Genomic DNA, 49238 nt, shown 5'->3' on the forward strand with positions numbered 1-49238 from the left:
AAAAAGGGAGTCGCTGTAAAAGCGAAACCATAAGCCGCCGTTACCGCAGCAATGGATATGTACGCAGGCAACCAATTCCACACAGGGCTTCCTGTGACACCCCGTATCACCGTCGTGCACGACTCAATTAACGCGTCGTCAGCGGAACGCGGAGCGTCCCTGGCGGCATTCCCACGCAGAGCGTGGGAACGATCATCCAGGTGCACCCGAAAAAGTCAGGTCGGCTTTAAGGCCGCCTCGCTTTAGCTCTGGATTTGGGTACCCCGTCAAACCAAGAGCCTGTTGCCCAGTTTTTCGCTGGCCCGGCGTTCCCACGTTTGGAAAAGTAAGTCGCCGTAAGGCCCAAACTCTAAGTGGCCATTACCGCAACAACGGATATTTCCCCCAAATTTCTTCATACAGGCTATTGGCTTCCATGGATGAGCTACCATAGCTAAACCGTTTTTTTATCCGGAGAAGATTATGCATCGATTGGTTAAGCCGTCGGATTATGTTCTTCAGACTGCGCTGGACAAAATGGTCTACATGCTTCCCTGGGAACGACGACATTGCCCCGGAAACCCTACGGAAGAGCCCGAGCAAGGCGCGCTGCTCTACAACCAATACATCCTGAACTTCCTGCACGGTGTGGCGCCGCGTACGCCCAGTGAACGAATCGTTGAAATTGCCCAATGGTGCCTGGCGTTAGCCGGCGAGCCTGCGCGGGCGTTGGCCGATGATTTGTCTGCGGCTTACCTCAGTCGATACAGCTTCGTGCTTGCTGATATTTCAAAATTCGACGATGAGTCGAGAGAATTTCGGGGGCATCTGGCGCTCTGGCCTGAAGAAATCAAAAAAATGCCAGCCAATCTGGTAATGGCTTTGCGAGCCAGGGCCGCGGGACTCTTACTGCGCTGACACATTGGGCAGCCAGAAAATCGGGGGCAGGCGACAGGCAAATCGATTGTTGACCTGCTCACCCCCATGCGCCAACCGCCAAGCTAATCTCCCATACGTTGTTTGTCGCTCTCCAAGGCACGCCAACACTGCCAGCAGCACCCACAGGCCCACGCCGAAGATCACCAGGTAGAACGCCAGGATTGTCCATGTCGCGCCTACCACCTGCCCCGGGTAACCGCTGACAGGCTGTCCGCCGTGCGCAGCAATCCATAAACGGTGAACGGCTGGCGGCCAACCTCTGTCGCTGTCCACCCACTCAACATCGCGAGGAATCCAGCCGAGGTCATCCCGACACTCCACCTGTACATCCAGCGCGTGGCATACAGGCGATGTCGCCACGCAGGACCAGGCTGGCCACGCCCTGCCCCAACATCAACAGGCCCAGGCCGACCATGACGCGAAAAGCAAAGAACACCGTGCACAGGGGGGATGTCCTGGGGCGGGAATTCGTCGAGGGCGGCGATGGTGCTACTCAGGTCATGCCGCAGGTACAGCGAATCCGCACGCAACAGCTGCCAGGCACTGACGCCGGCCAGTAGTGTCGCGAGACCAGGAAACGCGGCCAAGGTCATGTGCGCAAGCCGATAAGGGAAGGAAGGATTGAAGATGATTGCCCAGCAATCCCGTGCAATGAAGCGTCCATCTGCGCCAATGGCGTAACCGGCGGGTGTATGCATCCAGGAGTTGGCCGACAGGATCCAGAAGGCACTGAAGAGCGATCCGATGGCGACGGCGCAAGTGGCAAAAAAATGCAGGCGCGGGCCGACCTTCTTCATGCCGAACAACATGATGCCAAGAAAACACGCCTCCAGAAAAAAGGCCGCCAGCACTTCGCAGAAAATCAACGGGCCGAGGGTGTCTCCCGCCTGGGTCGACAGCCGCGATCAGTTGAGCCCGAACTGGTACTCCGGAATCAGCCCCGACGCCGTGCCCACCGCCACGGTGAGGGCAAACACTTTCAGCCAATAGCGGTAGACGTCCAGGAAGATCTTTTGCCGGCGCCACAGCCAAAGCGCTTCAAGCGCCATCAGGAAGTTGTGTTGCACACAGCACTCAATCGCAACTCCGGTAATCGGCTTTGTCGCCCATGGCTGTCTCTACCCACACTCGCCGGCCAACGCACGTTGATGAAAATGCGGCAGCAGCTTCAATGAGTGGTCTGCCGCCAACCGCTGCACCTCACAACGCGAACCGATGAACCGATGCTGCCGGCTGAAGATGCTCAGCCCCCGTTCGGTCTGATAAGCCCAGGCAAAACAAATGGTGCCAGCGGGAATCCCGTCGACGTCATCAGGGCCAAGGATGCCTGTCGTCGCCACAGCCACATTGGCGGTGCTGTCGTGCAGGGCTCCCAGAGCCATTTCCCGCGCCACTTCACAGCTGGTCAGATTGAACGTTGCGATCGTGTCGGGATTGACCCTCAACAGTCGCTGCTTCGCTTGGGGTGAGTAGACCACATAGCCGCTCTCGATCAGCTCTCCACTGCCTTCGACCTCGGAAAGCAGGGTGATGATTTTGCCGGCGGTGCACGACTCCGCCGTGGTCAGCAGCAATGCGTACTTGCGCAGATATTCAACAGTGTCGTCGGCAATAGGCATGGCGCCTCCCGGTAACGCCTGGTGTCGTTAATGTCGGCTCACGACTCGCACAGCGCTGGTTGCAGGTCATCACTTGCGCAGGGCTCTTGCGATGTTTCCATCAGCAGTTGATCCACCACGTCAGCGAGTGCGGCATGGGTATCCCCTGTGCTGCGCAGGGCTCGTTGGTAAACGCTGCGCTGTCGGTCGGCACTGGTGCCATTGCGCAGGATCCGGCGGGCCTGGGAAAAGACGTTTTCCACGTGCATTGACCGCGCTGTTTCACCCAGGATCTGCTGCGCCAGGACAAGCCACTGCTCGGCCGAGAAGGGTCGGTCGTACCCTTCGACGATGAATGCCCCATGCGTGCCTGACCGTTTCGCGCGCCACCGATTTTCCTTGAGGATCCAACGGGACTCTTGCGAATAGCCCGACCCAGGCCGAGGTTGATCAATCGCATAGGCCACCAGCAGTCGAAAAAACGAGGCGATACACAAGGTGTCTTCAAGGCGCGGGCAGGCATCCGTCATACGTAACTCCAGGGTCGGATACCGCGAAGCAGGACGCACTCCCCACCAGCATTCGCTGGCCTGTCTGATGGCGCCGGTACGCATCAGCAGTGCGATGTAGGCGTCTTGGGCAGCCTCATCTTCGAAGTACTCCGGGATGCCCATCCTCGGCCACTCGTCACAGGCCGTTTGCCGATAGCTCATGAAGCCGCTGTCGGCACCGTCCCAAAAGGGCGAGGAACTGCTCAGTGCCAACAACAGCGGCGTCCACGGCAAGACTTCGTTCATCACCTGGATACGATCAAGGTGACCCGGCACCTCGACATGTACGTGCAGCCCCGACAGCACACTGCGCCGGGCGACCCGTTGGTAGTCGTCAAACAGCTGGAGAAAATGATCCTGCCCGGTGGCCTGCTGCGTGCGCCAGTCAGCCAAAGGATGGCTACCCGCACAGAGCAGTCCAAGGCCGTAAGTCTCGAGCGTACGCTGCAAACGTGTGCGAGCAGAGACAAGGTAGTTCTCGGCTTCCGGCATGCAGGTGAAGATAGGGGACGCTACTTCGATCTGGCCTTGGAACATTTCATAAGCAAAGCAATTGCCCATCGCCTCCTGGCACGCTTCGATCGAAGCGCCGGGAGGCTCATCGGACATTCGCCGGGTGTGCAAGTCAGTGATGAAGTATTCCTCTTCAATTCCGAACTTCAACCGTCTGTTCATTGATGTGCCCTCGCCTTTCACACTGCCGCCTGCAATCACCCCTGATCATCAACCGCCACGTCACCATCGCTCACTTGGCCCACTCGGTGATAATCCTCTCCCGCTACTGCGCGCAGAAAAGCCAGATCGGCCTTTATTCGCAGATCACGCCACTCTTGCCAACTGACAATGCGCAGGCGATCCATTTCATCTGATTGTCTGAGCAGTTCTTCGTGATAGGCATCCGGAGATTCCTTGCGCAGTGCAATGTCATCGAGTGCTTGGTACCAGGCGTCCAATGCACACAATCTTCGTTCCTGTGCCGGCGTCAGTCGGTTTGTGAAGGCGTTCATGGCAGTGGAATTCCCGAGTCATTTCTGAATGGATCAACACGGTTCGAGGCAGGTTCATGGGGACCGACAAGAGGCGCCGACCAGGTTGCAGGTGTTCTGGTTCAGCCCAATGCGTATGCACGGTAATGACCAGGACAAACAGCCAGACTCGATTGAAGCGCTCGACTTCAGGCCGCTTGCGTCCACGTTGCAGATCTCATGGGGCACAAACCGTCCGGCCAGTCGTCCGTCTATGTTCAATCGCTTAAAACTTTTCCCGGCTGCGCGTTCTCAACTGCTGTTGCAGCAAATCCCAAGCAAAAAAAGGGAGGTCAAGATTCGACCTCCCGCCTTTCGCTTGATGCCTTACGACGTACCTAACCCACGAGACAGATCGGCTGATTGGCTGCCGGGCACGGGGCGATCCCCTACGGGCTTCTCCACATCCGTGTGCTCGGTGGTTTTAGTCACCGTATCGCGCACCGCTTCGAATCCCTCCCGAGCCTGCTGCTTGACCTTGTCGGCCAACCCTGCGGCGATCTTGCCCATGTAGCGCTGCTCGGTCGCTGTCGAGGGTAATGCTGCCCCCAACATCGCCCCCAAGGCGATGCCTGCGGCGGCCATCATCAGCGGCTGTTCCTTGAGCAACTGGCTGACCTGGTTGCTCATCTGTTGCGTTCCGCGCACCAGGCGATCGCTGGCATCGTGCACGGCATGGCTGATGTTTTCGCTGGCAGCGCCCAGGTTATCGCCCAAGTGCGCCGCTTTGCCTTTAACCGTCTGGTAACCCTCCTTCAGGGTGTCGGCAGTCTGGTGCAAATGCTCGCGCGCACCGTCGAGGCCATCCGCCAGGCCATCGGTCCACTCCCCTACCTTGTTCTCCTGTGGTTGCGCTCGATAAACGGGACGAGGAGTCGGCGGACGGTTCTGGCTCATCATCAACCATAACAGTCCCACCGACGTCACCACCGCAGGCACCGGATTATTGCGCACGCTCGTGCCAAGGTTACTCAGGAACGTAGTGCCGTTGCTCTGCATGAAAGACAACGCCTGATCGAAGACCTGACCCGGGGTGAACTTGCTTTCCAGCGCATCGACGATGTTGCCAATGCTTGCACGCTGCGCATCGATTTCACGCTCGATGGTCTCGGGGCTTTTTTGCGATTCGATTTCGAATTCACTGTTCATGAGACTCTCCTACGCAGCGCTTCCTGGTCTTTGTTCAAGGCGTCCAGCGTGCGATCAGGCTTGAAGTGGGACGGTTCGAACTGTTTTTTCCCGGATTGCAACATGGCGAACCCGACGATCATCACCACGACACCGACGATCAGTGCGGCCAGCCACGGTGCCATGACCATGCTCAAGCCATAGACCACGGACATCAGCAGAATGATGAACCCCGCCAGCAGCACAATCGCCCCGCCAGCGACACCGGCAATGCCAGCCTTGAGCGTCGTAAGGCTGGCTAGCAGCTCAGCCTTGGCCAACGCCAGTTCCTTGGTGAACAACGAGGGCACTTCGCGCGTCAACTGACGCAACAGCCCGACGACCGAAGCGTCAGTTTCAGGCACGGGAACCGGTCTTGCGCCCGGCAGATCTGGGTTATCTCTGTTCATCACAGCGCTCCTTTAAAGGACGTGGAACCGGGAGTCGGATTCGTCGCGAAGTCTGATGGATGACCCTGTCCGTTCGGCGAGGCCGGCGTGATGCCGGTTGCCAGACCCGGGTTGTGATCGGGACGTGTCGGAACGGAGGTTTCGTAAGGTCGTTGAGCGCCAAAACCACCTGACGGAGGCATTGAACGACCTGTCGCCGGATCGCCACCATCGCTATCGCTGACTGTCGCCGCAGGCGCGGTGCCGGCCTTGAGAAAACGCGAAAGGCCAAAGCCCAGCGCAATGCTGCCGGCAATGAACAATCCCGGATTATTGCGCGCCAGATCGGCCGCGTCGTGGAGCAGCTGCTCCGCGCTTTTCCCGCGCAAATTCCCCGCCAGCCCGCTCATGGACTCCGCCATGTCTGCGAGGTAGTCGGACATGCCAAGCTTGTCCTTGTCCTCAAGTTCCGAAACGAAAGATTTTGCCCCTTGGGCCAGGGCCTCGATCTGATCGGCTGCCGTGTCACGGTACTGGCCAAACTGCTCATCCACCTGCTGTCTCGCACCGCCAAGCGCTTCTGTCACGTTCTCCTTGAGGTGTTCAAAGTCAGGGGCTGGTGTTGCTGTATTGGGCTTGTCTGACAGGTTATCTGTCGTGCTGTCTGTAGTATTCATGTCGTCCCTCGCCTTCTGAGTGAAGAAAAGCGTTATCAGGGTTCGCCACGAAATAGCCGCAGCCCCCCTCCCTTCTGATGACGGGACAGTGTGATGGGGAGTTCCAATGGAATGATGAGTGATCAATACTTCTCAAGCGGGAAGCCCACCTGTTGCGTCAGTGCCAAGGCTGGGAGCTCGCGCCCCTCTCACCTAGCAGGTACAACGGATCGTGGTGACCACCAGCGCTACCAGCTGACAAACAGGTATCCAGGCGACCTGGACGATCAGCAACAGGGTAAAGGACAGGAAGGCCCTGAGCAGAAAGGCATGGGTCATCCTGATGCAGGACAGCTTGCGATGGGTCCCGGTGTGGTTGTGCCTCACGGCAAGCAGCAGTTTCTCCACCAGCTCGGGCTTGGGATCGGTCTTGCACCACAGGCTCGCCAGGTCACTGGCGTCGACCCGGCTTGAGGTTGATACCTTGAGCGTTTCGAATGCCCATATACCTGCGCGAAACAGATACAAGGTGGCCACCAGGAAGATGCCCAACCAGACGATGCTGTAGCCGATGGTTGATTTGTCGCTCCAGATGCTCGCAAGCAAAGAGGCTAACACCGGTGCGAGCGCGGTGACGGCTGCCAGGTAGAGGCTGGCTTTGGCGTCTGCGGTTTTTCGTCGATCCGATTCGGCATCATCGAGGCGTCGCGCTTCTTCAAGCGCCGCATCGGTGTCAACGTCCCAGTTGGCCGCCCTGATACTCGTGTTGTCCTGCTGATGCCCGGTCTCTTGCTCCTTGAGCGCTTGCGTAGTGAGCGTTTGCAACCGGGGCCAGATCAACTCTGAAAGGTTCATGGGCGGCCAATGCCTTGGAGTTCATCGACAATGGCGCGGGGATAGGCACGGCGGCTACCTTGTCCCGCCACGCCCGCTGCCAATGGGGTTGATTTCATGATAGTCGAGTGCGCCGTATCTGACGGAGGGGCAAACCCGTCAGCCGATCACGCGCGCATACACCGATCTGTCGACGTTGCCACCGGACAGGATCACCCCCACCCTTTTGCCCCTCATTGCGTCGCGCTCCTGGATGAGCGCTGCCAGGGCGGCGGCGCCTGCGCCTTCTGCGAGATTGTGGGTATCGGTGTAATACATGCACATGGCCTCGGCAATCTGCGCCTCGTTGACCGACACGATCCGCGCTGCACCTGCCGCGTAGACGGCAAAGGCTTCGGCAATCGGCTTGCGCACGGCGAGGCCGTCGGCAAAGGTGTCGGCAGAGGCGGTTTCACATAGTGCACCCGTTTCAAAGGATAATTTCGCGGCTGCCGCCTCGGTGGACACCACGCCGACCACTTGGGTTTTCAGGCCCAGCGCATCGCGGGCGGCAATCACTGCGCAAATCCCCGAGCCACAACCAATCGGCACGTAGACGGTATCCAGGTCCGGCGCGGCCTTGAACAGTTCCAGCGCATAGGTGGCCACGCCTTTGACCAGCTCGGTGTGGAATGGCGGTACCAGGTAAAGGCCATGGACCTGTGCCAGGCGTGCGGCTTCCTCGCGGGCCTCATCGAAATCGCGGCCATGTTCGACCACTTCGCCGCCAAATCCGCGCATGGCATTGTTCTTTTCCAGAGAGTTACCTTGAGGCACGACAATCAGCGAATTCAACCCCTGCGCGCTGGCCGCCAGCGCCAGGCTTTGACCATGATTGCCGCGGGTGGCAGTGGCAATGCCTCGCACGCCCGGGTGCGTGCGCTTGAGCCAGTGCATGAAGGTAATGCCGCCACGCACCTTGAATGCACCGGTCGGCGTGTGGTTTTCGTGCTTGACCCACACGGTGCAACCCAGGCGTTCAGCCAGCAAGGGCCAGGGGTACTGCGCGGTGGCAGGCATCACCTGGTAAACCAGGCGAGCAGCTTGTTCGATATCGTCGCGAGTCAGTGTGTGCATGAGGAGGCTCCCAGGGGTTTGGCCCAGTCTAGACACGCACGCCCTTGGCCGGCTTTCAGAAAACCGACCTGACTTTCGGCCCCCTTCTTAATTACTATGGTGTGTATGAACCCTCTCAACCGCCTGCAACCGCCATTCCCGCCTGAACCGGTGCGCCGTATCGAGGTGGGGCCATGGGCGATCGAACTGCTGCCCGGCAGCGCCTACGCGACCCGATATGTCGCGAACCAGTCGGCGATTGGCTTTGCCTTCGACAGCCAGCGCGGCCTGCACGCCATCGGCAGCGATCGGGTACAACCCTTCATTGCCATGCCCAACGGCCTGGCGTTCGTCCCCACCGGGTGTGACGTATTGTCTGAATCGCCAACGGGCGGTGAATACCTGCGGGTGATACGCACCGACGGGAGGGTATTGCCGGGGGATCGGGCCTTTAACAACCGCATGGATCCGCAGGCGACCGCCCTCGCCCTGCGAATGCGCGGTGCGCTGTTACAGGCTGGGGTGGCGGACGATTGGGAGGCCTGGGCACTCGCACTGGCTGAGCGCGCTACAATGAACGCAGGTTTGTCGACTCCGCTGCAAGGCTCACTAACGCCCAACCGCATGCGCTTGCTCGATGAGTTCATCGATGCCGGCCTCGACGGCCCGCTGGGTGTGCAGGCAATGGCGCAATTGCTCGGGTTGTCCGAAGGTTATTTCATGCGTGCGTTCAAGCAGGCGACGGGGCAAAGCCCGCACAGTTACCTGATTGACCGGCGCCTTGCCAAGGCGCGTGCCCTGATGCGTGATTCGACCGCGAGGCTGGCGGACATCGCCCACGCCTGCGGTTTCAACTCCCAGGCGCACATGACGACCACCTTCAGGCAGCGTCTTGGCGTGAGTCCCGCGCAGTTGCGTGGTTGCTAGTCCCGGATGGGGTTAAGCCAGCAGCTCAGTGATCCATCGGGCCTGCCGGGTGATGTCCTGCATCTTCTCCTCGGGCACGGCCTGCCGCGCCCGCGCGAAATGGCCCAGGGTCTTGTGCTTGACGCGCAGCATTCGCTGCCATTTGGCCAGGAACACGGGGCTGCGGGCCTGCATCTGCAATGGGCCGAAGTACAGTTCCTGGGCGCTATACACCATCGGTCCGGCGCGCTCGGCGACGATGATTTCGTAATAAAAGCGATTTTCCCGCAGCACTTCCTCACAAAGGATGCGGTAGCCATTTTCCATCAGCCATAGGCGAAGTGGCTGTTCGCCGCCGTTGGGCTGCAGGATCAGGCGTTCCTGGCCGCTCAGGCGCGCCTTGCCGCTGTCGAGGATGTCGCGGATGGTCTCGCCGCCCATGCCACAGAGGCTGATCGCCGTGATGTCGTCTTCCGGCTCGATTGCTGCCAGGCCATTGGCCAGGCGTACGCTGATCCGTGCGTGCTGGCCGCTCTCGCGCACGGTGCGTTCGGCCGAGCGAAATGGTGTCAACGCCACCTCACCGGCCACTGCCGCGCTGATCGCGCCACGGCGCATCAACGCCACTGGCAGGTAGCCGTGATCCGAGCCGATATCGGCCAGGCGCGCGCCGGCTGGCACATGCGCCGCCACGCGTTCCAGGCGCATGGACAATGTCTGTTCGTTCAATTACTACCCCTTTTCACCCCGAACTAGCAGCACCTTTGGCCCGATCGGGGGGGCGATTCTGTCGAGTAACGCCGTGCATTTCAAATTTATGCGACAAGGGCGCCATGACTGTTGATCGGCAACACCTTCACCAGCCCCCCAGGCCGACTAGACTGATCAGGCACACCACCGGTTGCCAGCCGCTTGAGCCAGGGGAAACGGGATGACCGCAATAACAGTGCGCCAATGCTCGTCATGGGTCCTGCCCTCTTTTCTCGCCATCAACCTGGTGCTGACAGCGGGATGTGCGGGCAAGAACACCTCGGCTCGCAACTCGGCCTCAGGCACAGGCGCAAGCTGCTATGCCAAAGCCCTGCCCTCCGCTGGCGAAGGCGGCCTGGCCTTTGGCTCCACCTTGAGCATTGCGCGGCAGAAGTCGTTGAATAACTGCATACGTTATGCGGGTCGTTCGGGGGGTACACCCGGGACGTGCCAGGTGGTGTTGTCGGAGTGCAGGCATTGATCTGGCGGTCGCTAGGTGAGTCAGGTTTCCCGCGTGATCGTTGACCTTCATCGCGAGCAAGCTCCACAGCTACAACAACTCTCTGTCGCCAATAGCCATGGAGCAGTTCAGCATGCTCGCGATGGACGCTGGGCACCTGACGGCCCGCGGTGCTGTGATCGTTGCCACGCTCTGCGTGGGAATGCATCCTGTGACGCTCCGCGTCACCATTGCGCTCGGCTCACGTCATGCACCGTCAGCGGAACGCGGAGCGTCCCTGGCGGCATTCCCACGCAGAGCATGGGAACGATCACAACGCGGACAGATCTGCAATCAGGTCGGCTGTCAGGCCGCCTCGCTTTTGATTGTGATCTGGCTTTTGATTTTCTTGCCCCCTCGAGAGGCCGAGTGGAGGTTCTGCGCAGTGGGTAAACCGGCATGGATGCCGGTTTAGCCGCGCACGGCCATGGATGGCCGATCGCGGCGACCCACGGAGCAGGACCGGAGCGAGGGCATGCCGAGCCGAAGCGAGGCACCGAACGCCAGGGGCAAGAGCCCTTGGTTACTTGGGGCTGTTCCAAGTGACTCGCTGTAAAAGCGAAACCCCAGGTGGCCGTTACCGCAGAAATGGATATGTACCCGGTCAACAAAACCCAGGTCGGATGTCAGGCCGCCATCGCTGCGATGCGGCGACCCGACAAGCCAGCTCCCACAGGGGATCGTGCTCACCTGAAATCAGGCCCACGGCCACAAGGTTGAAGCCGGCAAAAGAACGGTGGCGTCTAGTCAGTTTCACTCAGGGATGCCCGGTTTTTTGCGCCGGTGCCGCATACCATTTATCCCTGGGCACCCGCTTCTCATGCTCGGGATCGCCCAGATAGTGCGGCGACATGATCTGCACTTCGTACTCGTTGAACACATCCTGGATATTGGCGTGCAGCATGCTCAACAACATCGCGCGGGGGCGTGGCTGGCTGGGGATGGCCTGGGCCACGAGGCGATACTCGGGATAAAAATCCGACAGGGCTGTCTGGAATACCTGCGCTGGCGGTTCATCGAGCACGCCCGGGGTGCGCCTGGCGGCTTCCAGCAGCATGGCTTCGACCTGACGCCACGGCGTGTCGTAGCCGATGGTCACCACGGTGTCGACCACATAACCCGGGCCCTGCACGGTGCGCGAATAGTTCTTGGTGACGGTGGCGGTAATCATTGAATTGGGCAGGGTAAGTACTTCCCCAAGGCCGGTGCGAATGCGCGTGGTAAACATGCCCAGCTCCGTCACCGTGCCTTCGTATTCGCCAATGCGCACGAACTCGCCGGGGCGTAAGGTGCGCGTGTAGGTCAGGATCAACCCGGACGCGGCCTGCCCGACCACGCTGGTGGCGCCCAGGGAAATCATCAGGCCGATCAGCACCGATAAACCCTTGAAGGCTTCAGTGCCAGCGCCCGGCAGGTAGGGATAGGCCATGGCCAGGGCGAACAGCCAGATGGCCAGCGACGTCAGGCGCTGGGTCGGTTGCAAGGTTTCCTGGTTCAACCAGCTGAAGGTGCCAGGGGTGGCCATGCGCCGCAGGATCCGACGGGCGAAGACCGTGGTGCCGCGGGCAATGAAAAAGATCGCCAAGGCCACGCCCAGTCCGGGTATCGCGCCGACGATGCCCTGGAATAGATAACCGGCGACTTCCAACAGGTAGTTGTTGAGGCTTTCGCCCCAAGGCCGGGTGTAGGGAAAGCGGGACAGGACAAAACCCAGCCATTCGTAGGTCAGCAGCAAGACGACCAGCCAGCGCAATATCCCCAGCAGGCGGCTGACCAGCGGATACAGGTAGTTGGCATCGATCACCTGCACCCGTCCGACTTTCAACGCCTGGGTGTGCCGGTGCATCAGGTCCGGCAGTTTTTTCAGCAAGCGACGGCGCAGGTACGCCATGCCCCAGAGCAACACAACATAGATACCGGTAGCCAGCGCTGCACCCGCCAACGATCTGAGAATCAAGTGCAGGCTACGGGCTTCCTGGGTTTCGGCCACCACTTGGCGCAGTTTGCCAGCAGCACTTTCAGCCGCCTGCCTGACTGATTCGAACTCGGTGGTATCGACATCCTTGGGGGAAACGATAAACGCGCGCTTGGCGCCCAGCAGCACCAGGTAACTACCCTGGATGCCATCAAGGGTGACACTCAGGTCGTCCGCATCATCCAGTGCTTCGTTGATCGCTGTCTTGGCCCGTTTGACCCGGATCTGCGGCGCTTCACCGAGTAATGCACCGCGAAACACAATGATGCTGCGATTGGCGATTTTCAGTTCCGCAGGCGCCGGTTGCGCCTCCAGCGGTGGGGGAGCGTCCTCGGCTCGCAGCAATATCGACCAGCACATCGCGACAATGACGATCAATGGGGCGAGCAACCAGCTGCGCATGCATCCGTTCCTTACGTCACTGGGTTCTGGACAGGGTACGTATCGCAGCGTAGTCCAGCGACGGACGGTTGTCAGATATCGTCAACCGGCGTTCAACATGCACACCGGTGATCGGCCACTGCCGCCGTTGCGCCTCAGTTGGGATCCAGCAACCCACCGCTCCAGTGCCGCGAAAGGCGACTGCCAGTGAACTTCGCCACCCCCATGCCCCGGGCGATCAAACGATCGCGATAGCGTGTGACCAGGCGCCCGGTCTGCTCGGCATACAGCACCACTTCGGAGGACGGGTCACCTGGGCGGCGCAGGATTCGTGCAAAGCGCTGCCCCTGCTCGACCTGATCGCCCAGTTCCTTCTCGAAGATCAGCACCCCGGGCTGCGGCGCGACAATGGTCTCCATGTGGCCCATCTCCACGGCCTCGACGGCCCAGTCGGCGGGCGCCAGCGCATCGTCGAGGATGCCTTGGCCACAAAGCCAGGCGTAAAGCCCCTGTGCATCCTGCTCGGCAAAACGGTCGCTGACGTCACCCTGCCCTCGCAGCTCCAGGGTCGCGGCCAGGCGCTGCCCAGTCGTGCCGTCGCGCAGCCATGGCGCAATAATCGTTTCCTCGAACGAACCGTCGCCGCCGTCATCCCAGATGATCGCCAGGTCCATCCGCAGCGCCGCCGCCAGTTCACGGCCACGGGGCCAGAAACTGCGGTGCACATACAGGTAGGGCAGCGCTTCGTCGTCGGTGTGCAGGTCCAGCATCACATCCGCCGGTGCCGCCAGTTGCACCAGTTTCTGTTGCCACTCCTGGACATTGGTCGAAGGCCGCGGCATCGCGGCCGACCGATCGAAGCCACGGTTGAAGTTCTGTCCGCTGGCATCGTGAAAACGTCCCAGGATCCGCCCCTGGCGAAACTGACCGATACCCAGCGGGTTGGCCTGTGGTACCACGGTCACGCTGCCGTTGAGGCGGCCTTGGGACTCGGCCACCTCAAGGCGTTGCATCAACAGGTGCAGCACCAGCATGCCGGCGATTTCATCGGCATGTACCCCGGCCTGCAAGTGCACCTTGGGCCCACCGCGGCCGCCCTCGAAACGCCAGGCACCGACCTGTACCGGCTCACCATTGTTGTTGCGAACCTCGAATGAAACATCCTGCGCCATAAGCCAGTCCTCCTGTCATTGATCCACGACACTCGCTCGGCCGCCATCGGGCTTGCCCTCGGCCGCTTCGGGATAGAGAGGCTGCGACACCGAGCATTCGGCACCGACGACCTCCTGCGACGGGTGCCGGCCGAAAATCATCGCCAGGGTGCCGCTGACCGCAATCAACCCGGCGCCGATCATCAGCGACACATCCATCAGCGTGCCCCAGATCAGGCTCGACAGCAGGAACGCCCAGATCAGCCCGGTGTACTCGAACGGCGCCAGCACGGTCGCGGTGGCACGCTGGAAACTGGCGAACAGCAGGAACTGGCCGATGCCGCCCATCAGTCCCGCACCGAGCATGCCCAGCCAGGCGGGAACCGGTGCCGGGGTGTGGGTCCAAGGCAACGCCAGTGCCATGCAGATGACGAACACCACGTTGGTAATCAACATCTGTTCGAGCACCGAGGTCTGCTCATCCACCTGGCGCAACTGGATGTAGGTGAACGCCCAGCACATCGCCGCCAACAGGGTCAGGACAATCGGCAGCGGATCGCCCATGTCGCTGGGGCGACAAGCAATCACCACGCCGATGAATCCGATGATCAGGGTGAACCATTGCCAACCGTTGACGCGCTCCTTGAGAATCGCCGTCGCCAGCACCGTGACCATGATCGGTGCCGAGAAATACAGGGTGGTCATCTCCGCCAGCGTCAGGTCGCGGGCCGCCGTGTAATACAGCAGCCAGGCAGCGATCGACAGCAAGCCGCGCACCACCAGCAGCCGCCGGCTGGACGAACGCCAGGCACGCCGAACCAGTTGCAAACGGCCGAGCAGCAAACAGGCGAGCACCACCACCAGGGCGCGCCAGAACAGGATGGTGAACACCGAATAATCAGCCACCAGCCACTTGATACCGGCATCCTGCAAGGACAGGAACGCGTAGCCCAATGTGCACAGGCCGATGCCTTGCAAGGAGCGGTCAACCAACGGCGTACTCTTCATCATGCGGACCTGCGAACCGGGGTGCCACGACGCTCGGCGAAGGCGAAAAGCGCCTCGATCAGGAACGTCAGGCACACGTAGACACCGGCCACCAGCAGCAACGGCTCATACACCTGCAGGGTTTGCGCGCGCACCACGTTGGCCGCGCCCAACAGATCGATCACGGCGATGGTCGAGGCCAGGGCCGTGGATTTGAGCAGCATCACGGTTTCCCCAGCCAACGTCGGCAACAGCAAGCGCAGCGCCCGGGGCAAGCGCACCCGCAGCAGGGCCTGGCGTGGGGTCATGCCGAACGCCGAAGCCGCTTCCATTTCGCCTTTGGGCACCGCCAGCAAGCCACCACGGATCACTTCGCCGACATAGGCCCCCACCGACACCACCAGGGCGAACACGATGTACCAGTAACCATCACGCAAGTATGGCCAGAGGAAACTGCCGCGAATCAATGGAAACTGCGCAAACAGACTGCCCAGGCCGTAGTAGAAAATGTAGATCTGGATCAGCAAGGGGGTGCCGCGGGTCACGCTGGTATAAAACAGGCTGAGCTTGGCGATGACTTTGTTCCTGGAGATCCTGGCCAGCGCTACCAGCACCGCCAGGAAAAAACCGAACACGCTGGCAATCAACAGGATCAAAAGGGTCGTTTGCAGCCCGCGGGCCAACAGCGATGCGTATTCAACTATCCACGTTGGGATCATTTGATTCTCTCTGCCGGTTCAGTCGACAAGAGGCATCCAGCGACGAATGCGTCGCTCGAGCCGTCCCGACAGGTAGTTGGAAGCCAGCGTCACCGCGTAGTACAGCGCCGCGGCCGTGAGGTAGAACAACAGGTAATGACGCGTCGAACCCGCCGCTTGCCGGGCGGTGTACAACAGTTCGTTGGTGCCGACCACGCTGATCAGGGCGCTGTCCTTGATCAGGTTGATCCACAGGTTGGCCATCCCCGCCATCGCATAGGGCGCCATGATCGGCAGCGTGACGCGCCGGAACAAAGCGAAGCCGTGCAGTCCGAAGGCCTTTGCCGCTTCGATCTGGCCGAAAGGAATGGCCAGGATCGCCGCCCGGAAAATCTCCGAGGCGTAGGCGCCCTGCACCAGCCCCAGCACCACGATCGCCGCCAGCGGGCCGCTGACGTTTACCGCGTCGTAACCCAGCGTTGCCATCAGTGCGTTGAGCAGCATTGAGCCGACGTAGTACAGCAACAGGATCAGCAGCAACTCCGGCACCGCGCGAAACAAGGTGGTGTAACCGCGAGCCAACGCGGCAATCGGCCTTGGCCCGCCCAACTTGAGGCAGGCCACCAACAGGCCGATGGCCAGCCCGAGCACGAAGGCCCCGGCGGATATCTGCAGGGTCATCCATAAGCCCCTGAGCAGCGCCGCCCCCCATCCTTGCTCGCTGAAACCGATCAAATCGAACATAGCTGGCATGTTGTTCTCCAGTCAGTGACCTTGAAGGCGCCACTTGCCCCTGTGGGAGCGGGCTTGCTCGCGAAAGCGGTATGCCATTTAGCGATGATGTCGACCGCCACACCGCCTTCGCGAGCAAGCCCGCTCCCACATGGGATCCGTGTACAGATCTGGCTATCAGAACGCCGGCTTCACGCTCGTGCCGAAGTAGCTTTGGGACAGGTCGTCATAATCCTTGCTCGCCAGCAGTTCCTGGATGGCTTTGTCGAGTTTGGCCTTGAGCTCGGTGTCGTCCTTGCGCAGGCCTGCGCCCACGCCCTTGCCGAAGATCGGGTCATACGGCACGGCGCCGAGGTAATCCAGGTTGCTCTTGCTGGCATCCGGTGTCTTGACGAAGGCCGCCATGGCGGTGCCGTCGGCCATCATCAGGTCGAGGCGACCGGCGATCAGGTCGGCGTTGACCGAATCCTGAGTGTCGTAATACTTCACGTCGGCGATTTTTTCGTAGTAGGTCTTCAGGTAGCTGGCGCTGACCGTGGAGTTCTGCACGCCGATGGTCTTGCCCTTGAGGTCGTCCGGGTATTTCTTGACGACAGCGTCCTTTGGTCCGACAACCGCCACCACGGAGTCGTAGTAGGCCTTGCTGAAAGCGATCTGTTTTTCCCGTTCTTCGGTCACCGACATCGAGGAAAAAATCACGTCGATTTTCTTTGCCAGCAACGACGGAATAATCCCGTCCCATGCCACTTCCTTGATCTCGCACTCGGCTTTCATTTCGCTGCACAGCTTGTGGATCAGGTCCACTTCAAAACCTTTCCATTCGCCGTTGGCCTGTTTCTCGGTGTACGGCGGATAGGGTTCGGCGGCGACCGCGAACCTGATCGGTTGTGCCTGCGCCGCGCTCATGCCAGCCAGCATTACAGCGGCCGCGCCGGTCAACCAGTTTGCCAAACGTCGATTTCCCATGGTTTTTGCCCCGTCTTTTGTTGTTTTTAGCGAGTTTGATGAGCGTTGACGAATTGCCGGCAACGCTCGCTGCGTGGGTGTACGAACACGTCGTCCGGCGTACCGGTTTCCTCGATCAGCCCTTGATGCAAAAAGGCGACTTTGGAGGAGACATCGCGGGCGAAGGCCATTTCATGGGTCACCAGGATCATGGTCCGGCCTTCCTCAGCGAGAGAGCGGATCACCCGAAGCACTTCCCCGACCAGTTCCGGGTCGAGTGCCGAGGTGGGTTCATCGAACAGCATGACCTTGGGCCGCATGGCCAGGGCCCGGGCGATGGCCACCCGTTGTTGCTGCCCTCCGGAGAGAAAAGCCGGGTACTCGTTGCGCTTGGCCGCCAGCCCCACCCGTTCAAGCAAGGCTTCGGCGCGCTCGGTCGCCTCGGCCCGGCTTTCGCGCAGGACCTGGGTCGGCGCTTCGATGAGGTTTTCCAGGACCGTGCGATGGGGCCAGAGGTTGAAGTTCTGGAACACCATGCCCAGGCTCGAACGGATGCGCACCAGTTGCTTGGCATCAGACACCAACGGTGCGCCGGGGCGGGTGTGGTTCAAGTGAATGCTTTCGCCATCTACCAGGATGCGTCCCTGGTCCGGGACTTCGAGCATGTTGATGCAGCGCAGCAAGGTGCTTTTGCCGGAGCCACTGGCGCCGATCAGCGAGATCACCTCGCCCTCGCGCGCCGTCAGGGACACGCCCTTGAGCACCTCGATGTTGCCGAAGCGTTTGTGTAGGCCTTCGACTTCGATCATGGTTCGCGCGGTGACCGGTTCGCTGACCGGCCTGCTCGTCACGCCGCTGACCACAGGCCGTGGTCCCTGGGTTTTCAACGCCAGGACAAAATCATGGATACGCTCGCAGGTCCTGGCCAACACCAGGGATTCGGCACGCGCCACCAGGGCGGGATCAGCGATGATCCAACCCATGTGCCAATCGGCCATTGGGTGGGATTTCGCCAGGCTACCCATCACCACACAACGCTCGGCCATGCCCGGCGCTACCGTGAGGCTCAGGTTCTGGTGCTGCAGTGTCAGGTCCTCATGGACTTCATCGATGACCACCCACAGGTCATGGGCAATGGCGAGTCTGGCGATGGCTTGCATTGGTTCGTGCTTGAGCATCGCACTGGCCAGGAAAATTGCCCGGGTACGCGGGGTAATCGCCTTGGCCAGCAGCGCTGCATCAATGGACGCCACCCGCACCAGCGTGGCGCCGCAGGCCTTGAGCGGCGCGTCGCCGGTCGGGTGCATCGGATCGACGACAATCACCTCGTCCCCGGCGGCGAGCAGGCATTTCGACGTGATGAGCAAGGCGTCCTGCGCCCCTGTCAGCGTGATCACGTTTGTGGCGTTGAGTTCACGCCCAAACAGCTTGCCGTAGTGCCCGGCGAGCGCTTCACGTAAAACCGGCCGATCGGTAAGTTCGCTGCCGTGGGGGTCATCAATAGCGGCTACGCCTTGTTCCGGGATCCGCTCAACAAAGGGTGAAAACCGCATGCCAGTGCCTCGTTCAAGATGAAGAAACGCAAGCCCGCAACCAGCCGGGAAAGAAGGTGAAACGAACATAGTTCAAGCTGAACACTCGTTCAACAGAAAACTGATGGTGGTTCGCGTTCAGCGCAAACAGGTCGTTTTTACGATAGTCGCGACGTTTTTACCTATTGCTTGGTAACGTCATGCAGAAGGCAAGCTGACGACTATGCTGCTGTGATGTCCTTTGGTTGGAAAACGCCCAATGCAATCAGCTACATCCACGCGGATGCGACGCCACCAGCTACTGCTGTTAGGCGTAGTGGTCCTCGGCGGTTGCGTACGACTGGGGCCGGACTTCCAGCCACCCGGCGAAGACTGGGTCGATCACTGGAACACCCCGGCCCTTGAGCATGCCAGCCAACGCGGGGTGTACCCGGACACCCGCCAGTGGTGGCAAATTTTCGCCGACCCGGTGCTCGACCGGTTGATCGCCGAGTCGGATGCGCGCAATACCAGCCTGAAGATCGCTGGTTTGCGCGTGATGGAGGCCCGCGCGCAATTAGGCATCGCGCAAAGCGGGCGATACCCGCAACTGCAGCAGATCAGCGCTGACAGCGTCTACATCAACCGCCATCAGTCCGGCGGAACCAACCCGGTAGACAGCCATTTCTGGCAACACAGCGCCGGATTCGATGTGGGCTGGGAACTGGATTTCTGGGGACGCTTCAGCCGTGCCATCGAAGCCGCCGATGCCAGCTACTTCGCGGCTGAGGCCAACTATGACGACGTGCTGGTCCTGGTGCGGGCGCAGGTCGCCGACTCTTATTTCTTCCTGCGCACCACCGAGGCACGCTTGCGCGTCGCCAACGAAAACGCCCGCCAACAGCAGCGTAATTACGAGATCACCGAAAGACTGTTCAACAGCGGCCAGACCGCCGAACTTGACCTGCAACAAGCCAAGACCCAATACCTGGGCACGTTGAGCACCATCCCCGTACTGGAAGATCAGCTGTCCCGCACCCGCAATGCCTTGGCCGTGTTGATCGGCCAACCACCCGGTGCGCTGCCGCTGGTAGTCGACAACAGCCAATTGATCCCGCTGGTCGATCGCGCCGTTTTGCAGGATGTCCCGGCCAATCTGCTGCTGCGCCGGCCCGATGTGCGTGCGGCCGAGCTGAACGTTGCGGCACAGTCGGCGCTGATCGGCGTCGCCGAAACCGATTTCTACCCGGCCCTGACGTTGCTCGGCGGCATCGTCTGGTCGACCGACACCTTGAGCGGAACGTCGCGCAGTCTCGACCTGATCGGCGGCCCGAGCCTGCGCTGGAACGTGTTCGACTATGGCCGCATCAGCAACAACGTGCGCGTGCAGGATGCGCGCTTGCAGCAGTTGATCGAAGCCTATCGCGACAAGGTGCGCCAGGCCGCACGCGAGGCGGATGACGCCGCCAACGGCCTGACCCGCGCCCTGCAACGTGAGCGCATCCTGCGCGATGCGGAAAAAGCCGCGCAACGCTCGCTGGCCTTGGCCAACACGCTCTACCGCGAAGGTTACTCGGATTTCCAACGGGTGCTGGATGCCCAAAGGGCACTGCTCGAACTGCAGGACAGCTACCTGCTCAGTCGAGGCGATGCGGTGAGCAATGTGATTGCCCTGTACAAGGCCCTGGGCGGCGGTTGGTACAGCGCCCAGCCCAAGGTCGATCGCGCCACGCGCCAGCAGATGGAACAACGCACCGACTGGGGCGACTTGCTCGCCGAGCCCCCGGCGCAGCAGCCCGCCTTCCCTTTGCCCAATCAGGTGAAAGAACCATGACTGAAGCCGCGCCTTCCCCCCAGCCCGCGCCGGCCGCCGCCGACCCGACGAAAAAAGGCATCAAGTGGGTCTTGCTGCTGATCGTCCTGAGCCTGGCCTGGTACCTGCTGGCTGACCGCTTCACACCCTATACCCAGCAGGCACGGGTGGGTGCGTTTGTGATTCCGGTGGCGGCGGAAGTCGCCGGCCGGGTGACACGTGTCAACGTGCGAAATAACCAGGATGTGAAAGCCGGCGAGGTGATTTTCGAGATTGACCCGCAGCCCTACCAGATCGCCGTGGATCGCGCGCGCGCCGACCTTGAATCCACCCGCCGGCAGATCGGCGCCAGCACCGCCGGTATCGCATCGGCGCAAGCCAGTCTGCGCGCGGCGCAGGCCAACGAACTCAAGGCGCGACAGGACAATCAGCGTCTTGAGGGCTTGTACCGCGAAGACCCCGGAACCATTTCCGTGCGCCTGCTGGAGGTGTCCCGCGCCAACCGCGAGGCAGCTGTCAGCCAGGTCGCCGCGGCCCGCGCCGAAGTGCAGCGCGCCCGTGAGCAGGAAGGCGGCAGCGAGGAAGACAACGCCCTGTTGCGCAGTGCCGCGACCGCCCTGTCGAAAGCCGAGCTGGACCTTTCCAACACACAGATTCGCGCCCGTTCGGCTGGCTTGATCACCGACCTGCGCACCGATGTCGGCCAATTCGCCGCAGCCGGCAACCCGGTGATGACACTGATCGCGATCCACGATGTGTGGATCAGCGCGGACATGACCGAGAACAACCTGGCGCTGGTCCGGCCCGAAACCCCGGTGTCGATCGCCCTCGACGCACTGCCCGGCGAAGTGTTCCAGGGTCGCGTGCGCAGTATCGGCTACGGCGTCAGTGTGGGTCAGCCGACCGCGCCCGGCAGCCTTCCCACGGTGCAGAACAGCCGTGACTGGCTACGCCCGGCCCAGCGTTTTCCGGTGGTCATCGAGTTTTCCCCCGAGTCACTGACCCTGCTCAAGGACAACCGCGCCATCCGTTCCGGCGGCCAGGCCGAAGTCATGGCCTTCCCTGCCGAAGGCAACGTGCTCAACCCGCTGGGCCGCTTGTTCCTGTGGCTGATGAGCTGGCTGTCGTATGCCTACTGAGCGCTCGCCCAGGGTGCAGCGCGCGCTGCGCCTGGCCTGTGGCACAGCGCTGTGCCTGGCCGCGAGTTTTGGCCTGGGCATGCCGATCCCCTTCCTGGCGCCGGTGCTGGGGGCATTGTTGCTGGTCAGCCTCAATCGCCCGTTGCCGTTCAAGGCCACCCTGGTGCTGGCGCTGACCGCGATGCTGACCACCGGCATCGGCCTGCTGTTGATCCCGCTCCTGCGTTACTACGCCTTCAGCGGCGTGCTGTTGATCGGCCTCGGCCTGCTGATGGTGTTTCGCTTTGGCCAGCGGGGTGGCAATAACCTGGTGGTGACCTTCCTGGTGATCGGCCTGACCATGATCCCGGCGGCCGGGGTCGCCGACTTCGGCCTGGCGGCAACGGTGATCAAGGCGTTGACCAGCGGCTTGCTCCTGGCGGTCCTGGTCGGCAGGGTCAGTCACTGGCTGTTCCCGGAACCCGCCAACGCCCCGACGCCCCCGCCCGCCCCGGCATTGTCTGAGACAGACGTCGACCGCGTCGCATTGCGCGCAACCCTGATCGTGATCCCAACCTTCCTGCTGGCACTGATCGACCCCGCCAGCTACCTGCCCATCGTCCTCAAGGCGGTGAGCCTGGGACAACAGAGTTCCAGCACCAACGCCCGCGATGCCGCCCGCGAGCTGATTGGCTCGACCCTGCTCGGCGGCCTGCTGGCGATTGCGTTCTGGAGCGCACTGACGGTTTTCGTGCACCTGTGGATGTTCTTCCTGTGGATGCTGCTGTTCGCCCTGATCCTGGCCCGCAAGCTTTATGGCTTGAGTGCGGGCCGGTTCAGTCCTGGCTTCTGGCTTAATACCTTGATCACACTGATTATCCTGTTGGGGCAATCGGTTCAGGACAGCCTGGCGGGCAAGGACGTCTACACCGCCTTTGCGGTGCGCATGGGGTTGTTCATTGCGGTGACGTTGTATGCCTGCCTGATGGTGTATTTGCTGGACCAGCGACAAAAGACCAGTCTCCGGATTTAAACATCCCCTGTAGGAGCGAGCATGCTCGCGATGGAGGCTCAGGCACCGCGGGGTGTCAGATGGCCAGCGTTTTCGTTCACGACCATCGTCGGAACGCCGCCCGGAGCATGCTCGCTCCTACACGGGACGGGTTCACGGATTGACCTGGTAACCCTTCCCCTGCAAGCAACTGGTATATGCCGTCGAAGTGGTCGCCGCGTTGGTTTTCTCCTGCGCCCGACGCTCCTGGCGCTGGCGAGAACCGCCGACCACGGCGCCCGCCGCCGCCGTTTCCTTGGCGCGGTTCTGCCGGTAGTCCTGCTTGGTATCGTCATCGACACGATCATAGAACTCGTCATGCTGGCGGCCGCGCACCTGGGCCCCGGCCGCGCCGGCCGCCGCGCCTACTGCCGCACCCTTGATCCGTCCACCAGAAGGTGTCGAGGTGGTCGATGCACTGCTGGCGGCGATGCTGTTGCATTCGTTGATGTCCAGTTGAGTCTGTTGCGAAGTCTGGCCCTTCAGCGGTACTACCGTCTGGGCCCATCCCTGGGCACTGCAAAATGACAGTGCGACGCACAGGCCGATGGGTGACAACCTTTTCATGATGATCTCCTGATGGGCGTGATTCACCCTGAAACAGTGTAGTTCACCCCTCCTCGCCCACCTCCATGACCAGACGATTATCCACCCAGCGCACCGGCACGGATTCCAGCGTCGCGCCTTGGCACGGCCCATCGATACAGTGCCCGTCTTCAAACCGAAACATCGCACTGTGATGCGCGCACATCAGCACCTGGCCGCGATAGGTGCAGAATTCCTGCGGGCGATAGTCCAGTGGCACGGAAAAATGCGGGCAGCGGTTGATGTACACCCACACCTGCTCGCCCTGGCGCACCGCGACGAGGCCGGCGGGATGCAGTTGCTGATGCTGCGGCAGCCCCAGGGCGCCGCCGTCGGTGATGTCTTCCCGTTGGCACAAGATGATGAGGGTCATGCTCAGCCCCGCCGTTCCGGATTGCCGAGACTCCAGTGCCAGGGACGAATCTGGATGCTCGAAAACAGCCCTGCCTGAACGTAGGGATCGTCCTGGATGAACGATTCCACCTCGGACAGGCTGCCGGCTTCGATCACCAGCAGCGTGCCATTCATCGCCAGGCCCGCGTCATCAAGGGTCGGGCCTCCCAGGCGCACGACCACGCGGTGTGCATCGGTCCCACGCAAATGCGCCTGGTGGCTGGGCCGTAAGCGTTGGCGCAGGGCCAGGGAATCCGGGTGATCGGTGGCGAATACGGCAAAAAACTGGCCCATGATTCACGCCGCCTCCATGACGAATTCGTAACAGGCACGCTTGAACGGCAATGGCATGCCCAACCGTGCGGACAGGTCATCGTGGCTCGTTCGATCTTCGTAGATCACCTGCAACGACTGTTTCACACCGAACACTGCATCGGACGCCAGGTACGGATCATCGTGATTGAACAGGTGGGTCACCAGTTTGCGATATCCCGGCGCCTCGATCATGAAATGCAGGTGCGCCGGCCGCCAAGGGTGCCGATTGGCGGCCTTGAGCATCCGCCCCACCGGGCCATCGGTCGGAATCGGATAACACACCGGGACAATCGTGCGGATCGCAAAGCAGCCGTCGGCGTCGGTGCGATAGCGCCCGCGCAGGTTACCGAACGGCTGTTCTGTGTCCTGGCCCGAATACTTGCCGTTTTCGGCAGTCTGCCAGACGTCCAGCACCGCGCCGTCCAGGGCATTGCCCTGGGTATCGACCACCCGCCCGCGCACCAGCGCCGCCTCGCCCGGGGTGAAGGCCATGTTCTCGCCGAACGCGCGCTCGGGCATGCCTTCGATGTAGAACGGCCCGAACACCGTGGTCTCTGTGGCCGTGGCGCTGTGGCGATGATTGATCGCGTCGACCAACATCGATACGCCGAGGGTGTCCGACAGCAGGATGAATTCCTGGCGCACCTGGCCGTCGCACTTGTGGCCGGTCTCGGTCAGGAAACGTATCCCTTCAAACCACTCTTGCTCGGTCAGTTCAACCTCGCTGACAAACGCATGCAGGTGCCGCACCAGGCTCTGCATGATCTGTTTGTAGCGCGCATCGGTTGCATCAGCGAAGCTGTTCACGGCCTGCTCGCAGATCAGTTTTTCCATGGAGTTATCGTGATCGGTCATTGTTTTTATTCCGACATGTGCTGATAGCACGGTTGATCAGGCTGGCGCCTGGCCCAGCATGGCGCGGGTCAGCAGCGCTTCGATCGGGCCTTGTTCGAACGGCCGTGGATTGTAATACGGGCTGGCACAGGCGATTTGCGCCGCTTCGGCCGGACCGCTGGGCGGCAGGCCAATATCAGCCAGTGCCAATGGAATGCCCAGTTTCTGGTTGAGCGCATACAACAAGGCGCCTACCTCACTGGCGTCGCGACCACCCAGGGCTCGGGCGGCACGTTGCAAGGGTTCGGCGGCGGCCTCGCGGTTGTAATGCGCGGCATGGGGCAGGACGATGGCGTGGGCTTGGGCGTGGGGCAGATTGAATGTGCCGCCCAGGGTGTGGCAGAGCTTGTGGTGCAAGGCCATACCGACCGAGCCCAGGCAGATGCCCGCCAGCCAGGCACCATACAACGCCTGGCTGCGAGCATCGGGATCGTTCGGGTCCTTGACCACCCCCGGCAATGCCTGTGCCAGCGAGCGGATCGATTCCTCGGCCATGAAACCGATGATCGGGTTGGCGTCCTCGGCGTACAGCGCTTCCACTGCGTGGGCCATGGCGTTCATGCCCGAACAGGCGGAGATCTGCGCCGGCAGGGTCAGGGTCAATTGCGGATCATAGATCACGGTTTTCGGCAGCACCCGTGGGTCGCGTCCGGTTTTCTTCAGGCGGTTTTCGGTCAGGCCGTAGATCGGCGTCATCTCCGAACCCGCATAGGTGGTTGGCACCGCCACAATCGGCAACCCCGAATCCATGGCGATCGCCTTGCCCAGGCCAATGGTCGAGCCACCGCCGATGGCCACGCAGCAATCGGCATCCAGGCGCGCCGCCTCGATGCGCGCCGCTTGCGCCACTTCCAGCGGCACATGCATCACCGCGTGCGGGTACACACCCGCGGCACGTTCACCGAGCAACGCCGCAACGCGTTCGCCGAGCCCGTGCTGTTCCGGCGTGGTGAGGATCAGCGCCCGTCGGGCGCCCAGGCGCTCGATTTCTTCAGCCAGTGCCGAGAGCTTGCCCCAGCCGAACACCACGCGGGTCGGCAGGCTTTGGTAGACAAAAGGATTCATGGCCGACCTCAGCGTTTGAAGTGTGGGGGGATTTTCGCGTCGACGTTGACCCACACCGAGCGCGCTTCGGTGTAGTCGTGGATCGCTTCAAAGCCCATTTCCCGGCCATAACCGGACTGCCCTACGCCGCCGAACGGACTGCCGGGGCTGACGCGCTTGTAGCAGTTGATCCAGCACATGCCCGCGTGGATCGCGTCGGCCATTTTATGCGCGCGGCTGAGGTTTTGCGTCCACAGGCCACTGCCCAGCCCGTACTCGGTGCTGTTGGCAATGGCCAGCGCTTCTTCGTCGGTGCTGAAACGCACCACCGTGACGAAGGGACCGAAGACCTCTTCCTGGCAGACACGGTCACCCGGCTTGGCTTCGACCACTGTGGGTTCGACATAGAAACCCTTGGCCAAGGCCTGGTCGTCCGGCGCCTTGCCACCGGCGAGGATCTTGCCGCCCTGCTCGATGGCGATATCGATGTAGGCCAGAACCCGGTCGCGGTGCAGGGCCGAGGTCAGCGGGCCCATCTCGGTGTCGGGGTTCATCGGGTCACCGAGGCGAATCGACTTGGCCAGGGCGATGAAGCGCTCCAGGAAGGCATCAGCGATGTCTTCATGCAGAATCAACCGCGAACCGGCGATACAGGCCTGGCCCTGGTTATGGAAGATCGCCCAGGCAGCGCCGTTGACCGCCGCTTCCAGATTGGCGTCTTCAAATACAATGTTCGCACCCTTGCCACCCAGTTCCAGTTGAATGCGCTTGAGGTTGCCCTGCGACGCTTCAACAATCCGCCGACCGGTCGCGGTTGAGCCGGTAAAGGCAATCTTGCCGACGTCGAGGTGCTCGGCCAGCGCCTGGCCCGCGGTATGGCCGTAACCCGGCACCACGTTGACCACGCCTTTGGGAAAGCCGACTTCGGTCATCAGCTCGACAATGCGCAAGGTCGACAGCGGCGTGATTTCCGAGGGCTTGATGACGATGGTGTTGCCCGCCGCCAGTGCCGGGCCCATCTTCCAGCTGGTGAACATCAGCGGAAAGTTCCAGGGCACGATCTGCCCGACCACGCCGATTGGCTTGCGCTGCACGTAATTGAGGAACCCGGCTTCCACCGGAATCACCGCGCCTTCGATCTTGTCGGCCATGCCGCCGAAGTAACGGAAGCACGCCGCGGTGCGCGGCACGTCGAGGCCACGGGAATCGCGGATCGGGTGCCCGGTGTTAAGGGATTCCAGCTGTGCCAGTTCTTCGCTGCAGGCCTCGATCCGGTCCGCCAATTTGAGTAACAGGCGCCCACGCTCGGCGGCACCCAGGGCCGACCAGGCCGGGAAAGCGCGTTTGGCGGCGGCCACCGCGAGGTCGACGTCGGCGGCTTCGGCGGCGGCGATGCGGGTGATCAACGAGCCGTCATGGGGCGACACCACGTCGATGGTGCCGCCGGCGACCGCATCGACGAAGCGGCCATCGATATAGAGCTGATTTTGCATAATGGTTTCCTCGCACCGCGCCTTGGGCGCAGTGTCTGACTGGATGGCTGAGTGCATGGCCCGGCGCAAGGCCGGGCAAGACATGTGGTCTTAGAACTCGATCGGATACGGCTTGAGCTCACCGCTTTCGTAGCGTTGCGGCAGGTTCGGCGTGGCGTTTTCCCAGACCAGCAGCATCGAGCGCTTGGTCGAATAGCCCTGGTGGCGAATGTCGGCGGGCATGGCGCAGATATCGCCGGCCCGCATGGTGATGCGCGCACGGGGGTTGCCATCGTCCTTGTCGCCGACGTCCCAGATGATCTCGTCCGATAGCTGCAGGAACCACTCGATCCGGTCATTGCCATGGAACACCGGCAGGATGAATTCCTCGGTGGTCGGGCAGAACAGGCTGGCCTTGCACACCGAAGTCACCGAGGGGTTCCAGGTCACGTCGGAGCGCGACAGGTACTTGTGCAGGTTGAAGGCATGCATCTGGCCTTCGAAACCTTCTGCGGCGTGAATTTCCGGCTCGTCCTGCGGCACATCGATGAACTGGCGGTTGACCGGCAGATCGTTGCGCAGCGGCGAATCATCCGGCAGGCCGGGCATGCGCCGGGTGGCGATACGGAAGCGCTCGATGGCCTCGATGTTGTTGCCGTTCTTGCGACCGAAGGCGCTGCCGGTTTCTTCCGGTGCGGCGAAGGGGTCGAAGGTGGCGTTGGTCCAGTCGCGCAGGATCGCCTTGAATGTCGCCATGATCAGCGGCGTTTCGAAGTTTTCGGTGTAGTTGACCCCGGCCGCCTTCAGCGTGCCGTTGAAGGTGCCGGCGTACAGGTCGACCTTGCCGTAGTAGTTGCGGGTGCCGATGACGTGGTCGAAGTTGACCCAGCCGTAGAAAAAGCCCCAGGCCACGTCGCGCATCAAGGCACGCAGAAAGGCATCGGCCGGGATCAAGTGCGAACGGGTCTGGCCTTTGGCGGGCCAGGTAATGCGGGCGAAATACTCGTCGCGCGACAGTTCGAACGCGCCGAGTTTGAAAGAGCGATAACCGGTGACGGGATGGGCGGCGCTGACCTGGACATCTTCATCGGTGAACAGTGGCGTTTGGGCTGCGGTTTCAAGCATGGCCATGGCGGGATTCCTTTTGTTCTTGTGGGCGGGGACGGCTGGGCAGATCACTTGAAGCAGATGTCGGCCCACTTCTCGACCGACAACGGGCCTTTGATCGTCTGCTGCAGGATCACGCCCGGGCGACTGGCTTCGAAGCGATACGCCGTGCCCACCGGCAGCAGGCACTGGTGGCCGCGCTTGAGCAGGACGTAGCCCATGGGTTTGCCCTTTGGCACATCCCCGGCCAGTTGCGTGCCCTCGCCTGCTGTCAATGGCGTATCGAGCTTGAGGAAGTCCACCCGCACTTCGCCGTCCATGACGATGGCGAATTCGTCGTGCGCGGCCGTGTACCAGGGCGACTGGCCTTCGGCGCGCAGGGTTTCAATGACGTAGCCGAGGTTGAGGCCGACCACGACCTTTTCATACGGAAGGGATTTTTCCGCCACCTCGAAAACGTTGGAAAAGGCGTAGTGACTGGCCTGGCCGCTGATGATTTCAACCGAGCCCTTGGTGTATTTTTCCAGCGAGCCGAAGACCGTTTCGATTGCCGCGCTACTCATGGGTTTTCACCGTTTTGTTGTTGTAGTAACAGTGAGCCAACAGTACGTCGCGCCTGGTCCCGGAACAATTAGAGGACCGGCGACAACAGTGTTCGCGAAACGCAAACACTGTAAGAGTTGTGTCGGAGCTGTGTAGGAGCTGTCGAGTGCAACGAGGCTGCGATCTTTTGATCTTAAAAAACAAGATCAAAAGATCGCAGCCTGCGGCAGCTCCTACTGGGTGCGAGGTTCATTAGCGCACCCAGCCACGCTCCAGCAACGGTTTATCCCAGCAGGGCTCATCGCCGAAGTTCTCCACCAGAAAGTCGATCAACGTACGTACCTTCAAGGCCCGACGCTGGGTCGCGGGGTACACTGCTGAAAAATTGAAGGAGGACAACGCGTACTCAGGCAACACTGGAATCAACCGCCCGCTGAGCAGGTCGTCACTGGCCACCAGTGTCGGCAGGCAGACAATGCAGACTCCGGTCTGTGCGTAATCACGCAACAGGTGCACCGAGTTCGAGCGCACCTGGCCAGGCAGGCTCAGCTCCACTTGTTCGTCTTCGCGGTTGAACAGCCAGCGGTTGCGCGACGGATAACCCTCGTACAGGGCGATCTTGTGTTGCAGCAATTGCTGGGGATGGGTGGGCACGCCGAACTCGCTGGCGTAATCGGGAGACATGCAAAACAGCCGGCGAACGCTGAACAACTTGCGCTCGATCAGGGTTTCGGCCATTGGCGGAAACATCTGGAACGCCACATCGAAGCCTTCTTCGATCGGGTCCACCACCCGGTCGTTGACGATGACGTCCACTTCAATGTCCGGATACAGCCGGGTGAACTCGGCCAACAGACGACCGAAGTGCCCGATGGCAAATCCGGGCAGCATCTGCACCCGCAGTTTTCCGGTAGGTTTGGCGCGCAGTTCGCGCATGTGTTCGGTCAGCGAGTTGAAGCTCGCGACCATGTCCGCGCATTCCTTGTAGTACGTCTCCCCGACCTCGGAGAGGCGTACATGGCGTGTGCTGCGGTGGAACAGCGGCGCATTGATGAACTGCTCCAGCTGCTGGATGCGGTGGGTAATGACCGAGCGGGTCACGCCCAGTTGCTGGGCCGCCCTGGCGAAGTTGCCGGTTTCGGCAACCCGCACGAAGGCTTCGACACTGAGTAAACGATCCATGGGGGCAGGTTCTCTGGATGTTTTTGTTCTTATAGGAATACGAAGCGAGAACCTGCGAGATTACGATGAACTCGAATGGCAAGCCACTGTAGGAGCGAGCATGCTCGCGATGAACTCAAGAACGCCGATGGGTGTCAGGTTCCCCGCGTTTTCGTTAACGACCATCGCGAGCAGGCTCGCTCCTACAGGGGGGGCTGCGGTTAGCGGTTGAGCCAGGGATAGCGCGCCGTGTCCTGGCTGCCGTAGTCAGGGTCCAGGTAGATGAAGCAGCGCTGGATCTTGAAATCCCGGATCTCGAACACGTCGGCCCAGTAGCCGGCACCGGCCGCTGACGGGACGCCCGCACGCCAGTGGCCGTCGACGTGTTCACCAAAACTGGTGCCTTCGCAGACCAGCGTGTCGGTGCCCGTAAGAATCCAGTTGAAATGCGCATAGTCGTGGGTAATCGATTTCAAGCGGCTGCCAAGGTCGCTGAACATCTGGCCGATCTGCTCACGGCCGGTGGCCAGTCCCCACTTGGGAAACAGGACCTGTGCATCCTCGGCGAACAGGTCGAGAATGCTGCCGCCAGTGGAGGTGATACCGCCGTTGTCGAAGGCCTTGAGGTATTCCAGGGCGACCGATTTGCGTTGCTCGTCGGTCATTGTAAGGGTGCTGATCATGGTTGTCTCCGTCGTTTCGATATTGGAGTGATAAGGCTGTTGGCCGTCAGTGCAGCGACTTGATGTAGCTGATGATCTTCTGCCGCTTGGCCGGGTCGTCCTGCGAATAGACCATGGCGCTGCCCGGCGCCACGCTCTGGGCATCGGTGAGCCAGGCGTCGAGCATCGGCTCGTCCCAGACCTTGCCGGCCATGGCTTTGGTGAAGCCGTCGCTGTAGGTGAAGTTGGTTTCGCTGGCCGCCTTGCGACCCAGCAGCCCGAACAGGTTCGGGCCCTGCCCCGGCGGGCCGCCCTTGTCGAAGGTGTGGCAGACCGCGCAGTGGTTGGTCGCCAGTTTCTGCGCCAGCGCCAGGTCATCGGCCAAAGCGCTGCCGGTCAAAGCAAAACTGGCCGCCATCGCCAACAGCGCCGGGGCTCGCAGGAAAAATTTCAAGTGCGTCATATCGTTGATCTCATGCAGTCACGGGGCTTGATTCAGCTTCGGCTCGGTTCTTTGTGCGCCTGGTTCGCCGCGCGATAGGCAAAGGCGATGATCGGGCCAAGCGTCGAACCACCGGCCCAGTAGGCACGACCGGAGGCCGACGCAACGCAGTTGCCGACGCCGTACAGGCCCGGGATCGGTGCATTGGCGTTGTTCAATACCTGGCCGACGGAGTTGGTTTTCGGACCACCCTTGGTGTCGAGGTTGCCGCCGGTGATCAACGCCGCGTAGTACGGCCCTTTCGCGGCCAACGGGTACATGGTCAGGTTGCCGGTGCGGTCGGGCTTGACCGGGCCGGTAAACACGCCCTGGATCACCAGCTCGCCGCGATGGAAGTCCAGATCCTTGCCCGTCTTGGCCAACTCGTTGAAGCGCTTGAGGGTGGCTTTCAGGTTGAGCGTGAAATCGGCGCTGAGCTTCATCCCGCCGATATCGGCGGCGTGTTTATCCAGGCGCTCGGCGATGTTCTTCGCCAGCTCTTCCAGGGTTTCGCCCTTGACCACATGGCGGTCGTTGCCGCCCTTGGGCACGATCGGAGAGCCGTATTCGTCGCTGCTGCAGTAGTCCTGGGCGCGCTGGTCCCAGATCGAGAACATCACCAGGTTCGGGTATTCGGCCTTATCGCCGTCCCACTGGAAGAAGGTCGGGACCAGTTCGTTGTAGACGGTCTTTTCGTTGACGACGCGCTTGCCGTACTTGTTCACCATCAGCATCGAATCGCCGTTCATGGTGAAAATGCCGGACATCGAGCCGTCCTTGGCCAGGGCTTTTTCCAACAGGATCGGGCACGACCAGGCGTAGTTCATGTTGCGCAACTGCACCCCCAGCTCGCTGGAAATCCGGATGAAATCGCCTTCGTTGGTCAGGGCGGCGCAGCCGCCGTAGACGGGGGCGTTGAGGAAGTTGCGGCGCAGTTCCGGATCGTGGGTAAAACCACCCGTAGCGAAGATCACCGCTTTGCGCGCCTTGACCCGTTGCCGCGCACCCTCTTCGGTCTCGACTTCGACGCCGATCGCTTCGCCCGCGCCGTTGAGGATCACTTTCACCACGCGCTCGCCGGTACGAATCTGCACGCCGTCACGCTTGGCGGCGGCGGTCAGCGTACGAATCGCCACGCGACCGCCGTCGGACATGCTGGGCCGGGCTTCCTTGGGCACCAGTACGCGGCCTTTCTTGGCCTTGTCTTCGGACAGCTCTGCGAAATAGTCCGGTACGTCCGGGCAATGGCGATAAGGCAGTGCGTCGCGTTCGGCCAGCAGTTCGGCAGCGGGCGAGGCGCTCTCGTAGATCGCCTCGCACATCTCGTATTCCCAATCCGACAGGCCAAGTTTGGGCAACGAGGCGTCGTAGGATTGCGGACGTGTCAACCGGGCGACATAGCGCATGTAATCGGCTTTTTCATCGACGATGCCGGCGTCGCGCATCGGCTTGTTGTTCGGCACCCAGTACCAAAACGCCGCTTTCGCCGCGGTGCCCCCAGGGCTGCCGGCTTTTTCCAGGATAACCACGTCATTGCCCAGCCAGCGGGAAAACAACGCGGTAGGCAAACCGCTGCCACCACCGCCGACCACGACAATGTCGTGCTCTCGATCAAAGGGCAGCTCGTCGCTGGCCATCGCCCGTGCGGCCACCCCCGACAAGGCGGCGACAGCCGTACCAGCGGCGCCGGCCTTGATGAAGCTGCGGCGTGACAGGGCAAGTTTCTGGTTTTCTTCGTTCACTTTTTATTCTCCGGAATGAGTAGCGGCGACGCAGGCAGGCGTCGGTGATTCACCAGTAATGCCAGAGCTGCACAAACAGGCCGTCGGTGACGGTGGTGTTGCGCCCTTCCACGCCTTTGGAATAGTGGATGGACACCTGGTCCCACATTTTCTGGGCGAAGACCTTTTGCACGCCGGGCTTGAGCTGGAACAGCACGCCGGCGCCGAGCGCGGTTTCGTTGGATTCAGAGAATTCGATGGTGTTGTTGTTGCGATCATCGGAGCCGAAGGTTTTCTGGTAGTCGGCACTGAGGAAGGGCGTGACCTGGTAGGTCGGGCGGTCCACGATGTTGTAGCCCAGGCGCAGGTTGGCGTGGCCGGTATCGCCAGGTTCGGTGTGGTGCGGACCATCGCCGCGAAGGATCGCGCCGACCAGCAAATCGATGTTCACTTTGCCCAGCCATTCGTTGTAGAACAGCGACGGCCACAACGCGTAGGTGTCGCTGCTGACCGAGTCCGCGCCGGTCGGCAGTTGCACATAGGCTTGCGCACCGATAGTGCGCAGCGGCGTCGGGTTGTACCAGACCAGGCCGCCGACCAACGGATCGCCGAGCCCGCTGACCCGCGTGCCGTTGCCGCGCACGGCAATCTCCGGGAGGGTGATACTGGCGATGAAGCCGGTATTGGGCAGGCCGTCCATCTTCCAGTAGTGCAACAACGACGTCAGGCCAACGTAGGTCTCGGTGTTGCTGCCGGCGACCTTGTTGCCGTGATCGTCAAAGCGTTTGCGGTCGTCGTTGTATTCAAATTCCTGACCCACCGAGTTGTAGGGCTCGGTGAAGTCCGAACTGAACTGAAAGCTTTGGGGCCGGTTGCTGGCATAGGGGATGCCGGATGCTTGCGCCATCGCGGGAAACAATAGGCCAGCCCCCAGAACGGGAGCGAACAGGGTCGCAGCGCAACCCCATGCACGAATACTCATACCTGCCTTCCTTATTTTTATTAGGCGCCAAACCCCCGAAGGGGCGTAAGGCCGAAAGCAAGGTGTGACGTCTTGATGAGCCCTGGCTGGAGCTCCACCGGATCGTTGACCAATCCCGGTGTTCGGCGAGATGGAGGCTACAAGCCGGCCACTGCACCAACAATTCCATTCTCGGCGACATCAGTGTTTGCGTATTCAGAACAATGGGGCGGAGGATTTGAGTAGGAGATCATTAAAACTGTGGGAGCGAGCCTGCTCGCGAAAGCGTCGGGTCAGTCAACTTGATATTGAAGCTGATGGCCTCTTCGCGAGCAGGCTCGCTCCCACAGGGGTCAAGCATTCACAGTTTCGGATCGATGCAATGGATAGAGCTGTTCGTCGAACTGCGACAGCTTGGGGAACACCAAGGGTTGATCATCACTCAGGTGTTGCAGGCGCTGATCGTAATCCAGCAAAAACGCCTGTCGCGCCTCATCGCTGATGTACGGCACATGCCAGGCCACGAACGGCTCCAGCACATCAAACCCGACATACGCCAACGTCCCGCGCAGAATCGGCCGCAGCATGTCCTGCAACGGCCCGTGGATCGCCTCCTCACCGAACATGTGTTCACGCCCCCCCAAAGTCACGGTAACCAACGCCTTTTTCCCGGCAAGCCCGCCCTGATCGTAGAAGCGCTTGCCGCCGTAGCAGATGCCCGAGACCAGCACCCGGTCGATCCAACCCTTGAGCATGGCCGGGGTGGAGAACCAGAAGATCGGGAAATTGAGGATCAGCAGGTCGGCCCATAGCAATTTATCCAGTTCAGCCTGGATGTCCGCTGCCAGTGACTGGCTTTTCACACCGAGGCGTTGTTCCAGCGCATACACCAGGTACTCGGGATTTTCCCGCTTTGAGAAGTCATCGGCGCTGGCCACCGGGTTCCAGTTCATCTTGTACAGGTCGCTGACCTGCACTTCATGGCCCTGGGCTTCAAGGGTCGCGACGGCCTGGTCGCGCAGGGCGGCGGTGAAGGATTGCGGCTCGGGGTGAGCATGGACGATCAGTACTTTCATGGGGATTCCTTAGACTTTTTCCAGCGTAGGGTTTGAATTCGCGGTAGCACGACTGGCCAGCAAGCGGTCGAGCCAGTCGGGGTCCATTTGGGGTTCGGAGGAAAACAGCAGCCCGGTATAGTCTTGATGCGGCGGGGTGAAAATAGCACTGCGCGAGCCATGATCCACCACCCTGCCCCGTTGCATCACCAGCACTTCGTCGGCAATCGCGCGCACGGTGGCGACGTCATGGGTAATGAACAGGTAGGCGACGCCGAGCTGTTGCTGAATGCGGTTGAGCAACTTGAGCACGCCTTCGGCCACCAGTTGGTCGAGGGCCGAGGTGACTTCGTCGCAGATGATCAGTTGCGGGTCGGCGGCCAGGGCTCGGGCGATGCAGATCCGCTGTTTCTGTCCACCAGATAATTCCCGGGGCTGACGCTCCATGAACGTTGCCGGGTCCAGTTCGATCATCTCCAGCAGCTCGGCCACTCGCGCGCGCATGGCCTTGCCCTTGAGCCCCAGATAGAACGTCAGTGGCCGGCCGATGATGTCGACGATGCGCTGGCGCGGGTTCAGCGCCGTGTCGGGGATCTGGTAAATCATCTGCACGCGCCGCAGTTGCTCCTTGCTGCGCTGGCGGAAGTCCGCTGGCAGCGGTTCGCCGTCATACAGCACTTGACCATGGGTCGGTGGCAACAAGCCGGTGATCAACCGCGCCGTGGAGCTTTTGCCGCTGCCCGATTCGCCGATGACCGCCAGGGTCTGGCCGCGATACAGCTTCAAGGAAACGTCATGCAGCACCGGTTGCCGCCCGTAGCTGGCGCAGCTGTTGCGCAGTTCCAGCAGCGGCTTTTCCTGTTGCGGGCAGGCTTTGGCTTCGGTGCGGAAACTGCGCACCGCCCACAGTGACTTGGTGTATTCCTCCTGCGGGTCACCGAGCATCTTGCGGGTCTCGGCCTCCTCCACCAGCTTGCCGTGGCGCAGCACCATGATGCGGTCGGCCATCTGCGCCACCACCGCCAGGTCGTGGCTGATGTAGATCGCCGCGCTGCCGTAGGTCTTCACCGCATCGCGAATCGCCGCCAGCACCTCGATCTGGGTGGTGACGTCCAGGGCGGTGGTCGGTTCGTCAAAGATGATCAAGTCCGGATGGCAGGCCATCGCCATGGCGGTCATGACCCGTTGCAGCTGGCCGCCGGAGACCTGGTGCGGGTAACGCTGGCCGATCTGTTCGGGGTTGGGCAAGCGCAGCACGCGGTACAACTGCACCGCCTCGCGCATCGCCTGTTCACGGCTGATGCCACCGTTCTTCACCGCCGTTTCCACGTGTTGATCGATCAAGCGATGGGCGGGGTTGAACGAGGCTGCCGCACTTTGCGCGACGTAGGCGATGCGCAGGCCGCGCAATTTGCGCAAGGCTTCGGGTTTGGCCTTGAGCAGGTCGATGCCGTCGAAACGCACCGTGCCGCCGGTGATCTTGCAGCCGTCGCGCGTATAGCCCATGGCAGACAAGCCGAGGGTCGATTTGCCCGCCCCGGATTCACCGATCAGCCCCAGCACCTCACCACGTTGCAGGGTCAGGTCGATGCCCTTGATCAGCGGATGCCAGGCATCCTCGTAGTGACCTTCGATGTGCAGGTTGCGGATTTCCAGCAACGGTTTGGATGTCGTCATGTTCAGCACTCCTTGAGGCCGCTGGACTTGTGCAGCATCCAGTCGACGACGAAGTTGACGCTGACCGTGATCAAGGCCACGGCCAGGGCGGGCAGTAAAGGACTGATGTCGCCAAAGGTGATCAGCACCGCGTTGTCGCGCACCATGCTGCCCCAGTCCGCGGTGGGCGGCTGGATGCCCAGGCCGAGGAATGACAATGCACTGATGAACAGGAACACGAAGCAGAACCGCAGGCCGAATTCGGCAATAAGCGGCGCTGCGGCGTTGGGCAGTACCTCGCGGGTGACCAGCCAGCACAGGCCTTCACCGCGCAGGCGCGCGGCCTCGACGAAGTCCTGCACCACCACGTTCATCGCTACGGCGCGGGACAGGCGAAACACCCGGGTTGCATCCAGCAGCGCGATCACCAGCACCAGTGAGGTGGCCGTGGTGCCGACCACACTGAGAATCAGCAAGGCAAAGATCAATTGCGGAATGGCCATCAGGATGTCGACGACCCGCGACAGGCCCTGATCGACCCAACCGCCCTTGATCGCCGCGATCAGGCCGCAGGTGCCACCGAGCAGGAACGCCAGCACCGTGGTCAGAAACGCGATGCCCAGTGTGTTGCGCGCACCAAAGACCAGGCGGCTGAACATGTCGCGCCCCAGGTTATCGGTGCCCAACAGGAACTGCCCGCCCCACGGCGCGAAGCCCTCGCCCACCACCTGGGTTTCGCCAAACGGCGCCAGCACCGGGGCGAACAGCGCCACCAGGATATACACGACGATCACCAGTAATCCGAACTTCGCACTCAGCGGCGCCCGGAGCAATTCTTTAAGCAGGCTCATGGTCTACCCCTTTGGATGCATCAGGCGTGGGTTGCTGGCAATCGACAGCACGTCGGCACTGGTATTGAGCAGGATGTAGGTGGCGGCAAAGATCAGGCTGCAAGCCTGGACCACCGGGATATCGCGCTTGGCCACCGAGTCCACCAGCAACTGGCCGAGGCCCGGATAGACGAACACCACCTCGACCACCACCACGCCAACCACCAGGTACGCCAGGTTCAGCGCCACCACGTTGACGATCGGCGCCAGCGCGTTGGGCAAGGCATGACGGAAGATGATGCGCGACTGGCTGATGCCCTTGAGCCGGGCCATTTCGATGTAGGGGCTGGCCAGCAGGTTGATCAAGGAGGCGCGGGTCATGCGCATCATCTGCGCGATCACCACCAGGCTCAGGGTCGCCACTGGCAGCACCGAGCGCTCCAGTACCTCACCCAGACTGGCGTTTGGCGAGAGGTTGGAAATGCTCGGGAACCAATTGAGCTTCACCGCGAACACCAGGATCAGGATGTAGGCAACGAAGAACTCGGGGAACGACACCGCGCTCAGGGCCGAGGTGTTCAGCAGGCGGTCGAACCAGCTGTTGCGGTACAACGCCGCGAGCATGCCCAGCAACAATGCCAAAGGCACCGACACCAACGCGGCCAACAGCGCCAGGCTGAAGGTGTTGCCCAGGCGACTGCCGACCAGTTCGGCGATCGGCCGCTGGTTGGCCAGCGATACGCCGAGATCACCGTGCAGCAGTTGCCAGATCCACTGCCCGAAACGGGTCAGGGGTGGCAGGTCCAGGCCCAGTTGCGCGCGATAGGCCGCCACGGTTTCCGGGGTGGCAGACTGGCCGAGCATGGCCTGGGCGATGTCGCCGGGGAGCAGGCCGACGGCGAGGAAGATGATAACTGATACCGCGAACAGTGAAAGCAGGCCTAAAGCGAGGCGCTGCCCCAATAACCTGAAAATACTTCTCATCGTGCAGTCCTAGAAATGGGCACCTTTTTATGATCGTTCCCACACTGTGCGTGGGAACGATCACCGATTCACCGTGCGATTCCTTACGAAGATCACAATTTCCCCTGTAGGAGCGAGCATGCTCGCTCCTACAGGGGTTTTTCATTGGTTTGGCGAGCGCTTATGCCTGCCACCAGCGTTCGATCACGCGCAAGCCGTCGAGCTCTCCGTATGGCGCGGTCTGCCCGCCGTGGGCCACACGGTTGGAACGCGCCGCCACGGAGCTGGCGAACAGCGGCACGATCGCCCCGCCGTCGTCCCGGCACAGCGCCTGCATTTCGTTGTACATCTCACGGCGCAACGGCTCGTTCATCTCGCCCCGGGCAGCGTTGAGCAGCTGGTTGAAACGCGGGTTGTCCCAATGGGTTTCGTTCCACGCCGCGCCCTTGGCGTAGCCGATGCTGAACATGCGGTCGGCCGTCAGGCTGCTGTACCAGAACGAGGTGGTGAAGGGTTGCTTCATCCAGACGTTGGAGAAGAAACCGTCGGCGGGCTCGCGCACCACGTCGATGTCGATCCCGGCCACACGGGCCTGTTCCTTGAACAGCACCGAGGCATCGACGGCGCCGGTGTACGCCGCGTCGGAGGCCTGCAGGCGCACCTTCAGCGAATCCAGACCGGCCTTTTTCAGGTGGAAACGCGACTTGTCCGGGTCATAGGTGCGCTGTTCCAGCGCGGTGTTGATGAAGCGGCTACCGGGCTGGATCGGATGATCGTTGCCCACCAGGCCATAGCCGTACAGCACTGAAGCCAGCAGGGTTTCGCGGTTGATTGCGTGCTTCATCGCCAGGCGCACGTCGTTGTTCTGGAACACCTGGCTGTCGGTGAGCATCGGGAAGGTGTAGTGCTGGGCACCCTTGGTTTCTTCGATGACCAGGTTCGGGTTGCGCTTGAGCAACGCTACCGTCTTGAGGTCGACCTTGTTGATCACGTCCACTTGCCCCGTGACCAGCGCATTGACCCGCGCTGCGCCGTCGGCGATGGCGATCAACTCGGCACTGGCGAAGTGCGCACGCCCGGCTTTCCAGTAATCGGGGTTGCGTTCCAGGGTCATGCGCACGCCCGGTTCGAAGTCCTTGAGGCGATAGCCACCGGTGCCGGCGCCAGCCTGCCAGTCCGCCACGCCGTCCTTGCTCGGCAGGATCGCCAAGTGATAATCGGCGACCACATAGGAGAAATCGGCGTTGCCCGAATGCAGTTCGAACACCACGCTGTCGCTGCCATTGGCGCTGACCTTGGCCACGTCGCCCAGCACGGTCTTGGCCGCCGAGGTGGACTTCTCGCCGAGGTGATGCTGGATCGACGCGACCACGTCATCGGCGGTCAGGCTCTTGCCGTTGTGGAAGGTCACGCCCTGGCGCAGCTTGAAGGTCCAGACGCGGGCATCAGGGGTTGAGGTCCAGCTCTCGGCCAGTTCCGGAATCGCGGTGCCGTCTACGGCGATTTCAGTCAGGGTGTTATAGACCGCCGAGAAACCGACGAAGGTAAAGGTGTCCGCCCAGGACCCCGGGTCTTTCGAGTCGGTGGTACTGCCGCCGGCAAGGCCCAGGCGCAATATGCCGCCCGGCTTCGGCGTGGCTTCTGCAGCGAAGGCGCCTGTCGGCAAGCCCATGGAGAACGCCCCGGCCACCGCCACGGCGGCGGCGCTGTACTTCAGGAAGTCCCTGCGCGGGAAACTGAATTCATTGTTCGCTTGAGTAATCTTGTTTTTGTTATCGCTCATTGCATTGCCCCTGATAAAAGCTAATGAAATACCCGTGCAAAACCACGCAAGACACCGGGCCTGGGCCCGGTGCATACAGTCTTTGAATCGTTGATGGTCACACCTGGATCGCCTTCACTTCGACGAATTCGCCCAGCCCCTCTTCCCCCCATTCACGCCCGTTACCGGATTGTTTGTAGCCGCCGAACGGCGCCTGATAGTTGAATGCCGCGCCATTGAGGAAGCATTGCCCTGCGCGCAACTGTCTGCCCAGTTGCAAGGCACGCTCGGCACTGCCGGCCCAGACCCCGCTGGACAGGCCAAACGGCGAGTCGTTGGCGATCTGGATCGCCTGCGCCTCATCCTCATAAGGGATCAGGCACAGCACCGGGCCGAAGATTTCTTCCTGGGCGATGCGCATGCGGTTGTTAACGTCGGCGAACAGCGTCGGGCTGACGTAGTAGCCACGCTCGAATTCCGGCGCCGCGTCGCCACCGCACAACAGGCGTGCACCCTCTTCCTGGCCGATCCTGATGTAGTCGAGCACGGTGCGACGTTGCCCGGCGGAGCACATCGGGCCAAGGAAGCTCTGCGGATCCAGCGGATCGCCCATCTTCAGGCTCAGGGTTTCCTCCAGCGCAATTTCCAGCGCCTCGGCATAACGACTGGCCGGCAGCAGCATGCGGGTCAACGCGGTGCAGGTCTGGCCGGAGTTGATCATCACGTCCTGGACGCCATAGCGCACCGCTGCCTCCAGATCGGCATCCTCGGCAATCAGCAACGCCGACTTGCCGCCCAGCTCCAGGCACACGCGCTTCACCGAAGGCGCGGCGGCCTGTGAGACGCGAACGCCTGCGCCGGTGGAACCGGTGAACGACACCATGTCCACGTCCGGGTGTTTGGCCAAGGCTTCGCCGACCTTGGAGCCCGGTCCGCTGACCAGGTTGAACACCCCCGCTGGCAGGCCGATGTCCTCGATCATCTGGGCCAGCAAGAACGCGTGCAACGGGGTTTCCTGGCTTGGCTTGACCACCACCGTGCAACCCGCCGCGAGCGCCGGGGCGAGTTTGCCGATCAACTGGTGCAGCGGGTAGTTCCAGGGGTTGATGAACGCACAGACGCCCACCGCCTCGCGGTACACCCGCGAGTTGCCGACCTCGCGCACTTCGTCCATCAGGCCTGCGAGTTCTACGTATTGTTCAAGGCCAATGATCGGCCCGTCCACTTGCACCGAACGGCACCATTGCACCGGCATCCCCAGTTCAGTGGTGATCACCGAGGCCATTTCATCGGCGCGGGTCTTCAGTTGTTCCGCCAACGCACGGATGTAACCGGCACGCACGCTCGACGGAGTGCGCGACCATGGACCAAAGGCCCTGCGTGCAGCAGCCACGGCGTTGTCCACATCGCGTTCATCGCCCAACGGCACGCTGCCCGCCACTTCTTCGGTGGCCGGGTTGATCACTTGCGCGATGCCCTGGCCCGACGGGACTTGCCAGCGTCCATCGATAAACAGCGACTTGTGATTAAGCATGTAGCTGAGCCTCCATCAGTTCCTGGGCGCAACGGGCGATGCGCTGGCAGGCATCGCGCAAGGGTTCAGGGCCAACCACCAGGCCGAGGCGAATATGCCCGGCCGCGCTCGGGCCGAACGCTTCACCGGCGAGTACTGAAACCCCGTGGCGATCGAGCAGGCGATCAGCGAACGCCTGGGCGCTGAGCCCGGTTTCACGGATATCGAGCATCACGAACATCCCGCCATCGGGCTTCAGGGCACGCACGCCCGGGCAATCGGCCAGGTGCTCGCACACCAGGTCGCGACGCTGGCGATAGGCTTCGCGCATGGCGTCCAGTTCCGGCAGATCACTTTCCAATGCCACGACCGCCGCATCCTGAACGAAATCCGGCGAACCGTAGAGCATGCACAGCGCGAGGTTTTCCAGGTGCGCAGCCAGGGACGGCGGCGCCACCACCCAACCCACTCGCCAGCCGGTCATGGCGTGGGATTTCGACAGGCTGTTAAGGGTCGCGGTGCGCTCGGCCATGCCCGGCAGGCTCGCCGGGCTGACGTGTTCGCCGTCGAACAGCAGTTCGCTGTAGACCTCATCGGAAATCAGCCACAGGTCGTGGGCGATGCACAATTCGGCCAACGCTTGCCAGGTGCTGCGCGGCAGGCTTGCACCGGACGGGTTGTGCGGACTGTTCAGCGCCAGGGCACGGGTACGCGGGGTGATGCGCGCGGCGACGTCTTCGGGCAACACGCGAAAGCCGTTCTCCGAACGCACCGGCACCGGCACGACCTTGGCGCCGCAAGCGCCGAACACAGCTTCATAAGTGACGTACATCGGCTCGGCGACGATCACTTCATCGCCCGGATTGAGCACGCACTGGGCCACGCTGAACAGCGCGCACTGGGCGCCGGCCAGCACGGTGACTTCGTCCGCTGTCACCCGCTGCCCGCTGCGTTGATGGTGGCGCTTGGCGATGGCCTCCCGCAAGGCGCGCTTGCCGCGAACCTCGGCATAGTGGGTGTTACCGGCCAACAGACTGTCGATGGCGCCCTGCACGATGGGTTGCGGCGTGTCGAAATCCGGGTCGCCCACGGACAACAGCAGGATGTCCTTGCCCTGCTCCAGCATGGCCAGTGCACGGTAATGAATATCCCAGGCGGCAGCGCCGTCACCGGCGATACGTTGAGTCAGATCGGAAAAGCGCATGGCTTCATCCCCTTGAAATACAAATCAGTGTGCGCAGGCATGCTTGAGTTCGATCAGGGTCACGCCGTTGCGCTTGAAGCCGTGGCGCAGGTCCGTTTGCAACTCGGCCAGGCTTTGCGGTTGGTTCACCGTGCAACCGAACGCGCGCCCGAGGGCCGCGAAGTCGGGGTTGCGCGGCAGCACGCCGATGGGCTCGATATCCAGGCCAAGCATGTCGTCACGAATCTGCCCCAGCGCATCGTTGTTCCACAGCAACACCACCAGCGGGCTGTCCAGTTCCTCGACAGCGGTTGCCAGTTCCTGCGCGGTGTAGAGGAAACCGCCATCGCCGACCAGCACCAGGCCCGGGCGTTGCGGCGCACCGAACTTGGCGCCAATCCCGGCCGGCAGGCCGTAACCCAAGGTGCCGTAGCCGGTCGGGTGTAACCAGCTGCGGGTCGCGGCACTGTCGAACGCGTAGTTGCCGGTGTAGGCCAGTTGAGTCATGTCAGTACTGATGAAGGCGTTTTGCGGCAGCTCTGCGGCAATGCGCTCAAGAATCGACTGATGAATCGATTGCAACGGGCCATGGCTGGCCTTGACCGCTTCACGCAGTGCGCTGACCGAGGCAATCGCAGCGCTTGCATCACGTACCTCGGATGGCAGTCGCTCGAGCAGGCCACAGAGGGTTTGTTGCGCATCGCCATGCAAGGCCACGGCGCAAGGGTAGAAGTCGTTGAACTTGCGCGGGTCGATGTCCACTCGCAGCAGCTCAGCGTTGAGCGGCAGGCGCTCACGCCAGAAGTCGGTGTCGGCCATTTCGGTGCCGACCGCCAGCACCACGTCGGCCTCGGCGATCAGGTTCCAGCCCGGTTCCACACACAGTGAGGAACCGGCGTTGAGCGGCGCATCCGGTGGCAACAAGCCCTTGCCCGCGACACTGGTGAACAGCGGCGCAGCCAGTCGGGTGCTGATTTCCTGCAACTGCGAGGCGGCATCGAGTGCACCGCCACCGGCGATGATCATGGGTCGTTTCGCACCGTTGAGCTTGGCCACGGCTTGATCGAGTGCAGTGGCCGATGCCGGACCGCGCCCCGGACGGCGTACCACGTCATTGCTCCAGTCACGGGCGATCGGCGCCGACAACACGTCCAGCGGCACCGAAATGTGCACCGGGCGCGGACGCTCGCTGTCGAACACCGCATAGGCACGGGCGATCAACTGCGGCAAGTCTTCGGCAGTCAGGGCCACCGCTGAGAATGCAGTGATCGGCGCCGTCATTGCGCGCTGATCCTGGCACTCGTGCAGGATGCCCCAGCCCTTGCCGAGGCTGGCCGTGTGGTTGACGCTGGATATCACCAACATCGGAATCGAATCGGCGTAGGCCTGGCCGATGCCGGTGGCGGCATTGGTCACACCGGGACCGGTGATCACGAAGCACACGCCGGGTTTACCGCTGACCCGGGCATAGCCGTCGGCCATGAAACTGGCGCCTTGTTCGTGGCGGGTCAGCACGTGGCGAATGCCGCTGCCGGGCAGTCCGCGATACAGCTCAAGGGTGTGTACACCGGGAATGCCGAACACGGTATCGACGCCGTAGTTGGCCAGCAGGCGCACCAGCGCCTGGCCACCGGTCAAGGTTTTGTCTTGCATATTCAGGTCCTCACGCATGAGCGATGCGAATCAACGCATCGACCGCGGTCGTGCCATCGGCACCGACCAACAATGGGTTCACATCGAGCTCCAGCAGTTGCCCGGCGTTTTCGCAGGCGTAGTCGGCCACGGCGCGGATCGCCGCTACCAGCGCGTCGAGATCCGCCGCCTGGCGACCGCGGAAACCTTGCAGCAACGGGGCGCTGCGCAGGCTCAGCAAGGCCTGGCGGATCGCGCCGTCGGTGGTCGGCAGCAACAGGCTGCGACTGTCCTTGAGCAACTCCACCAGAATCCCGCCGGCGCCAATCACCAGCGCCAGGCCAAAATCGTTTTCGCGCTTGATGCCAACGATCAGCTCGGCCAATGGCGGCTTGGCCATGGGTTCCAGCAGCAGTTGATCGAAGGCCACCTGCGGCGCGTACGCGTTGATGCTGGCGCGCATCCTGTCCAACGCGGCGCTCAAAGCGGTGTCGTCCTTGAGATTCAGTGCCACTGCACCGGCTTCGGTCTTGTGCGGCAGTTGTGCGCTGACGACTTTGACCACCAACGGATAGCCCAGCGCCGCGGCGTCCTTCAGCGCATTGTCCGGTGTGCTCAACACGCCGTCGGGCGTCGGCAGGCCGAATGCACGCAAGGCCTGCTTGGAGTCCCATTCATTGAGCAGTTGCCCTTCGCCCGCCAGCGTTTGAGGGCACAGCGGCACCAGTGCCGACTCGCCCAGCGTCAACAATGCCTGGCGCTTGCGTGGGTATCCGGCGATACGCCCCCACGCCGCCAAGCCGTCTTCGACGCCCTGCAAGGCCGCCACACCCTGGGCATGCAAATGCTCACGGGCGTGAGGCGGCAGCAGTTCCGGGAAAGCCGAGGTGACGAAACCGGTCTTGCCGTGACGTTCCAGCGCCTTGCAGTAGAGGTCGAGCAACAGGTCGCATTCCTTGCGCTCGCCGGTAAATTGCGCCGGGTAGTCGAGCACCAGCATCGCTGCATCGGCTGGCGTGCGCAGGGCGCTGTCGAGCATGCGGTCCAGGGCTTCGCCGTCGCCCCAGATGGCGGTGGTGAAATCCAGTGGGTTGACCAGGTTGGCGTAGCTGGGCAGCACCTGCGCCAGTTCGCCGACTTGCCCGGCATCGAGCTTGGGCAAGCCCAAGTCGTTGCGTTCGGCGTAGTCGGCGATCAGGCCAGCATCGCCACCCGAGCAGGCTAGCGCGATCAGACTGTTGCCCGCCGGCAGGTTTCCGCAGGCCGCCGCTTTCAGGGTTTCGACGAAACTCACGGGGCCGCTGACGCGGATTACCCCGAGGCGATCGAACAGCGCGTCGTACAGTGCATCGGAACCAGATAGCGAACTGGTGTGACTGAGGGCCAGTTCGGCACCGATCTGCGACACGCCGGTTTTCAAGGCGATGATTGGAATGCCCTTCTCCAGCGCCTTGTGCGCGGCGCGGGCAAAACCCGGGACGTTCTTCAGGCCTTCCAGATGCAGGCCGATGGCGGTGACGCGCGGCTCGTCGAGCAGCACGTCCATCAGTTCGGCCACCCCCAGTTGCGCCTGGTTGCCGACCGAGGCCATGTAGGCCACCGGCAGCGAGCGGTCGCTCATGGACAGGTTGTAGGCGAAATTGCCGCTTTGGGTCAGCACCGCCACGCCCTTCTCCACCGCTTTGCCCCCATGGGCCACCGGCCACAGCGCGCTGCTGTGCAGGTAGTCGAGCAGGCCGTAGCAGTTGGGGCCGAGCAAGGCCATGTCGCCCGCGGCTTCAAGCAGCTGCTGTTGCAAGGCCTGGCCTTCGGTGCCGGTTTCGGCGAAACCAGAGGCATAGCAGATAGCGCCGCCGGTGCCGATGGCGGCCAGTTGTGAGACGCAGGTCAGGGTCAGCTCACGGTTGGTGGCGATGAACACTGCGTCCGGCCCGCACGGCAGGTCAGTAATGTTTCGCACGCAAGGCACGCCTTCGAGGCTGTCGTGCTGCGGGTTGACCAGCCACATTTGCCCTGGGTAGCCGCCCTCGGCGCAGCGCTTGAGGGCGCGGGCCATGCTGCGCCCGCCGACAAAGGCCACATGCCGTGGCGCGAGCATGCGCTTGAGGTTGTCACGAATAGTCTGGGACATGGCAATTCTCCGGGCGATCAGCGCAGCAGCGGCCGCAGCAGTTCGCGGGAAATGATGTGCCGCTGGATTTCCGAGGTGCCTTCCCAGATCCGTTCGATCCGCGCATTACGCCAGATACGTTCCACCGGACCTTCGTCCATCAGGCCCATGCCACCGAATATCTGCACCGCCTCGTCTGCCGCGCGACCGAGCACTTCACTGGCGAACAGCTTGGCCATGCCGGCCTCACCATCGGTCATGGTGCCCTGGTCCATTTTCCAGGCGGTGTGCAGGGTCAACAGTTCGGCGGCGCGGATTTGCGTGGCCATGTCGGCCAGCTTGAACGACACGCCTTGGTAGGTGCCGATGGCCTGGCCGAACTGTTTGCGATCGGCCGCCCATTGCAGCGACACGTCCAGCGCCCGTTGCGCCTGGCCTACGCAGTTGGCGGCGACCATCACCCGGCCGGCTGTGAGCCAGGCGTTGGCCACGTCCCACCCCTTGCCGACTTCGCCCAGGACCTTATTGGCCGGTACGCGGCAGTCGTCGAAGAACATTTCGAAGGTGTGGTAACCACGGTTGCTCACACACTTGGGCCCCCGGCGGATGGTCATGCCCGGGGTGTTGCGGTCGACCAGGAACGAGGTCACGGCGTTGCGCTTCTTGCCGTTGTGTTCGTAGGTGTCGGTGACGGCAAAGACGATGGCGAAATCGGCGTGCCCGGCGTGACTGATGAAGTGTTTGCTGCCGTTGAGGACAAAGTCGTCGCCCTCACGCACTGCGCGGGTCTTGATCGCGTTGGCGTCGGAGCCGGCACCTGGTTCGGTCAGGGCGAAGCAGTCGATTTTCTCGCCTTGGATGCACGGCAACAGGTAGTCGTTGATCTGCTCGCCGGTGCAGGCCATGAGGATCTTCGACGGCCGCGCGACAAACACGTGCAGCGCCCAGGAGACCTTGGACAGCTCACGTTCGATCAGTGCCTGGGACAAGTAATCGAGGCCACCACCGCCTACCTCCTCGGGCATGTTGAAGGCATAGAAACCGGCGGCGATCGCCTTGCCACGGATCTGCGCGGCCAATTGCGGGGAAACTTCGTCGGCGCGGTCGACCTCGGTTTCATAGGGCAGCAGTTCCTTCTCGACGAAGCTGCGTACCGAGTCCACCAACATTTCTTGTTCTTGAGTCAGTTGGAAATTCATGGGTGCTACCTGTTGTTCGAGTGCTGTTAAAGGTTTACCGAGGGTCAGCGACCGATAAAACGCGCCGGGCGTTTTTCCGTGGCGGCGCGCAACGCTTCGTTGCCGTCTTCGCTGCGACCGCACAACAGGCCGGCAGCCAGTTCCGCTTGCAGTTGCTCGGCCAGGCTGCGATCGGCGCCTTCGCGCATGAGCTTTTTGGTCTGGGCGAAGGCAAAGGTTGGCCCGGCGGCCAGGCGTGCGGCGAGCTCGCCAGCGACGCTCAATAGTTGATCGTCAGCGCAAACTTCGCCGACCAGGCCAGCGGCCAGGGCACGGTCGGCACCCCACAGTTCGTCGAGGAACAGCAGCCGTTTGGCTTGCTCGGTGCCGATCAACCGTGGCAGGTGCCAACTGGCGCCGGCGTCTGGCGAGTAGGCCATGCTGGTGTAGCCCGCCTTGAACCGGGCCGACTGCCCGGCGATGCGCAGGTCGCAGCACAGGGTCAAGTCCATCCCGGCCCCGACGGCGGTGCCGTTGATGGCGGCGATGGTCGGTTTATCCAGGCTGTGCAAACGGGTCATCAGGGCGTGGGCGGTTTCGGTCCAGCCGTAGGTTTCCAGTGCGCCACGCGCCTCGGCTTCGGCCCATTCAGCCAGGTCGGCGCCGGCGCAGAAACTGCGACCGCTACCCGTCAATACCACCACGCGCACCGCAGGATCGGCGTTGAAGGCGTCGAGCAAAGCGTGCAGGTTTTTTAGCGTCGGAATGTCCAGCGCATTGCGCTGGGCGGTGCGATTGAGGGTGATCCAGGCAACGCCGGCTTCGACCTGACTGAGCAGAGAATCGTGGGTAGTCATGCGAATCCTCGAATTATTGTGATTGGTCTGAGGTGATGCGACTTGAGGCCATACTAAACGAGTGTTCAGTAAGGCGGCAATTACTCGTGAGATTGGCTGTAACAAACCAAAATCCGCGTAAGCATCTGTTTTATCTGGATTATTTTTCTAGATTCAGCACTGCGCGTTTGGCGCTGTTACAACTTCGAACAACTACCGACAGGCGGCTGTAGGAGCGAGCATGCTCCGGGCGGCGTTCCGACGATGGTCACCAACGATTACGCGGGAAACCTGACACCCCGCGGCGTTCTCGGGTTCATCGCGAGCATGCTCGCTCCTACAGAGAGGCCCGAAACAACTGTGGGAGCGAGCCTGCTCGCGAAGGCGGCACCACATTCAACATTTCTGTTGACTGGTGCACCGCTTTCGCG

The 49238-nt window shown here is 61.9% G+C and carries 47 protein-coding genes and 2 pseudogenes; 6 read left to right on the forward strand and 43 right to left on the reverse strand.

Features of this window, described 5'->3' with window-relative positions:
* Positions 1-462: 462 nt before the first annotated feature.
* On the forward strand, positions 463-897 hold the full coding sequence (locus tag AC3WWR_RS23220) for a hypothetical protein (protein ID WP_020799224.1): 435 nt from the start codon (positions 463-465) through the stop codon (positions 895-897).
* A 197-nt stretch (positions 898-1094) separates the two neighbouring features.
* Here AC3WWR_RS23220 and AC3WWR_RS23225 read toward each other — a convergent pair whose 3' ends face one another.
* From AC3WWR_RS23225 to AC3WWR_RS23270, 10 genes and pseudogenes are all read right to left on the reverse strand, one after another.
* The gene (locus AC3WWR_RS23225) at positions 1095-1511 is read right to left on the reverse strand and encodes a cytochrome ubiquinol oxidase subunit I (RefSeq protein ID WP_237750044.1); all 417 of its coding nucleotides are present in this window, start codon (positions 1509-1511) and stop codon (positions 1095-1097) included.
* Positions 1500-1967, reverse strand: a pseudogene (locus AC3WWR_RS23230) (cytochrome ubiquinol oxidase subunit I); the annotation flags it as partial. The gene AC3WWR_RS23225 and the pseudogene AC3WWR_RS23230, both read right to left, overlap by 12 nt.
* 69 nt (positions 1968-2036) lie before the next feature.
* Positions 2037-2537: a CinA family protein gene (locus AC3WWR_RS23235; protein WP_033045559.1), complete on the reverse strand. Its 501-nt coding sequence runs from the start codon at positions 2535-2537 to the stop codon at positions 2037-2039.
* A gap of 38 nt (positions 2538-2575) precedes the next feature.
* The gene (locus AC3WWR_RS23240; RefSeq protein ID WP_033045558.1) at positions 2576-3742 is read right to left on the reverse strand and encodes a carboxylate-amine ligase; all 1167 of its coding nucleotides are present in this window, start codon (positions 3740-3742) and stop codon (positions 2576-2578) included.
* 35 nt (positions 3743-3777) lie between these two features.
* Positions 3778-4074, reverse strand: a complete 297-nt coding sequence (locus AC3WWR_RS23245) for a hypothetical protein (protein WP_020799229.1) — start codon at positions 4072-4074, stop codon at positions 3778-3780.
* A 345-nt stretch (positions 4075-4419) separates the two neighbouring features.
* Entirely contained in the window at positions 4420-5241 is an 822-nt protein-coding gene (locus AC3WWR_RS23250) for a DUF3618 domain-containing protein (protein WP_033045557.1), read from the reverse strand.
* Positions 5238-5669: a phage holin family protein gene (locus AC3WWR_RS23255; RefSeq protein WP_020799231.1), complete on the reverse strand. Its 432-nt coding sequence runs from the start codon at positions 5667-5669 to the stop codon at positions 5238-5240. Before AC3WWR_RS23255 ends, AC3WWR_RS23250 begins: the two co-directional genes overlap by 4 nt.
* A complete protein-coding gene (locus AC3WWR_RS23260) occupies positions 5669-6325 on the reverse strand; it encodes a hypothetical protein (RefSeq protein ID WP_033045555.1) in 657 nt (218 codons plus the stop codon). The genes AC3WWR_RS23255 and AC3WWR_RS23260 overlap by 1 nt, the downstream gene beginning before the upstream one ends.
* Positions 6326-6517: 192 nt before the next feature.
* Positions 6518-7159, reverse strand: coding sequence for a hypothetical protein (locus AC3WWR_RS23265; RefSeq protein WP_033045554.1), 642 nt, complete (start codon positions 7157-7159; stop codon positions 6518-6520).
* Between the two features lie 138 nt (positions 7160-7297).
* The gene (locus AC3WWR_RS23270; protein ID WP_151142066.1) at positions 7298-8254 is read right to left on the reverse strand and encodes a threonine dehydratase; all 957 of its coding nucleotides are present in this window, start codon (positions 8252-8254) and stop codon (positions 7298-7300) included.
* 96 nt (positions 8255-8350) lie between these two features.
* Between AC3WWR_RS23270 and AC3WWR_RS23275 the strand changes: the two genes are divergently transcribed.
* A complete protein-coding gene (locus AC3WWR_RS23275; RefSeq protein WP_083349122.1) occupies positions 8351-9160 on the forward strand; it encodes a helix-turn-helix transcriptional regulator in 810 nt (269 codons plus the stop codon).
* A 12-nt stretch (positions 9161-9172) separates the two neighbouring features.
* On the opposite strand, the gene AC3WWR_RS23280 is transcribed toward AC3WWR_RS23275, so the two are convergent.
* The gene (locus AC3WWR_RS23280) at positions 9173-9868 is read right to left on the reverse strand and encodes a tRNA (adenine(22)-N(1))-methyltransferase (RefSeq protein ID WP_282958372.1); all 696 of its coding nucleotides are present in this window, start codon (positions 9866-9868) and stop codon (positions 9173-9175) included.
* Between the two features lie 202 nt (positions 9869-10070).
* Between AC3WWR_RS23280 and AC3WWR_RS23285 the strand changes: the two genes are divergently transcribed.
* Entirely contained in the window at positions 10071-10370 is a 300-nt protein-coding gene (locus AC3WWR_RS23285) for a hypothetical protein (RefSeq protein ID WP_080725397.1), read from the forward strand.
* A gap of 775 nt (positions 10371-11145) precedes the next feature.
* On the opposite strand, the gene AC3WWR_RS23290 is transcribed toward AC3WWR_RS23285, so the two are convergent.
* The 8 genes and pseudogenes from AC3WWR_RS23290 to AC3WWR_RS23325 all read right to left on the reverse strand — a co-directional run.
* Positions 11146-12765: a mechanosensitive ion channel family protein gene (locus tag AC3WWR_RS23290; protein WP_492599110.1), complete on the reverse strand. Its 1620-nt coding sequence runs from the start codon at positions 12763-12765 to the stop codon at positions 11146-11148.
* A 134-nt stretch (positions 12766-12899) separates the two neighbouring features.
* The gene (locus AC3WWR_RS23295; protein ID WP_492599111.1) at positions 12900-13916 is read right to left on the reverse strand and encodes a M14 family metallopeptidase; all 1017 of its coding nucleotides are present in this window, start codon (positions 13914-13916) and stop codon (positions 12900-12902) included.
* Between the two features lie 15 nt (positions 13917-13931).
* Positions 13932-14906, reverse strand: coding sequence for a DMT family transporter (locus AC3WWR_RS23300; RefSeq protein WP_404821801.1), 975 nt, complete (start codon positions 14904-14906; stop codon positions 13932-13934).
* Complete coding sequence (locus AC3WWR_RS23305) at positions 14903-15601, reverse strand: ABC transporter permease subunit (RefSeq protein ID WP_033042791.1); 699 nt, start codon at positions 15599-15601, stop codon at positions 14903-14905. The genes AC3WWR_RS23300 and AC3WWR_RS23305 overlap by 4 nt, the downstream gene beginning before the upstream one ends.
* Positions 15602-15619: 18 nt before the next feature.
* Positions 15620-16333 carry an ABC transporter permease gene (locus tag AC3WWR_RS23310; RefSeq protein WP_492599112.1) on the reverse strand — a complete coding sequence of 238 codons (714 nt, stop codon included), beginning with the start codon at positions 16331-16333 and terminating at the stop codon, positions 15620-15622.
* 156 nt (positions 16334-16489) lie between these two features.
* Positions 16490-17278 (reverse strand): transporter substrate-binding domain-containing protein, encoded by a 789-nt coding sequence (locus AC3WWR_RS23315; RefSeq protein WP_033042786.1) that lies wholly within the window; start codon positions 17276-17278, stop codon positions 16490-16492.
* A 26-nt stretch (positions 17279-17304) separates the two neighbouring features.
* Positions 17305-18066, reverse strand: coding sequence for an ABC transporter ATP-binding protein (locus AC3WWR_RS23320; RefSeq protein WP_256874111.1), 762 nt, complete (start codon positions 18064-18066; stop codon positions 17305-17307).
* A 60-nt stretch (positions 18067-18126) separates the two neighbouring features.
* Positions 18127-18879 (reverse strand): annotated as a pseudogene (locus AC3WWR_RS23325) (aminotransferase class I/II-fold pyridoxal phosphate-dependent enzyme); the annotation flags it as partial.
* Between the two features lie 169 nt (positions 18880-19048).
* Here AC3WWR_RS23325 and AC3WWR_RS23330 point away from each other — a divergent pair.
* The 3 genes from AC3WWR_RS23330 to AC3WWR_RS23340 are packed head-to-tail and all read left to right on the forward strand — an operon-like array spanning position 19049 to position 22732.
* Positions 19049-20602, forward strand: a complete 1554-nt coding sequence (locus AC3WWR_RS23330; RefSeq protein WP_050511610.1) for an efflux transporter outer membrane subunit — start codon at positions 19049-19051, stop codon at positions 20600-20602.
* Positions 20599-21720 (forward strand): HlyD family secretion protein, encoded by a 1122-nt coding sequence (locus tag AC3WWR_RS23335; protein WP_020799183.1) that lies wholly within the window; start codon positions 20599-20601, stop codon positions 21718-21720. Before AC3WWR_RS23330 ends, AC3WWR_RS23335 begins: the two co-directional genes overlap by 4 nt.
* Positions 21710-22732, forward strand: coding sequence for a DUF2955 domain-containing protein (locus tag AC3WWR_RS23340; protein ID WP_033042776.1), 1023 nt, complete (start codon positions 21710-21712; stop codon positions 22730-22732). Before AC3WWR_RS23335 ends, AC3WWR_RS23340 begins: the two co-directional genes overlap by 11 nt.
* Positions 22733-22864: 132 nt before the next feature.
* On the opposite strand, the gene AC3WWR_RS23345 is transcribed toward AC3WWR_RS23340, so the two are convergent.
* The 24 genes from AC3WWR_RS23345 to AC3WWR_RS23460 form a co-directional block, all read right to left on the reverse strand.
* Positions 22865-23317, reverse strand: a complete 453-nt coding sequence (locus tag AC3WWR_RS23345; RefSeq protein WP_492599113.1) for a hypothetical protein — start codon at positions 23315-23317, stop codon at positions 22865-22867.
* Positions 23318-23360: 43 nt separating this feature from the next.
* Positions 23361-23708, reverse strand: coding sequence for a Rieske (2Fe-2S) protein (locus AC3WWR_RS23350; protein WP_020799501.1), 348 nt, complete (start codon positions 23706-23708; stop codon positions 23361-23363).
* A 2-nt stretch (positions 23709-23710) separates the two neighbouring features.
* Complete coding sequence (locus AC3WWR_RS23355; protein WP_020799500.1) at positions 23711-24022, reverse strand: YciI family protein; 312 nt, start codon at positions 24020-24022, stop codon at positions 23711-23713.
* Positions 24023-24025: 3 nt separating this feature from the next.
* Positions 24026-24898 carry an intradiol ring-cleavage dioxygenase gene (locus tag AC3WWR_RS23360; protein WP_489328216.1) on the reverse strand — a complete coding sequence of 291 codons (873 nt, stop codon included), beginning with the start codon at positions 24896-24898 and terminating at the stop codon, positions 24026-24028.
* A gap of 36 nt (positions 24899-24934) precedes the next feature.
* Entirely contained in the window at positions 24935-26002 is a 1068-nt protein-coding gene (locus AC3WWR_RS23365; RefSeq protein ID WP_168758159.1) for a maleylacetate reductase, read from the reverse strand.
* An 8-nt stretch (positions 26003-26010) separates the two neighbouring features.
* Positions 26011-27474 carry an aldehyde dehydrogenase family protein gene (locus AC3WWR_RS23370; protein ID WP_033042770.1) on the reverse strand — a complete coding sequence of 488 codons (1464 nt, stop codon included), beginning with the start codon at positions 27472-27474 and terminating at the stop codon, positions 26011-26013.
* Between the two features lie 90 nt (positions 27475-27564).
* A complete protein-coding gene (locus AC3WWR_RS23375; RefSeq protein ID WP_168758161.1) occupies positions 27565-28584 on the reverse strand; it encodes a hydroxyquinol 1,2-dioxygenase in 1020 nt (339 codons plus the stop codon).
* Between the two features lie 44 nt (positions 28585-28628).
* Complete coding sequence (locus AC3WWR_RS23380; RefSeq protein WP_168758162.1) at positions 28629-29123, reverse strand: cupin domain-containing protein; 495 nt, start codon at positions 29121-29123, stop codon at positions 28629-28631.
* A 232-nt stretch (positions 29124-29355) separates the two neighbouring features.
* The gene (locus tag AC3WWR_RS23385; protein WP_020799494.1) at positions 29356-30285 is read right to left on the reverse strand and encodes a LysR family transcriptional regulator; all 930 of its coding nucleotides are present in this window, start codon (positions 30283-30285) and stop codon (positions 29356-29358) included.
* 200 nt (positions 30286-30485) lie between these two features.
* On the reverse strand, positions 30486-30947 hold the full coding sequence (locus AC3WWR_RS23390; RefSeq protein ID WP_020799493.1) for a nuclear transport factor 2 family protein: 462 nt from the start codon (positions 30945-30947) through the stop codon (positions 30486-30488).
* A 46-nt stretch (positions 30948-30993) separates the two neighbouring features.
* Positions 30994-31389 (reverse strand): c-type cytochrome, encoded by a 396-nt coding sequence (locus AC3WWR_RS23395; protein ID WP_083349128.1) that lies wholly within the window; start codon positions 31387-31389, stop codon positions 30994-30996.
* Between the two features lie 32 nt (positions 31390-31421).
* Positions 31422-33149, reverse strand: coding sequence for an FAD-dependent oxidoreductase (locus tag AC3WWR_RS23400; protein WP_033044409.1), 1728 nt, complete (start codon positions 33147-33149; stop codon positions 31422-31424).
* Between the two features lie 49 nt (positions 33150-33198).
* A complete protein-coding gene (locus AC3WWR_RS23405; RefSeq protein WP_033044411.1) occupies positions 33199-34110 on the reverse strand; it encodes a transporter in 912 nt (303 codons plus the stop codon).
* Between the two features lie 332 nt (positions 34111-34442).
* Positions 34443-35165, reverse strand: a complete 723-nt coding sequence (locus tag AC3WWR_RS23410; RefSeq protein WP_179054840.1) for an NAD(P)H-dependent oxidoreductase — start codon at positions 35163-35165, stop codon at positions 34443-34445.
* A gap of 9 nt (positions 35166-35174) precedes the next feature.
* Positions 35175-36821, reverse strand: a complete 1647-nt coding sequence (locus AC3WWR_RS23415) for an ABC transporter ATP-binding protein (protein WP_492599114.1) — start codon at positions 36819-36821, stop codon at positions 35175-35177.
* A gap of 2 nt (positions 36822-36823) precedes the next feature.
* A complete protein-coding gene (locus AC3WWR_RS23420; RefSeq protein WP_020801311.1) occupies positions 36824-37651 on the reverse strand; it encodes an ABC transporter permease in 828 nt (275 codons plus the stop codon).
* Positions 37652-37654: 3 nt separating this feature from the next.
* Positions 37655-38614 (reverse strand): ABC transporter permease, encoded by a 960-nt coding sequence (locus tag AC3WWR_RS23425; protein ID WP_432668150.1) that lies wholly within the window; start codon positions 38612-38614, stop codon positions 37655-37657.
* A 160-nt stretch (positions 38615-38774) separates the two neighbouring features.
* Positions 38775-40376, reverse strand: coding sequence for an ABC transporter substrate-binding protein (locus AC3WWR_RS23430; RefSeq protein WP_432668151.1), 1602 nt, complete (start codon positions 40374-40376; stop codon positions 38775-38777).
* A gap of 97 nt (positions 40377-40473) precedes the next feature.
* Positions 40474-41889 carry an aldehyde dehydrogenase family protein gene (locus AC3WWR_RS23435; protein WP_083349133.1) on the reverse strand — a complete coding sequence of 472 codons (1416 nt, stop codon included), beginning with the start codon at positions 41887-41889 and terminating at the stop codon, positions 40474-40476.
* Positions 41882-43072, reverse strand: a complete 1191-nt coding sequence (locus tag AC3WWR_RS23440) for a pyridoxal phosphate-dependent aminotransferase (protein ID WP_151142054.1) — start codon at positions 43070-43072, stop codon at positions 41882-41884. The genes AC3WWR_RS23435 and AC3WWR_RS23440 overlap by 8 nt, the downstream gene beginning before the upstream one ends.
* A gap of 24 nt (positions 43073-43096) precedes the next feature.
* A complete protein-coding gene (locus AC3WWR_RS23445; protein WP_020801316.1) occupies positions 43097-44704 on the reverse strand; it encodes a 5-guanidino-2-oxopentanoate decarboxylase in 1608 nt (535 codons plus the stop codon).
* 10 nt (positions 44705-44714) lie between these two features.
* Positions 44715-46814, reverse strand: coding sequence for an acetate--CoA ligase family protein (locus AC3WWR_RS23450; RefSeq protein WP_492599115.1), 2100 nt, complete (start codon positions 46812-46814; stop codon positions 44715-44717).
* Positions 46815-46831: 17 nt separating this feature from the next.
* Complete coding sequence (locus AC3WWR_RS23455; RefSeq protein ID WP_020801318.1) at positions 46832-47992, reverse strand: acyl-CoA dehydrogenase family protein; 1161 nt, start codon at positions 47990-47992, stop codon at positions 46832-46834.
* A gap of 44 nt (positions 47993-48036) precedes the next feature.
* A complete protein-coding gene (locus AC3WWR_RS23460; RefSeq protein WP_033044763.1) occupies positions 48037-48828 on the reverse strand; it encodes an enoyl-CoA hydratase/isomerase family protein in 792 nt (263 codons plus the stop codon).
* Positions 48829-49238: the final 410 nt, after the last annotated feature.

Source organism: Pseudomonas sp. EB271-G4-1, assembly GCF_058791355.1.

Bases quoted from the DNA above. Each gene is read 5' to 3' on its own strand.
- AC3WWR_RS23450 (WP_492599115.1), bottom strand. From the start codon at position 46,814: ATGTCCCAGACTATTCGTGACAACCTCAAGCGCATGCTCGCGCCACGG.
- AC3WWR_RS23385 (WP_020799494.1), bottom strand. From the start codon at position 30,285: ATGGATCGTTTACTCAGTGTCGAAGCCTTCGTGCGGGTTGCCGAAACC.
- AC3WWR_RS23255 (WP_020799231.1), bottom strand. From the start codon at position 5,669: ATGAACAGAGATAACCCAGATCTGCCGGGCGCAAGACCGGTTCCCGTG.
- AC3WWR_RS23420 (WP_020801311.1), bottom strand. From the start codon at position 37,651: ATGAGCCTGCTTAAAGAATTGCTCCGGGCGCCGCTGAGTGCGAAGTTC.
- AC3WWR_RS23365 (WP_168758159.1), bottom strand. From the start codon at position 26,002: ATGAATCCTTTTGTCTACCAAAGCCTGCCGACCCGCGTGGTGTTCGGC.
- AC3WWR_RS23290 (WP_492599110.1), bottom strand. From the start codon at position 12,765: ATGCGCAGCTGGTTGCTCGCCCCATTGATCGTCATTGTCGCGATGTGC.
- AC3WWR_RS23350 (WP_020799501.1), bottom strand. From the start codon at position 23,708: ATGACCCTCATCATCTTGTGCCAACGGGAAGACATCACCGACGGCGGC.
- AC3WWR_RS23315 (WP_033042786.1), bottom strand. From the start codon at position 17,278: ATGGGAAATCGACGTTTGGCAAACTGGTTGACCGGCGCGGCCGCTGTA.
- AC3WWR_RS23295 (WP_492599111.1), bottom strand. From the start codon at position 13,916: ATGGCGCAGGATGTTTCATTCGAGGTTCGCAACAACAATGGTGAGCCG.
- AC3WWR_RS23410 (WP_179054840.1), bottom strand. From the start codon at position 35,165: ATGAAAGTACTGATCGTCCATGCTCACCCCGAGCCGCAATCCTTCACC.
- AC3WWR_RS23405 (WP_033044411.1), bottom strand. From the start codon at position 34,110: ATGAGTATTCGTGCATGGGGTTGCGCTGCGACCCTGTTCGCTCCCGTT.
- AC3WWR_RS23355 (WP_020799500.1), bottom strand. From the start codon at position 24,022: ATGGGCCAGTTTTTTGCCGTATTCGCCACCGATCACCCGGATTCCCTG.
- AC3WWR_RS23300 (WP_404821801.1), bottom strand. From the start codon at position 14,906: ATGATGAAGAGTACGCCGTTGGTTGACCGCTCCTTGCAAGGCATCGGC.
- AC3WWR_RS23395 (WP_083349128.1), bottom strand. From the start codon at position 31,389: ATGACGCACTTGAAATTTTTCCTGCGAGCCCCGGCGCTGTTGGCGATG.
- AC3WWR_RS23245 (WP_020799229.1), bottom strand. From the start codon at position 4,074: ATGAACGCCTTCACAAACCGACTGACGCCGGCACAGGAACGAAGATTG.
- AC3WWR_RS23330 (WP_050511610.1), top strand. From the start codon at position 19,049: ATGCAATCAGCTACATCCACGCGGATGCGACGCCACCAGCTACTGCTG.
- AC3WWR_RS23370 (WP_033042770.1), bottom strand. From the start codon at position 27,474: ATGCAAAATCAGCTCTATATCGATGGCCGCTTCGTCGATGCGGTCGCC.
- AC3WWR_RS23460 (WP_033044763.1), bottom strand. From the start codon at position 48,828: ATGACTACCCACGATTCTCTGCTCAGTCAGGTCGAAGCCGGCGTTGCC.
- AC3WWR_RS23375 (WP_168758161.1), bottom strand. From the start codon at position 28,584: ATGGCCATGCTTGAAACCGCAGCCCAAACGCCACTGTTCACCGATGAA.
- AC3WWR_RS23305 (WP_033042791.1), bottom strand. From the start codon at position 15,601: ATGATCCCAACGTGGATAGTTGAATACGCATCGCTGTTGGCCCGCGGG.
- AC3WWR_RS23380 (WP_168758162.1), bottom strand. From the start codon at position 29,123: ATGAGTAGCGCGGCAATCGAAACGGTCTTCGGCTCGCTGGAAAAATAC.
- AC3WWR_RS23440 (WP_151142054.1), bottom strand. From the start codon at position 43,072: ATGCGCTTTTCCGATCTGACTCAACGTATCGCCGGTGACGGCGCTGCC.
- AC3WWR_RS23220 (WP_020799224.1), top strand. From the start codon at position 463: ATGCATCGATTGGTTAAGCCGTCGGATTATGTTCTTCAGACTGCGCTG.
- AC3WWR_RS23335 (WP_020799183.1), top strand. From the start codon at position 20,599: ATGACTGAAGCCGCGCCTTCCCCCCAGCCCGCGCCGGCCGCCGCCGAC.
- AC3WWR_RS23270 (WP_151142066.1), bottom strand. From the start codon at position 8,254: ATGCACACACTGACTCGCGACGATATCGAACAAGCTGCTCGCCTGGTT.
- AC3WWR_RS23275 (WP_083349122.1), top strand. From the start codon at position 8,351: ATGGTGTGTATGAACCCTCTCAACCGCCTGCAACCGCCATTCCCGCCT.
- AC3WWR_RS23250 (WP_033045557.1), bottom strand. From the start codon at position 5,241: ATGAACAGTGAATTCGAAATCGAATCGCAAAAAAGCCCCGAGACCATC.
- AC3WWR_RS23445 (WP_020801316.1), bottom strand. From the start codon at position 44,704: ATGCAAGACAAAACCTTGACCGGTGGCCAGGCGCTGGTGCGCCTGCTG.
- AC3WWR_RS23390 (WP_020799493.1), bottom strand. From the start codon at position 30,947: ATGATCAGCACCCTTACAATGACCGACGAGCAACGCAAATCGGTCGCC.
- AC3WWR_RS23260 (WP_033045555.1), bottom strand. From the start codon at position 6,325: ATGAATACTACAGACAGCACGACAGATAACCTGTCAGACAAGCCCAAT.
- AC3WWR_RS23235 (WP_033045559.1), bottom strand. From the start codon at position 2,537: ATGCCTATTGCCGACGACACTGTTGAATATCTGCGCAAGTACGCATTG.
- AC3WWR_RS23345 (WP_492599113.1), bottom strand. From the start codon at position 23,317: ATGAAAAGGTTGTCACCCATCGGCCTGTGCGTCGCACTGTCATTTTGC.
- AC3WWR_RS23340 (WP_033042776.1), top strand. From the start codon at position 21,710: ATGCCTACTGAGCGCTCGCCCAGGGTGCAGCGCGCGCTGCGCCTGGCC.
- AC3WWR_RS23265 (WP_033045554.1), bottom strand. From the start codon at position 7,159: ATGAACCTTTCAGAGTTGATCTGGCCCCGGTTGCAAACGCTCACTACG.
- AC3WWR_RS23225 (WP_237750044.1), bottom strand. From the start codon at position 1,511: ATGACCTTGGCCGCGTTTCCTGGTCTCGCGACACTACTGGCCGGCGTC.
- AC3WWR_RS23360 (WP_489328216.1), bottom strand. From the start codon at position 24,898: ATGACCGATCACGATAACTCCATGGAAAAACTGATCTGCGAGCAGGCC.
- AC3WWR_RS23430 (WP_432668151.1), bottom strand. From the start codon at position 40,376: ATGAGCGATAACAAAAACAAGATTACTCAAGCGAACAATGAATTCAGT.
- AC3WWR_RS23320 (WP_256874111.1), bottom strand. From the start codon at position 18,066: ATGATCGAAGTCGAAGGCCTACACAAACGCTTCGGCAACATCGAGGTG.
- AC3WWR_RS23285 (WP_080725397.1), top strand. From the start codon at position 10,071: ATGACCGCAATAACAGTGCGCCAATGCTCGTCATGGGTCCTGCCCTCT.
- AC3WWR_RS23455 (WP_020801318.1), bottom strand. From the start codon at position 47,992: ATGAATTTCCAACTGACTCAAGAACAAGAAATGTTGGTGGACTCGGTA.
- AC3WWR_RS23240 (WP_033045558.1), bottom strand. From the start codon at position 3,742: ATGAACAGACGGTTGAAGTTCGGAATTGAAGAGGAATACTTCATCACT.
- AC3WWR_RS23415 (WP_492599114.1), bottom strand. From the start codon at position 36,821: ATGACGACATCCAAACCGTTGCTGGAAATCCGCAACCTGCACATCGAA.
- AC3WWR_RS23435 (WP_083349133.1), bottom strand. From the start codon at position 41,889: ATGCTTAATCACAAGTCGCTGTTTATCGATGGACGCTGGCAAGTCCCG.
- AC3WWR_RS23425 (WP_432668150.1), bottom strand. From the start codon at position 38,614: ATGAGAAGTATTTTCAGGTTATTGGGGCAGCGCCTCGCTTTAGGCCTG.
- AC3WWR_RS23310 (WP_492599112.1), bottom strand. From the start codon at position 16,333: ATGCCAGCTATGTTCGATTTGATCGGTTTCAGCGAGCAAGGATGGGGG.